This is a genomic window from Nocardiopsis flavescens, from assembly GCF_900141985.1.
GTDB lineage: Bacteria > Actinomycetota > Actinomycetes > Streptosporangiales > Streptosporangiaceae > Nocardiopsis > Nocardiopsis flavescens.
The window spans coordinates 330,920-387,855 of record NZ_FQZK01000001.1 but is presented as its reverse complement, the minus strand read 5'-3'; the positions used below and the strand labels follow the sequence as shown (position 1 = coordinate 387,855).

The window sequence follows — 56,936 nt, the reverse complement described above, 5'->3', positions numbered from 1 at the left end:
TCCGGGTGGTCGATTACTGTTCCCTCAGACCGGGTCGCCCCCATGAGTCGCCACCAGGGCGACGGCACCCGGCGCCGCCGCACTCCGCCCGCTCCCGACTCCTTTTTCCCACGGGCGGAGGCCGCCGCAGAACGCCCGGCCTCTCCATCGCCGGGACCCCCTCGCTCCCGCATCCCCTGTGCGCCCGCGCGGCGCTCCTTCGGGATGCCCTGCGCCGGTAGGCGGGTGTGGGAGGAAGGCAGTCGGTCTTGACCCGCAACCCTGACCCCGTCGCCGCCCGCCGCCGCTTCGCGACGGTCGGCTTCGCCGCGCTGGGCGCGGTCGTGCTCTCGTCCGGTGTCGCCGTCGCGGAGCCCACCCCCGAGGAGGCCCGGGAGAGGTACGAGGCGCTCCAGGAGGAGCTGTCCGGGCTCAACGAGACCTTCAACCGGGCCGAGGAGGACCACGAGGCGGCCCTGGCCGAGCTGGAGGAGCTGGAGGAGCGGCTGGCCGGTGCCGAGGAGACGCTGGAGGAGATGTCCGGCAAGGTCGCCGGCATCGCCCAGGTCGCCTACACCGAGTCGCCCTACAGCACCTTCACGGTCCTGTTCGGGGGAGCGCCCGACGCCGCGCTCCAGAACGTCGCCGACCTGGACTACCTCTCCGACGGCCAGCAGGACGTGCTGTCGGGCTACATCGAGGAGGTCGAGCACGCCGAGCGCCTGCACGCCGACGCCGCCGAGACCGAGGAGGAGGCCGCCGGCGCGCTGGAGGAGGCCGAGGCCGCCCAGGAGCGCGGCGAGGAGGCCCTGGAGGAGCAGGCCGAGGTGCTGGAGGCCCTGGGCGGTGTCGACCCCACGTCCGGGGGGACCGCCGGGGCGGGCGCCTCGGACGGCGGCGCCGTGGCCGCCTCCGGGGACGTCCAGGCGGTGCTGGACTTCGCCCGCGCCCAGATCGGCAAGCCGTACGTGTGGGGCGGCACCGGCCCGGACGGCTACGACTGCTCCGGCCTGGTGCAGGCGGCCTGGGCCCAGGCGGGCGTGAGCCTGCCGCGCACCACCTACGACCAGGTCAACGCCGGGACGCGGATCTCCCGCGACCAGGTGCAGCCGGGCGACCTGCTGTTCTTCTACAGCGAGTCGGCGCCGAGCCACGTGGGCATCTACTCCGGCAACGGGATGATGATCCACGGCTCCAACCCGTCCAAGCCGCTGGAGGAGGTGGCCCTGGCCGCCTACTGGGACGGCGTGTTCACGGGCGCCGTACGCGTCGGCTGACCCGGCGCGTATCCTTTCGGCCCATGGGACGACTCCTGCTCAAGGTCGCCGCCGGCGTCGCGGCCGCACTGGTGCTGCTGTGGGTGCTGTCGGTGCTGGTGGGCCTGCTGGTCTGGCTCCTGGTCACCGCCCTGGTGGTCGGCCTGGCCCTGCTGGGCGCGGCGATGCTCCGCGGGCAGCGGCGCCCCTGAGGCCCCGCGCCCCGGCCCCGAACGCGCACGGGCGTCCCGCGGTCCCCGGACCGCGGGACGCCTTCCGTGTGTTCGCGGGCGGTTCCGTGGCGATCCGGGGAGGGCGGAACGGACGGGGGACACCGGGGCAAGGCTCCCCACCGTGACGCGAAACAGGGCTATAGTGACTCTGTGTCACTGAATAAACACGTAGGGTCTCATGTCGACGGGGTCTCGCACCGCGGGCGGGTCGAGCGTGTCCTCACCCGTGTCTTCCGCAACGACTGGAGCGCGCTGACACCCCCCGGCATCGGCACGTGGACACCCGACCTGAGCGTCAGCGTCGTCATCCCGGCGCGCGGCGGGCAGGGCCGCCTCGACCTCACCCTGGCCGCCCTGGCCGGGCAGACCTACCCCGACCACCTCGTCGAGGTGCTGGTCGTGGACGACCACTCCCGGCCGCCGCTGCGCCTGCCCGAGCTGCGCCCCCGCCGGTGCCGCGTCCTCACCCTGCCCGAAGGCGCCTGGGGCGCCGGATACGCCCGCGCCTACGGCGCCCACGCCGGGACCGGCGACATCCTGGTCTGGCTGGACGCCGACGTCGTCGTGGGCCGGGAGTTCCTGGAGGCCCAGGCGCGCTGGCACCACGTGCACGCCGAGGCCGTCACCCTGGGGCGGGTCGCCTTCGCCGACTCCTTTCCCGAGGACCCGGCCGAGCTGCTCGCCCGGGTGCGCGCCGGCACCCTGCACGAGGAGCTGGCCCCCGGGCGCCGCCACGCCTGGATCGAACGCGTCCTGGCCGACAGCGACGACCTGCGCGACGCCGACCACCTGGGTTTCCACGCCTACCTCGGGTCCGCCGCCGCGGTGCGGCGCAGCCTCTACGAGGCGGCCGGCGGCGTGGACCCCGACCTCGGCCTGGGCCAGGACACCGAGTTCGGCTACCGGCTGTGGCAGGCGGGCGCCGTCCTGATCCCCGAACCCGGCGCCGCCGCCTGGCACGTGGGCCCCGCGGGCACCGCCCGCACCCGGCTGCCCTCCCAGCGGTTCCGCACCGAGGTGCTGGCCGAGCTGATGCCCCACCCGCACGCCTACCGCGAACGCGTCCCGGCCCACCGGCGCCGCGTCCCGCTCGTCCACGCCGTCGTCGACGTGTCCGGGGCGCCCTACGACCTGGTCCGCGGCTGCGTGGACCGGCTGCTCGACAGCGCCGAGACCGACCTGGCGCTCACCCTGGTCGCCGACTGGGACGGCGCGGGGGCGACCCCGGGCACCTCCGCCGGACCGCACCTGGACCTGCGCCTGATCCAGGCCAACTACCTGCGCGACCCGCGGGTCTCCTTCGCCTCCCGGGCCCCGCGCACCGGCTTCCCCTCGCCGTTCCTGCTCCAGGTCCCCGTCGCCTGGGGGCTGGGCCAGGTGGCCCTGTCGCGCCTGCTCGCCGGGGCCGAGCGCGCCCGCGCCGGGCTCACCGAGCTGTACCCGGCGGCCTCGCCCACCCGCGACGCCGGGGTGCGCCTGTGGCGGACCCGCGCCCTGGCCCGCGCCCTGCGGGTGCGGCGGCGCGACGAGGACCTGGGGGACGTGGTGGCCGAGCTGCACGGCCGCTACCGCATCCACGCCGGGGAGGACACGCTCACCGACCTGTCGCTGTACCGGTCGGTCCCCCCGCCGCGCCCGGCGCCCCGGGCCGAGCCGGACGGGGCCGCGCAGGTCCCGGCGCGGGACTCCGGTCCGGGCCGGGACACCGGGGACGGGGAGGACGTGCGGGAGCACGGGCGGCGCGCCCGCGGGCCGCTCGCCCGCTGGCGCGACCGCCTGGTCGCGGCGGCGCGGCGCAGGCGCCGGGGGTAGCCCGGAGGGCCGGCCGCGGCCGGGCAGATGGGGGAAGACACCGACCCGAGGGCGGCCGGATCCCTCCGGGGGGCGGCACACCGACCTCGGTCGCCTCACCGGTTGCGACAGTGCCAGTACGTAAGGTACCCGATGCGGCGCACACGGGGGGCGCGCCGCCGGTGCGGCGCGCCCGGGGACCCGCGGGGGTCAGGACACCGCGTCGATGGACGCCAGCAGCTGCTCGCGCAGGGTGTCGTTGATGGGGGTGGACCCGGTCTCGGCCGAGGCGGCCTCCTGCCCCTCGGTGCTGACGATGTAGCGCAGGAACGCCTTGACGCGCTCGGCCTCGCCGTCGTCGGGGTAGTCCAGGCACACGGCCTCGTAGCTGACCAGCACCAGCGGGTAGGCGCCCTCGGCGGTGGTGCCGTAGTCCAGGTCCAGGGCCAGGTCGTACTCGCCGGTGGCGTCCGCGCTGCGCGGGGAGTCGGCCACGACCTGCGCGGCGGCCTCGGGGGAGATCTCCACGAAGGAGTCGCCCACGCCCACCGCCACGGTGGACATGCCGTGCACGTGGGACATCTCCACGTAGCCGATGGAGCCCTCGGCGCGCTTGACGGTGTCGGCGATGCCGCTGTTGCCCTGCGCGGACTCGCGCGGGGTGATCGGCCACTGCCCGCCGGCCTCGTGCCCCCACGCGTTCGGGGCGGCCTTCTCCAGGTACCGGGTGAAGTTCTCCGTGGTGCCCGAGTCGTCCGCGCGGTTGACCGGGGTGATCTCCAGGTCCGGCAGGTCGGCGCCGGGGTTGTCCTCGGCGATCTCCGGGTCGTCCCACCGGGTGATGCGCTGGTCGAAGATCTTCGCGATGGTGTCCGGGCGCAGGTTCAGGGAGTCCACGCCCTCCAGGTTGAACACCACCGCGATCGCCACCGCGTAGGCCGGCAGGTTGACGGTGTCCGACCCGCCGCACCGCTCACGGGCGTCGGCGTTCTCCTCCGGGTCCACCGCCGCGTCGGTGCCCGCGAAGGTCACCGCGCCGTCGATGAACTGGTTGCGGCCGCCGCCCGAGCCGATCGAGTCGTAGTAGATGCGGGCGCCGTCGCACGCCGACTGGTACCCGGCGATCCAGGTCGTCATCGCGTTCTCCTGGGCGCTGGACCCCGCCCCGGACAGGCTTCCGGAGAAGCACTCCAGGTCGTCGGGGACGGCCGGGGCCGCGGAGTCGCGCACGGCGTCGTCGCTGCCGCAGGCGGTGGTCGCCAGGAGCAGCCCCGCGAGGGCGGCTCCGGCCGCGGCGTGGGTCCGGGAGCGCTTGTTGGACGGGAGCACGACTTGCTTCTCACCCTTTCATCGGTGTCGGTGACCCCCAGGGCGTGCACCGACGCGTCGCCCGCCGTGGGCGCGTTGTGGCAGGTGTACGGAACACCGCCGAAGAATTTAACCATTGCGCCCGCGCGCCCGCGCACCGCCCCCGACCGGTCCGGTGACCGCGCCGCCGGCGTGCATGACACGCGGGGGAGCAGGGCAAGGGTAGGGGCGTGATGAGCACGCACCGCACCCCGACCGTCCCCGTGACGTCAACCTACCGCCTCCAGCTGCGCCCGGAGTTCACCCTCCTGGACGCCGCCGCGGTGGTGGACCGGCTGGCCCGCACCGGGGCGGGCGCCCTGTACCTGTCGCCGATCCTCCAGGCCGCCCCCGGGTCGGCGCACGGCTACGACGTGGTCGATCCCACACGCATCTCCGCCGAACTGGGCGGGGAGGAGGCGTTCGCCGCGCTGGCCGCCAAGGCCCACGAGGCGGGGCTGGCCGTGGTGGTCGACATCGTCCCCAACCACATGTCCGTGGCCCGCGCCGACGCCAACCCCTGGTGGTGGGACGTGCTGGAGCGGGGGAGGGGGTCGGCGTACGCGCGGTGCTTCGACATCGACTTCGACGCCGGGCCCGTCACCGTCCCCGTCCTGGCCGACGACGGCGACGGCGGCCGGGCGGCCCTGGCCGACCTGCGCGTCGTCGACGGCTGCCTGGCCTACCACGACAAGCGCTACCCCCTCGCCCCGGGCACGCACACCCCGGGCGGGGACCCGGCCGCCGCCCTCGAACGCCAGCACTACCGCCTGGTGTCCTGGCGGCGCGGCGACTCCGAGCTGACCTACCGCCGCTTCTTCGACGTCAGCGACCTGGCCGCGGTCCGGGTGGAGGACCCGGCCGTGTTCGACGCCGTGCACGCCGAGATCCTGCGCCAGGCCGACCTGGGCCGCATCGACGGCCTGCGCGTGGACCACGTGGACGGGCTCACCGACCCCGGCGGGTACCTGCGGACCCTGGCCGCCCGCTTCCCCGGCTGGATCGCGGTGGAGAAGATCCTCGCCCCCGGCGAGGACCTGCCCCGCTCCTGGCCGGTCGCGGGCACCACCGGCTACGACGCCCTGCGGGTGACCGGCGGCGTGTTCGTCTCCCCCTCCGGCGAGGCCGACTTCACCACCCTGGCCGCCGACCAGGGCGTGGAGGTGGACACGGCCGCCGCCGACGTCCGCGCCCGCCGCGCCGCCGCCACCGACCTGCTCGCCGCCGAGGTGCGCCGCATCGCCGCCCTGGTGCCGCCCCGCCCGCCCCGCGACGGGCGCCCCCTGGACGCCGTGGCCCGGGAGCGGCGCGCCGACGCGGTGGCCGAGCTGCTCACCGCGTTCGACGTCTACCGCTCCTACCTGCCCGAGGGGGAGGACGCCTGGGCGCGCGCCGTCGAGACCGCCGCCCGCCGCCGCCCCGACCTGGAGCCGCACCTGGAGGTGATCGACGACCGGGTGCGCGCCGACCCGCGCGGCCCGCTCGCCCGGCGCGTCCAGCAGACCAGCGGCATGGTCGTGGCGATGGGCACCGAGAACACCGCCTTCTACCGGACCACCCGGTTCGCCGCGCTCAACGAGGTCGGCGGCGACCCCGCGGACTTCGCGGTCGCGCCGGGGGAGTTTCACGACGACGCGGCCCGGCGCGAGGCCGCCCGCCCGCACACCATGACGGCCCTGTCCACCCACGACACCAAGCGGTCGGAGGACGTGCGCGCCCGCCTGGCGGCGCTGGCCGAGGTGTCGGAGGGCTTCACCGCCGCCGTGCGCCGCTGGACGGACCGGTGCGCCCTGCCCGAGCCGTCGCTGAACCTCCTGGGCTGGCAGACCCTGGTGGGGGCCTGGCCCATCGACGCCGACCGGCTCGCCGCCTACCTGCTCAAGGCCGCCCGGGAGGCCCGGCTGGGCACCTCCTGGACCGATGCCGACCCCGACTTCGAGGACCGGGTCCGCGCCTGGCCCGCCCGGGTCCTGGACGACCCCGCCCTGCTCGGCGAGGTGCTGTCGGTGGTGGAGTCGGTGCGCGGTGCCGGGTGGTCCAACGCCCTGGGCCAGAAGGCCGTGCAGCTCCTGGGCCCCGGGGTGCCCGACGTCTACCAGGGCACCGAGCTGTGGGACCTGTCCCTGGTGGACCCCGACAACCGCCGCCCGGTCGACCACCCGCTGCGCGAGCGGCTGCTGGCCCACCTGGAGGAGGGGTGGCTGCCCCCGGTGGACGACACCGGCGCCGCCAAGCTCCACCTGGTGCGCACCTGCCTGCGCGCCCGCCGCGACCTGGAGCCGCACGGGTACCTGCCGCTGGAGGCCGCCGGCCCCGCGGCCCGGCACGCCCTGGCCTTCGCCCGCACCTCGCGCGGCGCCGCCCGCCCGGACCTGGCCGCCGTGGCGACCCGGCTGCCGCTCACCCTGGAGGACGCCGGCGGCTGGGACGGCACGGTGCTGCCGCTCCCCTCGGGGCCGGGGGTGTGGCGCGACCTGCTCACCGGGCGCGAGATCGCCCCCACCGGCCCCGACGGGTTCACCGGCCCGCCGCTCGCCGAGCTGCTGGACCGCTACCCGGTGGCGGTGCTGCACCGCTCCTGACCGGGTCCGGCCCGGGCCGCCGGTAGGCTGACGGGCGATCATGAGCACCCACACCTCCGGCGGCCCGCGGCCGCGCATGCCCGAGACCGCGTTCACCGCCCTGGCCTGCCCGGCCTGCGGGCAGGACCTCGCCGCCACCGGCCGGGGGGTGGAGTGCGGGTCCGGGCACGTGTTCAACGTGGCCCGCGAGGGGTACGTGAGCCTGCTCACCGGCGCCACCCCGCCCGGGACCGGCGACGACAGGGCCATGGTCGCCGACCGGCTGAGGTTCCAGCAGGCCGGGCACTACGCGCCCATCGGCGCCGCCCTGGCCCGGACCGCGGCCCGGGAGGCGGGGGAGGCGCCCTTCGTCGTGGACGTGGGCGGCGGCACCGGCCACTACCTGGCACACGTGCTGGAGGAGGTCCCCGACGCCGTCGGGCTGACCGTGGACGCGTCCAAGTTCGCCGCCCGCCGCGCCGCCAGGGCCCACCCGCGGGCCGGGGCGGTCACCGCCGACGCCTGGCGCGGCCTGCCGCTGCGCGCGGGCGCCGCCGACGCCCTGCTCAACGTGTTCGCCCCGCGCAACGCCGCCGAGTTCGCCCGCGTCCTGGCACCCGGAGGATTCCTGCTGGTGGTCGTGCCCGAGGACGGCCACCTGGCGGAACTGCGCGCCCCGCTGGGCCTGCTCTCGGTGGACCCGCGCAAGGACGAGCGCCTGGAGAAGGGCCTGCACGGGCACTTCGCCCCCGCCGGGGTGGAACGGCTCCGGTTCACCATGGACCTCGCCCGTGAGGACGCGGCCACCGTCGTGGGCATGGGCCCCAGCGCCCGCCACCTCGACCCCGCCGAACTCGCCGACCGGATCGCCGCCCTGCCCGAGCCGGTCGCGGTGACCGCCTCGGTGCGCCTGCACCTGTACCGCCCGCTGCCCGCCTGACCGGACCCGGGCCCGGTTCCGGTCGCGGTCCGGGCCGCCTTTCGGGCCCGGTCCCGTGTGTCGCGCGGGTGGCCCGCGCCGCGTTCGGGTAGGCACGTGCCTGTGAGCGAATCGGAGATGACCGGCGGGTCCCCCCTGCCCGGCAGGGGTGTGGACGGCGACTTCGCGGTGTGGGCGCCGCACCGCGACCGGGTGCGGCTGCGCCTGGGGACGGCCGCGGACCCGGAGCCCCGGGTGGCGGACATGGAGCGCGGCGCCGACGGCTGGTGGCGCACCCGGGTCGACGGCGCCGGACCCGGCACCGCCTACGCGTACCTGCTGGACGAGGACCCCCTCCCGCTGCCGGACCCGCGCTCGCGGCACCAGCCGGACGGCGTCCACGCCCCGGGCCGGGTCTACGACCACGCCGCGTTCGCCTGGACCGACGCCGCCTGGACGGGACGGCCCCTGGAGGGCGCCGTCGTGTACGAGATGCACGTCGGCACCTTCACCCCCGGGGGCACCCTGGAGTCGGCCCTGGAGCGGCTGGACCACCTGGTCGACCTGGGGGTCACCCACGTGGAGGTGATGCCGGTCAACGCGTTCGACGGCACCCACGGCTGGGGCTACGACGGGGTGCTCTGGTACGCGGTGCACGAGCCCTACGGCGGCCCCGACGCCCTCAAGGGGTTCGTGGACGCCTGCCACGGGCGCGGGCTGGCCGTGCTGCTGGACGTGGTCCACAACCACCTGGGGCCCTCGGGCGCCTACCTGCCCCGGTTCGGCCCCTACTTCTCCGGCGAGAACGCCTGGGGCCCCTCCCTCAACCTCGACGGCCCCGACTCCGACCCGGTGCGCCGCCTCGTGCTCGACAACGCCCTGGAGTGGCTGCGCGAGTACCACCTGGACGGCCTGCGGCTGGACGCCGTGCACGCCCTGCGCGACGACCGCGCGGTGCCGGTCCTGGAGGAGCTGTCCGCGGAGGTGGAGACCCTGGCCGCGGGCCTGGGGAGGCCGCTGTCGCTGGTCGCCGAGTCCGACCGCAACGACCCGCGCACCGTCCTGCCCCGGGAGGGCGGCGGGACCGGGATGACCGCCCAGTGGTCGGACGACCTGCACCACGCGCTGCACGTGGCGCTCACCGGGGAGACGCACGGGTACTACGCCGACTTCGCCGGCCCCGGGGTGCTGCCCGCCGTGCTGACCCGGGTGTTCCGGCACGCGGGGACGTACTCGTCGTTCCGCCGCCGCACCCACGGGCGGCCGGTGGACACCGCGCGGGTGCCCGGCTCCCGGTTCCTGGGCTACCTGTCCACGCACGACCAGATCGGCAACCGGGCGCGCGGCGACCGCATGGGCGAGCACGTCTCCCCGGGGCTGCTGGTGTGCGGCGCGGCGCTGCTGCTGTGCTCGCCCTACACGCCGATGGTCTTCATGGGCGAGGAGTGGGCGGCCACCACCCCCTGGCCGTTCTTCGCGTCGTTCACCGACCCCGACCTGGTGGAGGGGGTGCGCAACGGGCGGCGGCGGGAGTTCGCCGCGCTGGGGTGGGACACCGCGGAGATCCCCGACCCCATGGACCCGGCCACCCGGGACGCGGCGGTGCTGGACTGGTCCCAGCCGGGGCGGGAGCCGCACGCCCCGGTCCTGGAGGCCTACCGGGCGCTCATCGCGCTGCGCCGGGCCGAGCCGGAGCTGTCGGACCCGCGGCTGGACCGGTTCGCGGTGGCGGCCTCCGAGGACGGGCGCCGGCTGGTGCTGGTGCGCGGCTCGCTGCGGGTGGTGTGCAACCTGTCCGGCGAACCCGCCCCGGTGGAGCTGGACGCCGCCCCGCGGGAGGTGCTGCTCGCCAGCGGCGCCCCGGAGACCGACGGGACGCGCGTGCGGGTGCCGGGCGAGTGCTTCGCGGTCCTGCGCGTGTGAGGTCAGGGCTCGTCGGCCGCCGCGGCCCGGTCGGCGCGGGTTCGCGGTCCTGCGCGTGCGGGGACCGGGAGCACCGGGCCGCGCGCCGCGGGGCCCGGCGGTGCGGGGGAGGTCCCGCCCGGGTTCCGCCCGGGCGGAACCCGGGCGGGACCTCCCCCGTGGCACCGTCAGCCGCGCAGGTGCCGGTACACCGTCACCCACCGGTCGGGGGAGACGAACCCGACCGCGGTGTCGCCGCGCACCCCGGCGGCCTCCAGCGCCCGGTCCACCCGGCGGGCCGGGTGGGCGCGGCGCAGGGAGGCCCGCAGCGAGCCGCCCAGCCCGGAGAACCCCAGCTCCACCAGGCGGCGGTAGCCCTCGGCGTCGTCCGGGTCGAGCAGCGGTGCGGTGCGGCGGCGCAGCAGCAGGATCCCGGCGTCCACCCGCGGCACCGGGTGGAACCGGTGGCGGGGGATGCGGCCCGCCGCCTCCCACGACCAGCGCGGCCACGTGAGCACGGTCAGGCGGCTCCAGCGGCCGTGGCCTCCGGTCCGCTTGGCCGCGTACTCCCACTGGGTGATCAGGGTCGCCCCGGTCAGCGCCGGCGCCGCCAGGCACCAGCGCACGATGTCGGCGGTCCGGGAGTAGGGGATGTTCCCCACCACGGAGAACGGCTCGCGCGGGGGGCGGGCCCGGGTGAAGTCGGCCCGGACCACGCGCACGCCCGGGTGGCGGCGGGAGATCCGCCCGGCGAGGCGGGGGTCGATCTCATAGGCGGTCAGGCGCCCCGCGGCCGGGGCGAGGAAGCGGGTGAGGGCGCCGTCGCCGGGGCCCACCTCCAGCACGAGGCCGCCGGGGTCCACCCCGGCCAGCCGCACCACGCGGCGGGCGGTCGCGGGGTCGGTGAGGAAGTTCTGGGACAGGCGCCGGCGGGTGTTGCCGGAGCGTTCGGTGCGCACCACGAGAGGTCCTTGCCGGCCGCCCTGGAGGGCGGCGTCGGGGGACGGGCGGCACGGCGGAGCGGCGGCCCGCGGACAGGCGGGCACACGGAGGCGGAGGCCGGACGACCCGTCCCGGAAAGAGAGGGGACACGGTCGGGCCCGGACCGGGGCGCGTTCACAGCGGTGACGACGGGGGACGGCCCCCTGGCACCGCCGACGTCGCACCGGGGAAGGTGCGGGAACGGCGGTGCTCTCGGAGGGGTCCCGTTACCGGCCCGAGCCGCTGGGGCGGGGCCGGAGGTCGAAGGCGTGGGCGTGCGCGGACCGGGCCGGGGCACGGTCGGTCACGCCGAAGAAGGCTGCCATGGGCCCACCGTAGAGCGGCGGCCCCGCGGCGGGCAACGCATTTATTAATCGCTCGCGCACGCGGGAGCGGACCGGCGATACTCGGCCCCATGCTCGACTTCTCCGCCTACGACACCCGCCACTACCGCACCGTCGACGTCGCCACCGGCTACGACGGCTGGTCGGCCACCTACGAGGACTCGGTGCTCGACGCCATGGACCTGGGGCTGCTGGAGCGGCTGCCCCCGCCCGACTGGCCGCGGGTGCGCCGCGTCGCCGACCTGGGCTGCGGGACCGGGCGCACCGCCGCCTGGCTGCGCGGCAAGGGCGTGGCGGGCGACATCGACGGCGTGGACCTGAGCCCGGGCATGCTGGCGGGGGCCCGCGGGCGCGGCGCCCACACCTGCCTGGTGGAGGGCGATGTGCGCGACACCGGGCTGGCGGGCGGCGCCTACGACCTGGTCGTGTCCTCGCTCATCGACGAGCACCTGCCCGACCTGGCGCCGTTCTACGCCGAGGCGCGCCGCCTGGTCCGCCCCGGCGGCGTGTTCCTGCTGGCGTCGTACCACCCGCAGTTCGCCATGGTGTCGGGGATGCCCACGCACTACACCGACGCCTCGGGGGAGCCGGTGGCCATCGCCACCCACGTGCACCTGGTCAGCGGGCAGCTACGTGCCGCCCTGGACGCCGGGTGGACCCCGGTGGACATGGTCGAGGGGGTGGTGGACGACGCCTGGGTGGCGGCCAAGCCGAAGTGGGAGAGGTACCGCGGCCACCCGGTCTCGGCGGCCTACGCCTGGCGCGCCGTGTAGGGCCCCTTCCCCGGAGCCGCGGACCGTCGCTCCACGGCCGTGCCCGCCCGGGCACGCGGTGTTCCGCCGGCGCCGCCCGGTGCGGGGGAGGCCCCGACTCGGGCCCTAGCGGAGCAGGGCCGCCCGCCACCGGTCGCGGTGGCGTGCGACGTAGTCCGCCGCCGGGCCCCAGTGGTCGGCGTGGCCCTGCGCGTACAGGCCGGCCCAGGGGGCGCGGCCGGTGCGCCCGCCCTCCACCAGCAGGTCGTACATGCCGCGCACCCGGTGCAGGACCGCGTCGGGCAGCTCCTCCCGCTGGGCGCGGTCGCAGCCGTAGCCGTCGGCCAGCGCGCACAGCCGTGCCCCGTCCGCGTCCGGGTTGCCGCCCGCGTGCAGGGGCACGAACCCGTGCGCGGCGTAGCCGAGGTCGCCCGTGCGGGTGCCCGGCCCGGCCCCGTCCCAGTCGATGAACACCCAGCGGTCGCCGTCGCGCACCAGGTTCCACGGGGCCAGATCGTTGTGGCAGACCACCTCCTCGCGCGGATCCGGGATCGCCACGTCCCACACCGCCTGCTGCGGGTGGCGCGGCCCGTGCCCGGCGGTGAGGTCGTGCAGCCGCCGGACCAGACCGCCCAGCCGGTGCAGCTCGTCGGCGGTCAGCGGCGGACCCTGGTCGGCCAGGGTCCCGGGCACGTACTCCAGCAGCTGGTCCCCGGTCAGGGAGCGCCCGTAGGAGCGCGGCGCCGCCTCATACCCGTTCTTCTCCAGGTGGCGCAGCAGGTGGACGACCGACGGCGCGGCCCGGTGCCACCGCTTGCGGACGGTGCCGCCCACGCGCAGGACGGGGCCGGAGGTGTTGCCGCCGTGCAGGACCTCCGTGTCGGGGCCGGGGCGCTCGGGGCGAGGGGTCGGTGCCATGGGGCCATGGTGGTGGAGCGGCGGACGGCGGTCCAGCGCTTTTCACCGCGTGCCCGCGGCCTCGGCCCGGTCCATGTCGGCGTCGCCGATGAACAGCAGCCACACCGGGATCACCGCCGTCAGGACGGCCATGGACACGAACACCCAGGTCAGCCCGGCGAACTGGGCGACGGCCCCGCCCGCGGCGGCGCCCAGGGGCATGGTGCCCCAGGCCAGCAGCCGGTAGCCGCTGTTGAGCCGGCCGAGCATGCGGTCGGGCGTGATCCGCTGGCGCAGCGACACCGTGATCACGTTCCATACGGCGATGCCGACCCCGCCGGCGAAGAACCCGGCGCCGATGACGTAGGGGTTCGCGGTCAGTGCGGGCACCCCCACCAGCGCCACGAAGGCCACCGAGGAGGCGCGCAGCGCCCACGACCGGCGCAGCAGGCGTACCGCGCCCGCGGCGGCGAGGGAGCCCAGGATGATCCCCAGGGCGGTGGTGGTGAGCAGCAGGCCGTAGGCGGGCTCGCTCAGTCCCATGGGGGAGTCCGGGCCCACCGCGTAGAGCACGAACACGGCGAAGACCGCGCTGGTCCCGAAGTTGCTGAGCCCGACCATCGCGGCGAACGCCCGCAGCAGCCGGTGCCGCCACAGGTAGCGCAGCCCCTCGGCGATGTCGGCGCGCAGGGTGGTGGGCCGCTCGCGTTCGACCCGGAACCGGCCCCGGACCAGGAGCAGCGCACCCACCGCGACCAGCCACAGCGCAGCCGGGGCGGCCAGGGACAGGGCCAGCCCGGCCGCCACCAAAAAGCCGCCCAGGGGAGGGCCGACGAACTGGTTCATGGCCATCTCGGTGGCGTGCAGCCTCCCGTTGGCGTGGTCGAGCCGCTCGCGGGGGACCAGCTGGGGCAGGATCGACTGGGCCGAGGTGTCGTAGAGGGTCTCGGTGACGCCCACGCACAGGGCGGCGGCGTACAGCGCCCAGATCCCGCCCAGCCCGGTGAGCAGCGACAGCGCCAGCAGGGCGGCCAGCACGGCCCGGACGGTGTTGGCGGCGAGCATCACCCGGCGCCGGTCCAGCCGGTCGGCCAGGGCCCCGGCGGGCAGGGCGAACAGCAGCCAGGGCAGGGTCAGGGCCAGGCTGACGCCGGCGATGAGGAGCGGCGCGTCGGTGAAGCGCAGGGCGGCCAGCGGGAGGGCGACCTTGAGGACGCCGTCCGCCAGGTTGGACAGGGACGAGGAGGACCACAGGCTCCAGAACGGGCGTCCCAGGCCCGTGGAGCGGGGGGTGGAGGTCATGGCCCGATCCTGGCAGGGTGATCGAGAAAACTCAATCGATTCTATGAAACTCGATCGTTGTTACCCTGGGGCCATGGCAGATGCAGAGCAGGCCGCCCCCGAACCCGGCGTCCCCGTGCGCGCGCGGCGGCCCGCCACCCCCGAGGAGACCAGGGCCCTGGGCCACCCGCTGCGGGTCCGCATCCTGCGCCTGTGCCTGGAGGAGCTCACCAACAAGGAGCTGGCCGAACGCCTCGGCGTCAGTCCCGGCACCGTGCTGTACCACGTGCGGCGCCTGGTCGCCGTGGGCTTCCTCGTCCCGGGTACCCCGCGCACCGGCCCCAGCGGCGCCCTGGAGAAGCCCTACCGGTCCACGGGGGAGACCTGGTGGCTGGAGAGCCCGCTCCAGGACGCCGGCGCCCCCGCCGCGCACGCCCCCGTCCAGGCCTTCCGCCGCGAGCTGGACGAGGCCGGGCCCGAGTCGGTGCGCACGTTCTCCCGGTTCTCCCTGCACCTGTCCGACGAGGACGTGGCCGAACTCGACCGCCGCATCGTCGCCGTCCTGGACGAGTTCGTCGCCACCGACGACGGCAGGCGGGAGCACCCCCGTTACAGCGGCATGTTCCTGCTGCACCGGCCCCCGGGCCCGCAGGCCCGGGACTGACCCGTGGCGGGAGCGGCGCGGGGACCGCGCGGGGCGGGCCCGTCCGGCCCCGTGGCCCGAGGCCCGGGCCCCGATCCGCGGCGGCGCGCCATGGCGGCTGCGGGGCGGCCGTACGCCGGGTGACCCGTGCCGGTGCGCGGGCCCGGAACGGTGCGGGACGGCCTTCCCCGGCCCTGGACGTGGAACGGTGCGGGACGGCCTCTCCCGCCCCCGGACCCGGACGTGGAACGGGGCGCCGACGCCCGTCGCGCCGACGCCCCGTGGCCGGGACGGCCCCCGTCAGCCCCCGTACTGCACGAACAGGAACACCGCCAGGGCGATGACCAGGAGCGCGGCCAGCACCGCCGCCGTGATCTTGGCGGCCGAGTACGGGCGCTCGCCCTGGACCTCGCCGGTGCACCCGTTGACCACGATCTGCCAGGTCTTCCCGCCGTGCAGGTAGGCCCCCGCCCACACCGGGACCAGCAGCAGCTTGCCGGTGACCCGCGAGTAGGCGGTGTCCACCGACGTCACCCGCTGCTCGTCGCCGCCGATGTCGCGCTTGCAGTCCTGGTGGATGGTCCCGGCCATGACCTGCTTGGCCGCCTCCAGGCCCTGTTCGGGCTCCACGTCGTAGCGCAGCGCCTCGTGCCCCGCCAGGAACTCGTGCGCGTAGGGCCGCGCCTTGTCCAGCGGCCACGGCTTGAGCGCGTCCACCTTCTCCGGCGACACCTGGGTGGTGCCGTTGACCAGCACGTCGTCGAAGAAGCGCGACACCCGGCCCCGGGCCGGGTACCAGCGGGTCTTGCGGACCTGCCGGGTCTTCGTGACCGACTTGCCGTTCTCCGTGGTCGTGTAGGTCTCGGTCACCCAGTAGTACTCGCCGCGCTGGCCCCGGTAGTCCGACTCCGTCTGGGCGTCGAAGGTCCAGTGCGGCAGGTACGTGCTCTTGAAGCGCTCGGCCTCGCTGACCCTCTTGAGGCTGTTGGGCGCGAACCAGCGGCTGTTCGTCCACCCCGACAGCGCGTCGTGGGCCGCCCGCCGCTCCACGGTGAACGGCAGCACCGCCTCCGGCGGCACCTGGACGTCCGCGGAGTCGTCGGTGACCAGCGGGGCGGTGCAGAACTGGCAGGTCTGGGCGAGGTGGTCGCCCTGGATGTGGGCCCCGCACCCCTGGCAGACGAACCGGTGCTCCGCCACCCGCTCCGCCGGCCTGCGGGCGAAGAGGGTCTCCACGGCGTGCTCGCGCACCGTGCGGGTGGCCTCGGGGATCTTCTCCTCGCTGCCGCAGTACGGGCAGCGCATCTGACGCGCGCCGGCGGAGTACTCCAGCCGGGCCCCGCAGGCACCACAGGGGAACTCGCGGGGGGAGGTCGGCGGCGGTGGGACGGCGGTATCGGACATGTCGGCCTTCTGGGGTCGGGGGAGGGGAGGGGCGCGGTCAGGCGGGCGGCATGGGCGGCGGGGTGGCCGCGAACAGCCCCGACAGCTCGGGCACCTGCCCGGCCGCGGTCCACTGCGCCATGCCCGCCTTCCAGACCAGGGTGTCGCGGGTCAGCCGGCCGCCGCCGACCTGCTGCGCCAGCGCGTTGGCGTCGAAGGGCCCGGTCTGCTGCCCGTCCGCGCCCACGAACCACTCGGCCTGCGGCAGCGGCGGCGGGGCGGCGGCGGGCTGCGCCTGGGGCGCCTGCGCCTGCTGGGGCTGCTGGGGCTGCGTCTGGGGGTTCATGTTCTGCGCCATCTGCTGGGCCGCGGCCAGTCCCATGCCCATGCCCATGGCCTCGCCCATGCCGCTGCCCGGGGTCTTGGCGGCGTCGCCGATCGCGGTCGCCGTCTGGAACTTGGAGTACTGGTCCAGGTCGCCCAGCAGCCCCATCTGGGACCGCTTGTCCAGCGCCTTCTCGACCTCCGGCGGCAGGCTGATGCTCTCGACGTTGAAGTCCGGCACCTCCAGGCCCACCGACGCCATGTCCTGGGTGAGCGCCGCGGACATGCGCTGGCCCAGGTCGTGCTGGTGGATCGCCAGCTCCAGCACCGGGACGTCGCGGGCGGCGGTGGCCAGGGCGCTGCCCAGGCGGCTGACGATCATCTGCCGCAGGTAGCCCTCCACCTCCTCGGTCCGGAACTGCGGGTCGGTCCCGACCAGCTCGGCGATGAACCGCGGCGGGTCGACCACCCGCACCGAGTAGCCGCCGAAGGCGCGCAGCCGCACCGGGCCGAACTCGGGGTCGCGGACCATGACCGGGTTCTGGGTGCCCCACTTGAAGTCGCTGAACCGGCGGGTGTTGACGAAGTACACCTCGGCCTTGAACGGCGAGTCGAAACCGTGCTTCCAGCCCTTGAGCGTGCTGAGGACGGGGACGTTGCGGGTCTCCAGCGTGTACATGCCGGGCGCGAACACGTCGGCGACCCGGCCCTCGTTGACGAACACCGCGATCTGGGACTCGCGGACGGTGAGCCGCGCGCCCATCTTGATCTCGTTGTCGTGCCGCGGGAAGCGCCAGACGATGGTGTCGCGACTGTCGTCGGTCCACTCGATGATGTCGATGAATTCGCCACGGATGGCGTCGAACAGGCCCACGTGTGCCCTCCCTGAGACTTCCCTTGTCACCGGGTTCTGACGCCCCGGTGCGCCGAGAGGTTCCCAGCTTAGGCGCGTGGATCGGGCCGTTCGCGGGCCGCGGCGGGCACCCGTCGCGTTCGGTCGCGGCCCCGTCACCCCGCGCGGGCGCCGAACCCGCGCCGCGGGGCGTCCGCCGGTCGCCCCCGGTCCGGCGGCGCGGTGTGCTTCGTGTCGGGTCCGTGCCGGTTCGGGTCCGTGCCGGTCCTGCGGTGCCGCACCCCCCGCGGTGCTCGGCCACCGGGCCGGGAGCCCCGGCGGCTCGTGGTCGGGCGGGGCCGACGGGCCGCGACCGCGGTGCGGGAGCCCGGCGGCCCCGGGGGCGGGCGCGCCGCTCGCGGCGTACCGACGCACCCCGCCCGGTCCGGTCGCCGGCCGGTGCCGGGCGGCGCCGGCGGCGCGGGCCTCAGGGGCGCTGGATCCGGCGGCCGGTGACGCGTCCGGGCACGACGCGCAGGATCTGGTCCCGCGGCCCCTCCGCCCAGGGCACCGGCAGCCTCCCCTGCGGGATGCGGGACAGCTCCCCCTCGTCGCGCACCCACCGGCAGCGCCCCGTGAACAGCGCGCTCCAGCCCTCGCGGCGCTCGTCGTCGAAGTGGTCCACCTGGAAGGACGCGTAGCCGCGGGCGTAGCGCATCACCGTCCCGGCCAGGGTGGTGCGCAGCACGATCGTGTCGTCGACCAGCGCGTAGTTGACCGGCAGCACGGTCGGGGCGGAGTCGCCGTCGATGGTGAAGGCGATCCGCCCGATATCCCTGGTCCCGGCCAGGTTGAAGCAGGTCTGGCGCTCCAGGACGGTGAGCGTCGCCCCGGCCTCGCCCTCCGCGAGATCGGCGCCCATGAGCATCTCGGTGTCCTCGTCGAGCCGTCCGGTCCCGGACAGCGGGTCCTCGTCGGCGGTACGGCCCCGGGGCACCGCCGCCCTTTCCCGTGCGGTTCCGGCAGCGCTTTCTCGAACCATGGCGACCCCCCTGGGATCGGCTTTCCCGTATTTCTCGATCTCCGCCATCATCCCTGATCAGAGCGGCTCCGGACGGTGCCCGACGGTCCTCGAACCCGGGGCGGAGGTCCCGAGGGAGCGCCTACCCCGAAGGCCCTATGCCCCAAACAAAAAAGGACGTTGTACCCATAAGGCGACAATGACCGCTGCTTAAGCTGGGGAACGGGCCCCGCGGTACCGGTGAGGCCGCCGTTCGGACGGTGCGCACCCGCGGCGCGGTGCCCCACAATGGGGCACGTCGGCCCGGGACCGGGGCGGCCCGCGAAGGAGATTGAGGTGCGCACCTGATGGACGGCGACGACACGATCCGGGTGTTCCTGGTGGACGACCACGAGATCGTCCGCCGGGGCGTGGGCTCCCTGCTGGACGACGAGGACGGCGTCGAGGTGGTCGGCGAGGCCGGCACCGCGGCCCAGGCGCTGGCCCGGGTGCCCGCCCTGACCCCCGACGTGGTGGTGCTCGACGTGCGCCTGCCCGACGGCGACGGCGTCACCGTCTGCCGGGAGATCCGCTCCCTGCTCCCCGGCACGCGCATCCTCATGCTCACCTCCTACTCCGACGACGAGGCCCTGTACGGCGCCGTCATGGCCGGGGCGTCCGGGTACATCCTCAAGCAGATCCACGGCACCGACCTGGTCGGCGCCGTGCGCACGGTCGCCGCGGGCCGCTCGCTCCTGGACCCGGAGTCCACCACGCGCATGCTGGATCGCCTGCGCGAGGAGGCGGGGCGCAAGGACCCGCTGAGCGAGCTCACCGACCAGGAGCGCCGGGTGCTGGAACTCATCGGCGAGGGCCTGACCAACCGCGAGATCGGCGCCCGCATGTACCTGGCGGAGAAGACCGTCAAGAACTACGTCTCGCGTGTGCTGGCCAAGCTCGGCATGGCCCGCCGGACCCAGGCGGCGGCCTACGCCGTCCGCCTGTCCCTGGAGGGCTCCTGACCTGACGGGGCGCCCGCCCGCCAGGGGAGGCCGCCCGGTCCGCGCCCGCCGCCGGCGCGGCCGGGCGGTGCCGCCGCCGGGGCGGCGCGCTCAGGCCGGGACGCGGGCCGGGACCGACCAGCGCACCGAGGTCCCCCCGCCCGGGGCCGACACGACCTCCACCGTCCCGCCCAGCTCCTCGGCGCGGGAGGCGATGTTGCGCAGCCCGCTGCGGTGCGTCCCCTCGGGGATGCCCGCCCCGTCGTCGGAGACCCGCAGCACCACCCCGCCGTCGGCCACCGACACCTCCACGTCCACCGACGTGGCGTGCGCGTGCCGGGCGGCGTTGGAGAGCAGCTCGCGCAGCACCGCCACCAGGTGGGCGCCGGTGGTCTCGTCCACGGTGGTGTCCACCGGCCCCTGGGTGAGCAGCCGGGGCGCGAACCCCAGCGACTCGGTGGCCCCGTTGACCAGGTCCAGCACCTGCGAGCGCAGCCGGGCGGCCTCGTCGCCCGAGCTCTGCAGGGCGAAGATCGTCGAGCGGATCTGCCGGATGGTGTCGTCCAGGTCGGTCACCGCGTTCTGCACCCGCTGGGACGAGGTCTCGTCGTCGATCCGCCGCACCGTGCCCATCAGGGTGATGGCGGTGGCGTACAGGCGCTGGATGACGGTGTCGTGCAGGTCGCGGGCGATGCGGTCGCGGTCCTCCAGCACGCTGAGCCGCTCGGAGTCCAGCCGGGCCTCCGCCAGCTCCAGGGCCACCGCCGCCTGGTCGGCGAAGGAGGCCAGCATGCTCATCCACGCGATCGGGAACTCCTCCCGGCCCGCGGTGCGCGCCAGCAGCAGCACGCCCCGTGCCCCGTCCGGCGGGCCGAACGGCAGCACCAGGATCGGCCCCAGCCCCAGCCGGGCCAGGAACTCGATGTCGGGGTCGCAGTGCTCGGAGATGTCCGTGCAGATAGGGCGCCCGCTCAGGTAGACCCGGCCCAGCAGGGTCTCCGGGGCGCAGGTCAGGGCGGCCCCGCGCACCCCGGCCGCCAGCGACGCGCTGCGGCGCCCGCGTACCGCCGACTCGGGGGAGTCGCCGTCCTCCTCGGGGGCGTCCCACACCCGCACGGTGAGGGTCGAGGGCTCCTCGCCCGGCATCGCGATGACGGAGATGTCGGCGTGCGCCATCACCCGCGCCCGCCGGGCCACCAGGCGCAGCACCTCCTCGGGCGGGGCCCCGGACAGCAGCCGCGTGGTGATCTGCCCCGAGGCGTCCAGCCAGGTCTCCCGGCTCTGGGTCTCGGAGAACAGCTGGGCGTTCTCGATGGCGGTGCCCGCCGCCGTGGCCAGGGCGCGCAGCAGCAGCTCGTCGTCGCCGGTGAAGTGCCCGCCGTCGCGCTTGTCGGTCATGTACAGGTTGCCGAACACCCGGTCGCGGATGCGGATGGGCACCCCGAGGAAGGTGCGCATCACGGGGTGGCCCCGGGGGAAGCCCACGGACTCGGGGTGGTCGGAGACGTCGCCCAGGCGCAGGGGCTCGGGCTCCTTGATGAGCAGGCCCAGGATGCCCTCGCCGCGCGGCCAGTGCTCGATGGAGGAGATCTCGTCCGGGCGCAGGCCCACGGGGATGAACCGGCTCATCTCCCCGTCGGGGCCGATCACGCCCAGCGCACCGTAGCGGGCGTCGACCAGGCTGCTCGCTGTCTCGGTGATGCGCAGCAGCAGGGGGTCCAGCTCCAGGCCCTCCCCGATGGAGACGACCGCCTCCAGCAGGGTGCGGATGCGCTCCTGGGTCGTGGAGATCTCGCCGAGCCGCGACCGGACCTCGTCGAGGAGGTCGTCCAGCCGGACCTCGGGGAGGGACAGCCGTTCCTGGCCGGGGGCGGGGGCTTCGCCGTCACTCATGAGAGCTCTTCTCACCGTTTCTCCGAGGGTCTGCTCCGAGTCTAGAGGCGTTTTTCCGCCGCCCGTATCCGGTATGTCGAACTTCCCGTGCCGACGGTCACATCCCCTGCGGCACAGGGCTTACGGGATTTCCGGTTACCCGGAGACGACATGGCGAAGCCTTTCTCGGACGGGTGCGGGACTTTTTCCTCTTGTTCTCTTATCCCCGGCCGCGGGGCCGTCGCACGGCACTTCTCCCGGACCACCGCCGCCGTGGCGGTGCGGCCGGTGATCGGGCCGCCGGTCCGGATCCCGCGCGCGGGCCCGGCCGCGCCGGGTTCGAGTGCGGCGTCGTACACGGGGCCTCCCGGGGTGTCGGGGCGGACGGCGGTGGCGCGGGAACGCGGCCTTCCTTGAAGGGTAGGCCGGTCCGACCCCCTCCGGCGGGTTGTCCACAGGCCCGATTTCTCGCCGGTTCCTCCGGTTCCGGGTGCGCGGATCGCCGCCATCGGGTAGGGCTTGAAGGAGCCGCCCCACCGATCCCGAGGAGCCCTCCCTTGCCCGAGACCGCATCCGGAGCCGTCCTTTTCGACCTGTTCGGCGTGATCGCCCGCCACCAGTCCGAGGAGGGCAAGCGCCTCCTGACCGAGACCATGGGCGCGGCCGACCCCGCCGCGTTCTGGGAGGCCTACTGGGACCTGCGCCTGTCCTACGACCGCGGCGACCTGGACGGACTCGCCTACTGGCGGGCGGTGGGGGAGCGGCTGGGCCGCGAGGTGGACCCGGCGCTGGCGGCGGCGCTCATCTCCGCCGACATCGACAGCTGGCGGGCCGTGGACCCCGCGATGGTCTCCCTGGTGGAGCGGCTCGCCTCGGGCGGCCGGACGGTGGGGCTGCTGTCCAACATCCCGGCCGACCTCGCGGACCGCTTCGAGAAGGAGAACCCGTGGCTGGCGGCGTTCTCGGTGCGCGCCTTCTCCGGCCGCCTGGGGGTGGCCAAGCCCGAGCCGGAGGTCTACCTGTGGTGCCTGGAGCGCATGGCGGTCTCCCCGGGGGAGACGCTGTTCGTGGACGACCGCAGTGAGAACGTCGCCGCGGCCGAGGCGCTGGGCATGTCCGGGCACCTGTTCACCGACCGCACGGCCCTCGAAGCGCGTCTCTGAGGCGCCGGAGAACCGGTGCTCCCCCGCCGCACGGGCCGGACGCGGGGCGGCGCCCCGGGTGCGGCAGGGGCGGGGCGGCTCAGTCCCCCCGGGACCCGGGTGCGGGCCTCCGTTCCGGTGCGTCACCGTCCGGGGCGGGAACCCGTCGTGCCCCGCGCACGCCGCCCAAGGTGCGGGGCGCACACCGGGGCGCGTGTCCGCCGGGGCGGGCGCCCCGGTGTCCGGGGACGCGGGGCGGGGCGCCGGGCCCGGGGAGCGCGGTGACCGTGCCCCCCGGCCCCGGCGCGGCTCAGCGCCGCCGGGCGGTGACGCCGACCGGGGTGTCGTCCAGGGAGTCGTCCTTGGTCTCCCGGGTCAGCAGCAGGGCGACCAGGGTGACCACGCTGACCAGCACCAGGTAGCCGCCCACCCAGGCGATCCCGAACGTGCCCGCCAGCCAGGTCGCGATGTAGGGGGCGAAGGACGCGCCCAGCAGCCCGGCCAGGTTGTAGGCGGCCGAGGCCCCGGTGTAGCGCACCCTCGTCGGGAACAGCTCGGGCAGCACCGCCGCCATCGGGCCGAACGTCAGGCCCATGAGCGACAGGCCGATGACCAGGAAGGCCAGCACACCGACGGTCCCCGAGCCCAGCAGCGGGCCCATGGCGAACCCGAACACGATGATCGCCGCGGTCACCGCCACCAGGACCGGCTTGCGGCCGAACCGGTCCGCCAGCACGCCGGCGACCGGAGTGAAGATCCCGAAGAACACCACGCCCACCAGCAGGAACACCAGGAACTGCGAGCGGTCGTACCCCAGCCCGGTCTCCGCGTCGGTGCCGAAGCCCAGCGAGAACACCGTCATCAGGTAGAAGAGCACGTACGTGGCGACCATCACCAGGGTGCCCAGGACCAGTGCCGCCAGGTTGCGGCGGAACACCTCGACGATGGGCGTGCGCACCTGGTCGCCCGCGGCCAGCACCTTCGCGAACGCGGGGGTCTCGTGCAGGCTCAGGCGCACCCACAGCCCCAGGACGATGAGGATCGCCGACAGCAGGAACGGCACCCGCCAGCCCCACGCCAGGAACGCCTCCTCGCTCATGGCCTGGCTCAGGACCAGGAACACGCCGTTGGCGAGGAAGAACCCGATCGGTGCGCCCAGCTGCGGGAACGTCCCGTAGAAGCCGCGCTTGCCCGCGGGCGCGTTCTCGGTGGCCAGCAGGGCCGCGCCGCCCCACTCCCCGCCCAGCCCCAGGCCCTGTCCGAACCGGCACAGCGCCAGCAGCAGCGGGGCGGCGACCCCGACCTGCGCGTAGGTGGGCAGGACGCCGATGCCCACGGTGGCGATGCCCATGGTCAGCAGCGAGGCGACCAGGGTGGCCTTGCGGCCGACGCGGTCGCCGAAGTGGCCGAACACCCAGGAGCCGATGGGGCGGGCCACGAACGCGATGGCGAAGGTGGCCAGCGACTGGAGCCGGGCGGCCATCATGTCGCCCTCGGGGAAGAACAGCGCCGGGAAGACCAGGACGGCCGCGGTCGCGTAGATGTAGAAGTCGTAGAACTCGACGGACGTCCCCACGAGGCTGGCGGTGAGCACCCTGCGCCGGGGGTTGGTCGGCGGGTCCGCCGGGGCGGGGGTGCCGCGCTCCGGTGCGGGTTGCTGTTCGGCGACGTCCGTCATGGGACTTCTTTCCAGGTCGGAGTGGGAGAATCCGGCGGGGGGATGCACGGATCGTAGTCCCGGATGACACTATGTGGGACATTTGTCTCGGTATGTGGACGTCTGAGTCGTTTCTGTCCGACTGTCGGAATCGCTCGGGGGAGCGGAAACCCCGGAGCCCGGGGCCCTGTGAGCATACGTATGCACTCGGTCACATTCGGCCGCTCCGCGGTCCGGCGTGTCACGCCCGGGCGGTGCCGCCCCGTCCAGGGAGAGGACGGAACACACCACCGGGAGGCAGCCATGACCCACGAACTCCTCGTCCTGGGCGGCGGGTACGCCGGACTCGCCGCGGCCAGGCGCGCCGCCCACCACGCCCGCGGGGGCGCGGCGCTGCGCGTCACCCTGGTCAACGCCGCCGACACCTTCGTCGAGCGCGTCCGCCTGCACGAGGTCGCCGCGGGGCGCGGGGTGGGCGTCCACCCGCTCTCCGCCTCGCTCGACCCCTCCGTCGACCTCGTCGTCGGCCGGGTCGAGTCCGTCGACGCCGACGCGCGCACCGTCGACGTCCGCGCCGGGGACCGGGTCCGCACCCTGCGCTACGACACCCTGGTGTACGCCCTGGGCAGCACCGGAGCGGCGGACGCCGTCCCGGGGGCCGCCGAGCATGCGGCCACCCTGGCCGGGCTCGACGGCGCCCGCGCCCTGGCGCTCCGCATCGCGCGGGAACGGCCGAGGACCGTCACCGTCGTCGGCGGCGGCCTCACCGGGCTGGAGGCCGTCACCGAGATCGCCGAGGCCCACGCGGGCATGGACGTGAAGCTGGTCACCTCCGGCCCCGTCGCGGCCGGGCTCGACCGGCGCGGGCGCGCCCACGTCCTGCGCGTCCTGGCGCGTCTGGACGTGACCGTGCACGAGCACACCCGGGTCGCCGCCGTCGAGGCCGACCACGTCAAACTGGAGGACGGGAGCCTCCTGGACAGCGACGTCACCGTGTGGAACGCCGGGTTCGCCGTCTCCCCGATGGCCGCCGGGGCCGGGCTGACGGTCGACGGCCACGGCCGCGCGCTGGTCGACGGCTCCCAGCGCTCGCTCTCCCACCCCGACGTGTACGTGGTGGGCGACGCCGCCCACGCCGACGCGGTGGACGGGCGGGAGCTGCGGATGTCCTGCGCGATGGGCCTGCCCATGGGGTGGGCCGCCGCCGACGCCGTCGCCGCCCGGCTGGCCGGGCGCGAACCGGACACCACCCCGTTCGGCTACATGAACCAGTGCGTGAGCCTGGGGAGGCGCGACGGGCTGATCCAGTTCGTGCGCCCCGACGACTCCCCGCGCCGCCTCGTCCTGACCGGGCGCCCCGCCGCCTGGTACAAGGAGGCCGTCGTGTCCTCGGCCTACGGCGGGCTCAAGGGCAGGGGCGAGACCGTGTCGGGGCCGTACCTGGCGCTGGTGCGCGGGCTGGCCCGCCGGTTCCTGCGCCGGGCGGCCTGACCGGCCGTGCCGCCCGCGCCCGCGGGGCCGGCGGCGCGGTACGGGCAGCGCTCAGCGGTCGGCCCCCGCAGCGTCCGCGCCCGCGGGACCGGTGACGCGGACCGCGGGGGCCGCCCCGCCCGTGCGGACGCGGGGCGGCCGGCGCGGGGCATCGGGGGCCGGGTGCCCGCCGCGATCCCCCCGGCCACCGCGGCCCGCCTCGGGGAAGAGCGCCGCTGCCGGTACAGGCGCCCGCCGCGCCCGCCGGGCGGCTCAGCCGTCCGCGGTCTCCGCGGCGCCGCGGCCCTCCCGGGGCACCGCGCCGGTGGGCACGATCCGGGTGCAGTTCCCCCGGAACCGCTTGACGAGTTCCCCGTTGGCGCGGTCGCTGCGCTCCACCCACTCCCGGGCGGCGGCCTCGTCCCGGCCGCCCGCCCGCTGGCGGCGCAGCAGGCGCTCCTCGCGCAGCGCGTCGTCGGCCTCCACGTACCAGAGCCCGGCGAACAGCGGGCGCAGCCCGGCCCAGGGCTCGGTGTCCCCGGCCAGGTAGTTGCCCTCGGTGACGACCAGCCGGGTGCCCGGCGCGATCACGTGGCGGGCCGCCACGGGCTCGTGCAGCCCCCGGTCGTAGTCGGGCACGTAGACGGGGTGGCCGGTCTCGGCGAGCAGCCGCCGTACCAGGGCCGCGTACCCGTGCGCGTCGAAGGTGTCGGGGGCGCCCTTGCGGTCCAGCCGCCCCAGCCGCTCCAGCTGCGCGTTGGACAGGTGGAACCCGTCCATGGGCAGGTACCCGGCGGTGCCCGCGCCGGCCCGGGCGCCGACCTCGGCGACCAGCCGCCGCGCCAGGGTGGACTTGCCGGCGCCGGGAGGCCCGGTCAGGCCGAGCAGGGCGCGCTCCCCGGGGCGGAGCAGGGCCAGGGCGTCGTCGACGAGGGGGGCGAGGGCGTCGGGCATGGGACCGAGCCTATGCCCCGGACGCGTCCGGCGCCCGGGGCGCTCCCGGCCTCCGCCGCGCCGCCGGGCGGAACCCGCACGAGCGCGCCCCCGTCCCCGGGCGGGCGGAGCCGGGCCCCGCGGCGCCGCCGCGGGGCCCGCGCGGGTCAGGGGGCGTGCCCCACGTGGGCCAGCGCCTGGCGCACCAGCACGTCCTGGCCGTCGTTCATCTCCGCCCCCACCACCGGGTCGGCGGCCTCCTCCGGGGTGAGCCACACCAGGTCCAGCGCGTCCTGGCGGGGCTGGCAGTCGCCCGCCACCGGGACGATGTAGGCCAGCGCCACCGCGTGCTGGCGCGGGTCGTGGAACGGCGTCACCCCCGGGGTGGGGAAGTACTCGGCGACGGTGAAGGGCTGCGGGGACGCGGGCACGCGCGGCAGCGCCACCGGGCCCAGGTCCTTCTCCAGGTGGCGCAGCAGCGCGTCGCGGACCCTCTCGTGGTACAGGACGCGGCCCGAGACCACCGACCGGTGGAAGCGGCCGTCGGCCGTCGCCCGCATCAGCAGTCCGACGCGGGTGACCTCGCCCACCTCGTCCACCCGCACCGGGACGGCCTGCACGTACATCACGGGCATGCGGCCGCGGATGCTCTCCAGTTCCCGGTCGGAGAACCAGCCGGGTCGGGTCTCGGCGGTTTCGGTCATGGGGTGCGCGGCGCGGTCCCGCCCCGGAGGGCGGGAGTGGAGCGCCGCTCCCTCCCTTCTGTGCGCTGTGCGTCGGCCCGGCCCCGGGAGGACCCGGGGCTCCAGGTGTCCCTACCGCTTCTACCGCACCTTGTACCGCACCGGGGGCCGCGGGGGCACGGTGCGGCTCGTGCCCGGAGTGTCCGAGAGAGGTTCCCATGACCGCCGGGCGGCCGGGTGGGCCGGTCCGGAAGGTCGGATGATGCCGTCCCCGCAGCCACATAGCTGAGATTTCGGGGGTTTTTCTCGGAAAAGGCCTCCCGGAACCTCTCTGTAGAGGTTACGATCTCGTACGCGGTTGCGTAGTGGAAAGATTACGTCCGGTGAGAGGTGGCCTCTAGTGGCACGGGATGTCCGGTTCCAGGATTGTCTCCCGCACACCGGTGTGGCGGTGGTCCCCGTCGAGGGCGAGATCGACCTGGCCACCGTTCCGGGACTGCGCGCCCGGCTGGCGGTCGCGGTCGGCGACCAGGCCTGCGAGTGCCTGGTCGTGGACCTGGACGGCGTCGGGTTCCTGGACGCGAGCGGGGTGGGCGCCCTGGTGGCGGCCCACCACGCCATGGCGGCCCGCGGCGGTCGCGTGGTGCTGGCCCGCCCGCGCCCGCCCGTGGCCCGGGTGCTGGAGATCCTGGGCATGGAACGGCTCTTCGACATCGTGCGCGCCCCGGCCGTGCGCTGACGGCCGGGGCGGGCGCCCCCGGTGCCCGCCCGCGCGGGCGGGCACCCCGTCGGCCCCCGGTCCGCCCGGCGCCTCCCGCGGGTGCGCCGGGGCGGGGCTCAGGCGGCGGGCCCGGGCCGGTCCGGCGACCGGTCGTCCCGCTCCAGGAACTGCGACAGCAGCTCCGGGACCGCCATGTCCGCCCAGGCCAGCCCCTGGGACAGCCCCACGTCGGACGCGGTGTACATGCCCGCGCCCGAGGCCGTGGTGGCCGACACGTGCGCCAGCCCGGCCCGGCGCTGGAACGGCGTGCGGGTGATCCGCCAGCCGATCACCGCCGCCCGCTCCAGGGTCACCGTGTCGCGCACCGCCATGCCCCGGCGCACCACCAGATAGCGCGGGTGCAGGCCGTGGCCCAGCGCCCGGTGGGAGCCGACCGCGTACCAGAACGCCACCGCGGCGAACGCCGCGCCCAGCAGCCACCAGCCCCAGGTCGGGGTGGCCTCCACCAGGTGCGTGGCGACCGGCAGCGGATTGAGCCGCTCCTCGATCTCGTGGGCGGTCTCCCACCAGGCCGCGGCGGCCAGCGAGTGCAGCCACGCCAGCGCCCCGGCCACGGCGAAGCCCCCCAGCGCGGCCCACCCGGCGCGCACCAGCCTGCGGCGCAGCGCCGCCCGCGGGTGCGCGGACAGCGGCATGTCCAGCGGCGACTCGGGGGTGCGCATCAGGTCGGCGGCCAGCTCCCGGGCGCGGGCCCGGGGCATCGGCGGGGACAGCCGGCTCTTGGCCTGCGTCTTCTCGTCGTCGGCGGCGCCCAGGCCGGTGGCGACGGCACGCACGTCCGCGCCGCGCACCGAGCGCAGCACCAGCGGCTCGTGCAGGGTGACGCCGTTGAGGCGGCGCCCCTCGACGGTCAGCGACTGGCTGTTGAGCAGGCCGCGGCGCATGACCACGGTGCCGTCGGCCTCCCGGACCAGCCGGTAGTTCCACCAGGTCTCCACCGCCACGGCCAGCAGCACGGCCGTCCCCGACAGCAGCAGGACGAGCAGGGACACCGGGAGCACGACCAGCAGCCGGCCCATCACGAACGCGCCGATCTCCGCGGTGCTGGGCAGCCCGGCCCACTCGGAGACCCACCGGTAGATCCAGCCCTCGGACTGGGCGTTGGCGCCGATCAGGGCGGCCAGGGCGCCGATCCCGATGCCCAGGGTGGCGGTGGTGGCGGGCGCGTAGGCGAACCAGCGCGGGTCCAGCCGGGCCAGCTCCAGGCCCTCGGCGTCCGGAGCCCCCTCGGCTCCCTCCGCGGCGGCGGGCGCCCCGCGGTACAGCAGCTCGCGGCGCAGCCGCTCGCCCTGGGCGGCGGTGACGTACTGGAGCTTGACCTGGTCGGATCCGGCGTCCACCTGCTCCCCGGTACCGACGGTGACCACGCACAGGCCGAAGGGGCGGGCGTAGATCGGCGCGGCCACGTCCACGCTGCGCACGCGCTCGCGCGGCACCGAGCGGTAGGCCTTGGAGAGCACGCCCGAGCGCATCTCCATGCGCTCGCCGGTGACGCGGTAGGAGACCGCCCTGAGGAACACCATGTCGAGCACGGTGAGCCCGGCGATCAGGGCCAGCGCGCCGGGCAGCGGGGCCGCCGCCCACCAGGCCAGGTCCAGTAGGACGAGGACCACGGTGCCGACGACGGCGGCGGGGACGATGAACAGGGCGCCGGCGGCGGTGTTGGCCCACACGCTGAGCGGGCTCAGTCCCTGCCAGTCGCCGGACGGACGGTCGGCCGGGCGGTCGGCCGGCCCGGTCGGGGGTCGCTGGTCCGTGCTCATGTCGCGTCTCCGGGAACGGCCTGGGTGGTCTCGGTGAGCTGGTCGGCGACCCGGGTCGCCAGGGCGTGGTCCAGGCCCGCGATCTCGATGGGCCCGGCGGCCGAGGCGGTCGTGACGGTGACGCTGGACAGCCCGAACGCCCGCTGGAGCGGGCCGCGCGCGGTGTCCACCGTCTGGATGCGCGACATGGGGGCCACCCGCCACTCCTGCCAGAACCAGCCGCTGGAGGCGTAGACGGCGGTGTCGGTGACCTCCCAGCGGTGGACCCGGTAGCGCCACCGCGGCATCACGAGGGTGATCACCAGGCCCGGGACGACGATCACGGCTGCCGCGACGAGGAACCAGAAGCGGACGGGCTCCCAGATCAGGGCGGGCACCACGGGGATGGCGGTCAGGACGACGGTCACGGCCAGCGAGCGGGTGGTCCACCAGCGGACGGCGCGGGGGTCCACCCGGTGGTGCGGCGGGCGCAGGCGCGGTGTGTCGGTGGTCATCGCGTCCACGTCTCCTTTCGGTCTCCGGGGCCCTGTCGGCCCTGCTCCTATAAAAAGTGATATCACAATGCTATGCTCACGTCATCACTTGAGAGGAAGGGAACCCCGATGTCCGAACCGATCGCCCCGGCCGCCCCCGCCTACCGCGAGGCCCCGCAGTACCGGGAGACCACCGCCAAGAGCCGCGACGGCATCGCCGTGCTGCTGGCCGCCCTGCTGGTGGTCCTCGTCGGCGGCGCCGTCGCGGCGGCGCCCCTGCTCCTGGACGCCGTCCCGCTCGTGGCCGGGCTCGTGCTCGGCGGCGTCATCGCCGTCGTCGGCCTGTTCCTCATGCTGGGGCTGACCATGGTCGCCCCCAACGAGGCCCGCGTCGTCCAGCTCTTCGGCCGCTACGTCGGCAGCGTGCGCACCGACGGCCTGCGCTGGGTCAACCCGCTGACCGAGCGCAACGCCGTCTCCACGCGCATCCGCAACCACGAGACCTCCGTCATGAAGGTCAACGACGCCTCCGGCAGCCCCATCGAGATCGCCGCCGTCGTCGTGTGGCAGGTGGAGGACACCGCGCGCGCCACCTTCGAGGTCGACGACTTCGTGGAGTTCGTGTCCATCCAGACCGAGGCGGCCGTGCGCCACATCGCCGGCCACTACCCGTACGACTCCTACGAGGCCCCGGGCGGCGCCCTGTCGCTGCGCGACAACGCCGACACCATCACCGAGCGCCTGTCGGAGGAGGTCGGCCAGCGGGTCGACGCCGCGGGCGTGCGCATCGTGGAGTCCCGCTTCACGCACCTGGCCTACGCGCCGGAGATCGCCCAGGCCATGCTCCAGCGCCAGCAGGCGGGAGCCCTGATCGCCGCCCGCGCCGAGATCGTCGAGGGCGCCGTGGGCATGGTCGACCGCGCGCTGGCGCGCCTGTCCGAGGAGCACGTGGTCGAACTCGACGAGGAGCGCAAGGCCACCATGGTCAGCAACCTGCTGGTCGTGCTGTGCTCGGACCGCCCGGCCAGCCCGGTCGTGAACACGGGGACGCTGTACCAGTAACGGGGGTGGCCGTGCCGGAGCGCAAGAAGGTGCTGCTGAGGCTCGACCCCGCCGTCCACGACGCCCTGGCGCGGTGGGCGGGACAGGAGTTGCGCAGCACCAACGCCCAGATCGAGTTCCTCCTGAGGCGCGCCCTGAACGACGCCGGACGCATGCCGACGGAGGCCGAGGACATCCCCCGACGCGGACGCCCCCGCAAGCAGGGGCCACCGGAGGACTCGCGAGGTTGACGCCCCCCGCACCACACGCCGCGCCGGGCACCCGCACGGGTGCCCGGCGCCCGGCGTCGTGAGGCCCTGCGGGCCGGCGGGGCCGAACGGGTCCGGGACCGTGCCTTCGGGGCCCTTCCGCGCCGCGGGCGGGCCGATGGGGGTGCGGGTGCCCGGCGCTCGCGTCGTGGGGCCCTGCGGACCGTCGGAGTCCGGCCGGAGCCATGCCCCCGGGGGTTCTTCCGCGCCGGGCTCCGCCCGTCCCGCTCCCGCCCCGGGGGTCGGGGCGGGAGCGGGGGCTCAGGGGGTCACAGCGCCGCCGCGGCGGCCCGCCCGGCGGTACGGCCGGAGAAGAGGCAGCCGCCCAGGAAGGTGCCCTCCAGCGCGCGGTAGCCGTGCACGCCCCCGCCGCCGAACCCGGCGACCTCGCCCGCCGCGTACACGCCCGGCAGCGGGGTGCCGTCGGCGCGCAGCACGCGGGCGTCCAGGTCGGTGTGCAGGCCGCCCAGCGTCTTGCGGGTGAGGATGCGCAGGCGCACCGCGATCAGCGGCCCCGCCTTGGGGTCCAGGACCTGGTGCGGGGAGGCCACCCGGATCAGCCGGTCGCCCCGGTAGTTGCGGGCGCCGCGGATCGCCGTCACCTGGAGGTCCTTGGTGAAGGTGTTGACCATCTCGCGGTCGCGGGCCACCACCTCGCGGGTGACGGTGTCGGCGTCCAGCGCCCCGTCGCCCGCGATCTCCCGCATCCTGGCGATGAGCGCGGGCAGCCGGTCGGCGACGGCGAAGTCCACCCCGTTCTCCTTGAACGCCTCCACCGGGCCGGGCGCCCCCGGCAGCACCCGCTTGAGGAGCAGCCTGACGTCCTTGCCGGTCAGGTCGGGGTTCTGCTCCGAGCCCGAGAGCGCGAACTCCTTCTCGATGATCTTCTGGGAGAGGACGAACCACGTGTAGTCGTGGCCGCTCTTCATGATGTGGTCCAGCGTGCCCAGGGTGTCGAAGCCGGGGAAGTACGGGGCGGGCAGCCGCTTGCCGGTGGCGTCCAGCCACAGCGACGAGGGCCCGGGCAGGATGCGGATGCCGTGGCGCGACCAGATCGGGTCCCAGTTCTGGATGCCCTCGGTGTAGTGCCACATGCGGTCGGGGTTGATGATCCGCCCGCCCGCCCGCTCGGTGATGCCGAGCATGCGCCCGTCCACGTGCTCGGGCACGCCGGACAGCATGTGCGCGGGCGGGGTGCCCAGCCGCTCGGGCCAGTTCCGGCGTACCAGGTCGTGGTCGGCGCCGATGCCGCCGGAGGTCACGACGACCGCCTGCGCGGACAGCTCGAACTCCCCGGCCGCCTCGCGGCCGCTCGCCCGGCCGCGCTCGACGCCGCTGGGGGCCAGCAGCGTGCCGCGCACCCCCGTCACGGCGCCGCCGGTCACGACCAGCTCGTCGACCCGGTGGCGGAACCGCAGGGAGACCAGGCCGCGGTCGGCGGCGGCGCGCACCCGGCGCTCGAAGGGGGCGAGCACGCCCGGCCCGGTGCCCCAGGTGATGTGGAAGCGGGGGACGGAGTTGCCGTGGCCGTCGGCGAGGTAGCCGCCGCGCTCGGCCCAGCCCACGACGGGGAACAGCCGCAGGCCCATCCGCCGCAGCCAGGAGTACTTCTCCCCGGCGGCGAAGTCCACGTACGCCTCGGCCCACCGGCGCGGCCACGCGTCCTCGGGCCGGTCGAACCCGGCGGTGCCCATCCAGTCCTGGAGCGCCAGCTCCCGGGAGTCGCGCACGCCCATGCGGCGCTGCTCGGGGGAGTCCACGAAGAACAGGCCGCCGAAGGACCAGAACGCCTGGCCGCCCAGGGACTGCTCGGGCTCCTGGTCGAGCAGGACGACGTGCTTGCCCGCGTCGGCGAGTTCGGCCGCCGCCGCCAGTCCCGCCAGGCCCGCGCCGACGACGATCACGTCGGCCTGCTCCGCTGCGCTGCTCATGGGGGTGTGTCTCCTCGGCTCGGTCGGCCGTGCCCGGGGCACGGTGTGCGCGGTGGTGACGACTGTGCTCCTTCGCCGGGCGAAGGGCAAGGGCGGTGTGTGCCCCACGCCACAGCTTTTGTCAGACGGTGACAAACCCGCCGGTATCCGGCATGGCCGCCCGGCCCGCGTGCGGGCCCCCGGGCCGTACCCGTGTGCGCGGCCGTTCGGCCCCGCGGGTCCGTTCCCGCCGCCCGCCGCCCGCCGCCCGCCGTCCCGGGCGGGACGGCGGAGGTCGCGGTGTCGGCTGGGGGCGGGAGCCGGGTACGGCGGGAGGGCCGACGGGGGCTCTTCCACGCTCCCGTGCGGAGGCCGGCGGTGGAGGTCGCGGTGTCGGGTGCGGGCCGGTGCGGAGGAGGGGGGACCCTTCCCACTCCGTCCCGCGCTTCCGGGCGGGGCGGGCGGGGGCACCGCGGCGCCCCCGCCCGCTCAGGCGCCGAAGCGGACCAGCGAGCGTCCGCCCTCGCCACGGCGCATGCGCTCGAAGGCCGCGGGGAGGTCCGCCAGCGCGATCTCGTCGGTGACCACCGCCGCCGGGCGCAGGGCGCCCGAGCGCACGCTCTCGGCGATGAGGGGGATGTCGCGGGCCGGGTCGGCGGACCCGTACACGCAGCCGCGCAGCGTCCGGGCCTGGTGGAACAGCTCCAGCGCGCTGAACGACACCGGGTCGTCGGCCGCGCCCACGCCCACCACGGTCACCGTTCCGCCGCGCCGGGCGGCGTTCCAGGCGCTGCGCACCACCCGGGCCGAGCCCACCACCTCGAACGCGTGGTCGGCGCCGCGCCCGCCGGTGAGCGCCCGCACCGCCCCGGTCAGGTGCTCGTCGGCGAGCAGGAACTCCGTGGCGCCCAGCGACCGGGCCAGCTCCTCCTTGGCGGGGGAGACGTCGACGGCCACCACCGGGTCGGCCCCGGCCAGGCGGGCCGCCTGGAGCACCGACAGCCCCACCCCGCCCAGGCCCAGGACCACGGCCGACTGCCCCGGCCGCACACGCGCCGAGTTGTTGACGGCGCCCCAGCCGGTGAGCACCGCGCACCCCAGCACGGCGGCGGTCACCGGGTCCACGCCGTCGGGCAGCGGCACCAGGGCGTCGGCGCCCACCACGGTCGCCTCGGCGAACGCCCCGCAGCCCAGGCCGGGGTGCACGGGTGTGCCGTCGGCGAGCCGGGCGTAGGGCACCGAGGCCCGGTCCAGGGCGTGCTCGCACAGGTGCGGCTCCCCGTTGCGGCAGTACCAGCAGGCGCGGCAGGCCGGGGCCCAGTTGAGGATGACGTGCTGGCCGGGGCTGACCGAGGTGACGCCCTCGCCCACGGCCTCCACGCTCCCGGTGCCCTCGTGGCCCAGCACGGCGGGCCACTTCTGCGGCAGGGTCCCGTCGGACAGGGACAGGTCGGAGTGGCACACCCCGGCGGCGGCGATGCGCACCCGCACCCGGCCGGGCCCGGGGTCGGGCAGCACCACGTCGCGGATCTCGGGGGGCGTGCCCGGTGAGGAGAAGACGGCGGCCTTGACGGTCGTACTCATGGGAGGAACTCCAATCGCGGACTGCCGCGATCCTAGCGATACCGACCGGTCGGTAGAAGAACGGGGTTCGGTTGTCCCTGTAATCACCTGACGCGTTTTTTATTCTTTTTGACCGGTGTTTTGTCCGCCCCCGGTGATCATGGGATCAGGGAGGCACCATGGTCAATCCTGTCTGGGTGGGCACCCTCATGTTCGGCGAAGTGCCGATCGGGGTGCGCCTCTACAGCGCCCGCGAGCGCCGCGGCCCGGTCCTGCACCAGTTCGAGCGCGGCACCGCCGACCGCATCCGCTACGTCCGCGTCAACGAGCGCACCGGCGAGGAGGTCCCCGCCGAGAAGATCGTGCGCGGCGCCCGCACCGCCCTGGAGGACGAGTACGTCGTCCTGGAGCCGGAGGAGCTGGAGGCCCTCCTCCCGCACGGGTCGCGCACCATGCGCATCGAGGGGTTCGTCTCCGAGGGCTCGGTGGGGCCCCTGTGGTACGCCTCCACCTACTACATGGCCCCGCGCGACCCCGCCGACGCCCGGCCCTACCGGCTGCTCCACTCCGCCCTGGACCGGAGCCGCCGGGCGGGCACCGCCACCGTCGTCCTGCGCGACCGCGAGTCGCCGGTCCTCATCGAGCCGACCCGGGGCGTGCTGGCGGCCTCCACCCTGTGGTGGCCCGACGAGGTGCGCGCGCCCGACGACGTCATGCCGCCGGTGCCCTACACCGCGCTGGGCAGGGAGGAGCTGGCGCTGGCCTCCGAACTGGTCGCCTCGCTGTCCGCCGACTGGGACCCCGCGCGCTACGAGGACAGCTACGGGCGCCGCCTCACCGAACTGGTCCGGGCCAAGGCCGAGGAGGAGACCATCGTCCACCGGCCCGGCGAGCCCGAGCGCCCGCACCGCGCCGGGGACGCCGCGGACGGCGCCCTCCAGGAGGCGCTGCGCCGCAGCCTGCCGCACGGGCGGGCCCCCGGCCCGCGTCAGCCGTCGCGGGGGCAGGGGCGGCGCACCAAGCGCGAGCTGCTCCGGCGCGCCTCGGAGCTGGAGGTGCCGGGCCGCTCCAAGATGAACCGCGAGGAGCTGGAGGAGGCGGTCGCCCGGGCGGGCGGGCGCTGACCGCGCGAGGCCCCGCCCCGGCGGGGCCGCCGTGTTTACCGGACCGTGCCCCTTGGCCCGGCCCCCGCGCGGGTATCCCCTCTTCGAACGGGCGAACCCCGAGGTGGCGCACGGTGGTCAAAACCTGTACCACCGCGGGTGCCCGTCCACTCAACGGTCTCACTGGGAGGTTCGATGAAGAACCCGGCCGGTCCGGTGGCGGTTCGACGGCACTACCTGATGTGCCGCCCCACCTACTTCGCGGTCGACTACGCGATCAACCCCTGGATGGACCCCGCCGCCGGGGTCGACCGGGACAGGGCGATCCGCCAATGGGAGGCGCTGCGCGACCTCTACCTGGACCTGGGGCACGAGGTCCACGAGATCGCCCCCATCGAGGGCCTGCCCGACATGGTGTTCGCCGCCAACGGCGCCCTGGTGGTGGACGGAAGGGTCTACGGCGCCCGCTTCGCCAGCGCGGAGCGCACCCCCGAGGGCCCCGCCTACCTGGAGTGGTTCCGGGCCCACGGGTACACCGAGACCCGCGAGCCCAAGAGCGTCAACGAGGGTGAGGGCGACTTCATCACCCTGGACGAGGTCGTCCTGGCCGGCACGGGGTTCCGCACCGAGGCGGCCGCGCACCAGGAGGCCGAGCGCTTCCTGGGCCGCCCCGTGGTGACGCTGCAACTGGCGGACCCGCGCTTCTACCACCTGGACACGGCCCTGTTCGCGCTGTCGGGCGACCGCGTCGCCTACTACCCGGGCGCGTTCTCCGCGGGCAGCCGCAAGGTCCTGGAGGCCCTGTTCCCCGACGCGCTCCTGGCCACCGAGGAGGACGCGGCCGTCCTGGGCCTCAACGCGGTCTGCGACGGCCGCAACGTGGTCGTGGCCGCCGAGGCGACCGCCCTGGCCGCCCGGCTGCGCGCCGAGGGCCTGGCCGTGCACCCGGTGGAGATGGACGAGCTGCGCAGGGCCGGCGGCGGCGCCAAGTGCTGCACGCTGGAGCTGCGCCCCCCGCGGGAGTAGGGACGCCGGCGGGTCCGCGCCGGCGGCGCTCCACGGTGCCGCCGGCGGGCCGGGACCGGCCGGGGGACACGGGCGGGGGCCGCGCGGGCGCGCGGTCCGCGCCCGGCCCGAACCCCCGGCGGAACGTGGGATGCGTCACGCCGTCCGGGAGGGGCCCGACCGTCGCCACAGGTCACCCGGCCGCCGCCGATCCCGGGGGCGCGGACCCCCGCCGGCGGGGGTCCGCCGGCCCTGGCACGGGCCGCGCGGATCACTAGGGTTCGGCAGGGTGAAGACCGAACAGCGCAGGCTCCCGCGCGGGATCCGCGAACAGCTGATGATCGACGCCGCCGTCGCGGCTTTCTCCCGGGGCGACTACCACACGGTGCGCGTCGAGGAGATCGCCGAGGCCGCGGGCACCTCCAAGCCGACGATGTACCACTACCTGGGCTCCAAGGAGGGGATCTTCAACGCCTGCGTGCGCCGCGAGTCGGAGCGCCTCGTCGAGGTCCTGCGCGCCGCCGTCCACGACCCCGGGGCCCCGGGCGGAGACGACCCCCTGCGCCGCGGGTTCCGCGCCTTCTTCGGGTTCGTGGTCGCCCACCGCGGGAGCTGGACCGTGCTGTACCGCCGGGCCGCCGCCGGCCCGGCCGCCGCGGCGGTGGGCGGGGCCCGCGAACGCGTGCTGGCCGAGGTCACCGAACTCATCACCACCTGCGGGGAGCTGCCCGAGGGCACCCGCGAGCGCGACGCCGCGCTGCTGGCGCGGATCGCGGTGAGCACCGCCGACGCCTTCGCCGACTGGCTGCTGGACCACCCCGAGGAGAGCCCCGACACCCTGGCCGACCACGTCGCGGCGCTGACCTGGGCCCACCTGGAGATGCGGGGCGCCCCGGCCGGGGCGTGAGCCCAGTGCTCCGCCCCGGGCGCCGGAACGCCCCGCGGACCCCCGCCCGGTGCGCCCGTCCAGCGCACGGGGCCGGGGCCGACCGCCCCCCGTTCCCCGGCGTACCCGCGCCGCCCCCGGGTCAGCCCCGGCGGCCGTGGTTCAGCGCCAGGACGCCGACCAGGTCGTAGGCGACGTGGGAGGCCGCGGTCGAGGTGATCTGGGCGTGGTCGTAGGCCGGCGCGACCTCCACCACGTCCGCGCCCACCAGGTTGCAGGCCGACAGCCCGCGCAGGATCTCCAGCAGCTCGCGGCTGGTCAGCCCGCCCGCCTCGGGGGTGCCGGTGCCGGGAGCGTGCGCCGGGTCCAGGACGTCGATGTCCACCGACATGTACAGCGGACGGTCGCCGATCCGCCCGCGCAGCGCGTCGGCGACCTCGTCCACCCCCCGGCGCATGACGTCGGCCGAGGTGACGATCCCGAAGCCGAAGCGGCGGTCCTCCTCCAGGTCCCTCTTGCCGTACAGCGGGCCCCGGGTGCCCACGTGGCTGATCGCCTCCGTGTCGAGGATGCCCTCCTCCACGGCCCGGCGGAAGGGGGTGCCGTGGGTGTAGGGCTCGCCGAAGTAGGTGTCCCAGGTGTCCAGGTGGGCGTCGAAGTGCAGCATCGCGATCGGCCCGTGCTCGCGGTGCAGCGCGCGCAGCAGCGGCAGCGCGATGGTGTGGTCGCCGCCCAGGGTGACCAGGCGGGTGCCCGCCCGCGCGAACGCGGTGGCCGCCTCGTCGACGGTCTCCACGGCGTCGCCGATGGAGAAGGGGTTGACCGCGATGTCGCCGCCGTCGACCACCTGGGCGGCGGCGAACGGGGACACGTCCAGGCCCGGGTTGTAGGGGCGCAGCAGCCGGCTGGCCTCGCGGATCGCGGAGGGGCCGAACCGGGCGCCGGGGCGGTAGGAGACGCCGCTGTCGAAGGGGACGCCGACCACGGCGATGTCGGCGCGCTCGACCTGGTCGATGCGGGGCAGCCGGGCGAACGTCGCCGGTCCGGCGAAACGCGGGACCAGGCTGGAGTCGGTGGGTCCGATCGGTGCGCTCATCGGGCGTCGGTGCCCCTCTCGTGGTCGGTGCGGTCGCGCGGGGTGCTCGGAGCGGCCGGCGGGGCCGCGGGCCGCACGCGCTCCGGCCAGGGTAGGCGGGAAGCCGGGGCCCATCCAGTGGACGGAACGTACAATCCGTAGTGCCCCGTCGGACGGAACATCCAAGGCGGGCGGCCCGGGCCGCCCTCGGCCGCCGGAGGCGCGGGGGAGGGGGCGCGGTGGAGGGCGAGCACGGAGAGGTCCGCGGCGTCGCGCTGGGCGCGGTGCTGGCCCGCCGCGACCTGGAGCTGCGGGTCCTGGTCCCGGGCGACCCGGAGGTGTCCTGGGCGGTGTCCAGCGAGCTGGCCGACCCCACCCCCTACCTGCGCGGCGGCGAACTGCTGCTGACGGCGGGCAGCTCCCTGCCCGCGGACGCCGCGGGGACGGGCGCCCGCGTCCGCGCCCTGGCCGGCGCCGGTGTCGCGGCCCTCGGCTTCGGCCTCACCCCGGTCCACGACGCCGTCCCCGCCGCCCTGGCCGAGCAGTGCCGCCTGCTCGGGCTGCCCCTGTTCGAGGTGCCCCGCACCACACCGTTCGCCGCCGTGGTCCGCGCCGTCGCCGAGGCCCTGGAGGAGGGGCGCTCGCGGGACCTGCGCCGCCTGGGGGAGGCCCACCGCGACATGGCGCGCGCCGTCTCCGGACCCGACCCGGCCGGGCGCGTCCTGCGCGAGCTGGCCGCGGCCCTGGACGCCTGGGCGCTGCTGGCGCGGCCCGACGGGACGGTGGCGCACGCGGCCGGCGGCGCTCCCGCCGGCCCGGGCCCGGAGGCCGCCGAGCTGCTGGGCCGCCTCACCGCCCCGGCCGGGCCGCGCAGCGCCAAGACCCGGCTGGCGGACGACGAGTTGTTCTGGCACACCGTCGGCGCGCCGCCCCGCGGCCCCGGGGTGCTGCTGGTGGGCCGCCCCGCGCCGCTGGGCGCCACCGACCGCGCCGTGCTGCGCACCGCCACCGCCCTGCTCGACCTGGTCGCCCGCCCGGTCCCCGCGCCGCCCCCGGTGCCCGGAGCGCTGGTCGCCGCGCTGCTGCTGGAGGGCGACCCCGCGGGGGCCGCGGCCCGGCTCCTGGCCGGACCGGCCGGGGACCCGGCGGCGACCCGCTTCCGGGTCCTGCGCGCCGTCCCCGCGGACCGCGGGGACGGCGGAGCCCCGCCGCCGCTGCCCACCGCCGTGGCCGGGCTGCTGCCGGACGGGACCCTGCGCGCGGTTCTGGCCGACCGGGGCGCCGACGCCCACCGGGCCGACCTGGACGGGCTCGCCCGGCACGGGTGGACCGGGGCGGTCGGCGACCCGGTGGCGCCCCCGGGCCTGCCCGCGGCCGACCGCCGGGCCGCCGCCCTGCTGGCCCGGGCCCGCTCCGCGGGGGCCCCGCTGCTGTGGGAGGAGGACGGCGACCCCTTCGCGGAACTGCTCGACGCGGGGGCGGCCGACGCCCTGGCCCGCCGGGTGCTGGGCCCGCTCGCGGGGGACGGCGCCGACGCCCGCGAGCTGCGCGCCACCCTGCGCGCCTGGCTGGCCCGGCACGGCGGCTGGGACCGGGCGGCGGCCGACCTGGGCGTGCACCGCAACAGCGTCCGCTACCGGATCGGCCGGATCGAGCGCGCGCTGGGCGCGGACCTGGGGGACCCGGAGCAGCGGATGCGGCTGTGGTTCGCGCTCACCCGCCTGCCCGGGGACTGAGCCGCGGGTCCGCGCGTCCAGGGCCCGGCCCCGCCGCGGACCCCGTCCGGGGCGCCCTTCCGGCACGGCCCGGCGCTTCCTCGCACCACGGCGCACGGGCCCGCGGCGCCGGCGGGTCCCCGTGCGCGCCGGCGCGGAGCGGCCGCCGGCCGCCGCGGCCCGCGCCGAGGGGATCGTCGGCCGACCGGTTCCGCCGACCCGCCCTGGCCGTATCCGGCCAATTGCGCGGGATCCCTTGCATAACGGCTGTTCTCGAAACTCCCGATGGTGGAAGCTGAGGGGCCACTCTGCGGCACTCCGGGTAGGAAACGGAGGCGCAGAGGGGGTTCGGCTTCCGAAACGCGCGTCTGTCGCGGTTCACTCGGCGACGCCGAATCCGAAGCAGGAGACTGGACGGACGCCACCGCGAACACGAGGCCAGGGAGCCCCATGTCGTTTCCCCCGTTGGACACGGCCCTGCCCGCAGGGGTCGACGCCCGCGAGCACGCCCTCATGCTGCGCCGGATGCACGACGCGTCCGTCAGCGGGCGGCCCGTGCCCGGCGCCCGCCTGCGTCCGGTCATCGAGGACTCCTGGAACCGGATGCGGCGCTTCGGCATCGACCCCGACGCCGGGCCGCCGACCCGGGTGATCTCGCCCGACGAGCTGCACCGCCGCCGCCAGGAGTCCCCCATCGCCGAGGTGCTGCCGCTCATCCGCCGGTCCCTGGTGTCGGTGGCCGACGAGGCCGACCACATCATGCTGGTCACCGACGCCTCGGGCCAGGTGCTCTGGCGGGACGGCTCGCACCGCATCCGCACCATCGGCGACCGCGTCGGCCTCGTCGAGGGCGCCTACTGGAACGAGGGCAGCACCGGCACCAACGCCATCGGCACCGCCCTGGTGGTGGGCAGGCCGGTGCAGGTGTACTCGGCCGAGCACTTCGTGCGCAGCCTGCACTCGCTCACCTGCGCCTGCGCCCCCGTCCACGACCCGCGCGACGGGCGGCTGCTGGGAGCCGTCGACGTCACCGGCCCGGTGGCCACCGTGCACCCCTCCACCCTGGCCCTGGTCAGCGCCGTCGCCCAGCTGGCCGAGGCCCACCTGCAGAGCATCCACCACACCCACCTGGAACGGCTGCGGGCGGTGTCCGCGCCGCTGCTGGCCGGCGTTCGGGAACGGGCCCTGGTGGTCGACGAGACCGGCTGGACCGCGGCGGTCGCCAACATGGAGCCGGTCCGCCGCGTCCTGCTGCCCAAGCACCGCGAGAGCGGCACCGCCTGGCTGCCCGCCCTGGGGGAGTGCTCCCTGGAGCCGCTGCCCGGCGGCTGGCTCGTGCGCCCCCGCTCCGGCGAGGACGCCGCGCCCTCCACGGTCACCCTGGACCTGTCCGGGCCCGCCCCGGCGGTCACGGTCGAGGGCAGCAGCGGCAGCTGGGCGCACCGGCCCACCCCGCGCCACGCCGAGCTGCTGCTGTTGCTGGCGGTGAACCGCTCCGGGCGCACCGCGGCCCAGCTGTCCCACGACGTGTTCGGCGCGGTGGGCCACGTGGTGACGGTCCGCGCCGAGCTGTCCCGGCTCCGCCGCCACCTGGGCGGACTCGTGGAGAGCCGCCCCTACCGGTTCAGCGAGGACGTCGTGGTGCGCATCGTGCTGCCGGAGTTCCCCCCGGACGTGCTGCCCGGGTCCGACGCGCCGGGCGTGCGCGAACTCCGGTCCCGGATGGGCTCCAGTGACCGCCTGATTCCCCTGGGTGTCGAGTTCGCAACCTAGTGCAACCGTTGCGCGAGGGGGCCGGGACGCGTTTCATGGGGTGTGCGCGGCCCCTGCCGGGGCGGTCGTCGGGCAAGAGAGGGCGCGACGGCCGCCGCAACCGGGAGCGGTACCGACGTCCGCCGTCTCCGGGGCCTTGAGGGGGGCCCTTGGGGAACGGCGGACGCGTCCACAGGCCGGAGGTGGGCCCGGGACCTCGGGGGAGTCCCCGGGCCGTCCGCGCATCGGCGGTGCCCCGGTACGGTCTCTCCGGGGCGCCGCCGCTCTTCGTCCCCGTCCGGCTCAGTCCCCGGTCCGCGCCGGGGCCGAGCCCCGCCGCTCCGCCTCCTGCGCCGCCGGCACGCACTGGAGGCAGTCCATCCGGAAGACCTCCTCGCCGTCGACGGTGCCCACGAACGTGCCCGGCAGCCCGTCGTCCCCGGCCGGGCGGGCGACCAGCGCCTCGCGCGACAGCTCACCCTGGAACCGGACCGGGACACCCTCCTCGGTCTCCCCGGTGCAGTGCACGACGGTCGCCCCGCCGCGCTCGGCGGCCCCGGCCTGCGGGGAGGGCGAGGCGCCGGCGGGCGGGGTCGCCGAGCATTCCAGGCCCCCGGCGAGCGGGTGGCCCTCGCGGGCGAAGGCGCGCTCGGCCCCCGGGCGCAGCACGGTCACCGCCAGCGCCTCGGCGGTCCGGCGCAGCTCCACGGCGACGGGGTCGGCCTCCGTCGCGGGCGAGCACGAGACGACGGCCCAGGCCGCGCCCGCCAGCAGGACCGCCAGCGGCGCACGGACCGCGGTCGAGCGGACTCCCATGGCTTCCCCCTCCTCGGGTCGGCCCACCGCGGCGGTGGGTCCGCCCCCACGGTCGCCGAGGGCCGCGCGGGCGCACCGCTCCGACACGGTCACCGACAGTGAAATATCCTCCATGAATCGGTTATGGCCGGGTGCGTCGCGGCCCCGGCGCGGGTACCCCCGCACCGACGGCCCGTACCGGCCGCGCCCACCGGGGGAGGCGTGATGAACAGCACGAGTCGCCTCCCCGCCGGGCGGCCGGACGGGGCCCTGGGCTACACTCGGTGCATTTACCGAACCGTGTCCGCACACGGCTCACCCGTACCGGCCGCCGCACCGGCACCGCTCCCGGCGCCGCCGGGGCGCGGGAGCCGTGTGAACCGCCGGACCGCCGCGGGCGTCGAAACCAGGACCGGAGACGGCCCCGGCCACGGCACCGCGCCGGCAACACCCGACCGTCCTTCCCAACGGAGGTGGATCGTGTCCACTGACCCCCGAGAGCAACAGCCCGACCGCCAGGGCTCGCGCATCGACCCGCACGTCGGCCGCTACGCACGCCGAGCACAGGGCATGGTCGCATCGGAGGTCCGGGCACTCTTCGCCGTCGCATCCCGCCCGGAGGTCGTCTCCCTGGCCGGGGGCATGCCCAACGTGGCCGCCCTGCCGCTGGAGCCGTTCGGCGAGCTGGTCAAGGACGTCGTCGCCGAGGAGGGCGCGGCCGCGCTCCAGTACGGCTCCGCCCAGGGCGACCCCGTCCTGCGCGAGCAGCTGTGCGAGTACATGAAGCTGGAGGGCATCGACGCCGCCCCCGACGACGTCATCGTCACCGTCGGCTCCCAGCAGGCCCTGGACCTCATCACCCGGGTCTTCGTCGACCCCGGCGACGTGGTCCTCACCGAGGCCCCCACCTACGTCACCGCCATCAACACCTTCGCCGCCTTCCAGGCCGACATCCGCCACGTGGGCATGGACGAGCAGGGAGTCGTCCCCGAGGAGCTGGAGGAGGCGCTGGTCCGGGCCGAGCTGGACGGGCGGCCGGTCAAGTTCTTCTACACGATCCCCAACTTCCAGAACCCGGCCGGGATCACCATGAGCGCCGCGCGCCGGGCCGCCGTGAGCGAGACCTGCCGCCGCCACGGCGTGCTCATCGTCGAGGACAACCCCTACGGCCTGCTCCGCTACGACGGGGAGCCGCAGCCCACCCTCTACTCCCAGGGCGAGGGGAACGTCGTCTACCTGGGCTCGCTGTCCAAGACCCTCTCGCCGGGCCTGCGCATCGGCTGGGCCCTGGCCCCGGCCGCGGTCCGCGCCAAGCTCGTGCTGGCCGCCGAGTCCGCGATGCTCAGCCACTCCACCTTCAACCAGCTGGTGGTGCGCCGCTACTTCCGCAAGTTCCCGTGGAAGGAGCAGATCAAGGCGTTCAACGGCATGTACAGCGAGCGCCGCGACGCCCTGCTCGCCGCACTCGGCGCGATGATGCCGCAGGGCTGCACCTGGACGCGCCCCGAGGGCGGGTTCTTCGTCTGGGCGACCCTGCCCGAGGGCATCGACGCCAAGGCCATGCTGCCCCGCGCCGTCACCGAGCGCGTCGCCTACGTGCCGGGCACCGGCTTCTACGCCGACGGCCGCGGCCGGCAGAGCATGCGCCTCAGCTTCTGCTACCCCACCCCGGAGCAGATCCGGGAGGGCGTGCGGCGCCTGGTCGGCGCCATCGAGGGGGAGGTGGACCTGCGTGATACGTTCGGCACCACCCTCGCCCCGCCCGGCGAGGGCGACCAGGCACCCGCACCCGACACGCCCTGACCCCGAGGGGCCGACGAGCACCATGACAGCACAGAAGGAGGTCAGCGCCGTGGCCGACCTTGACCGCGTTCTCGTTCTCGCCGGGGGCCTGTCCCCCGAACACGAGGTGAGCGTCCACTCCGGGCGCAGCGTGTCGGAGGCGCTGCGCCGCCTGGACGTGGAGGTCCAGGTCGCCGACGTCGACGCCACCCTCCTGGACCGGCTCACCGCGGACCCGCCCCAGGTGGTCTTCCCCGTGCTGCACGGCTCGGCCGGCGAGGACGGCACCCTGCGCGAGGTCCTGGAGCTGGTCGGCCTCCCGTACGTGGGGGCCGACCCCGCCGCCTGCCGGCTGGCCTACGCCAAGCCGACCGCCAAGGCGCTCATGGCCGCCCGCGGCGTGCGGGTGCCGCGCGGGGTCGTCCTGCCCAAGTCCGCCTTCCACGACCTGGGCGCGCCGGCGCTGCTGGAGCGGCTGGCCGACCGGCTGGGCCCGACCCTGTTCGTCAAGCCCGACCGGGGCGGGTCGGCGTTCGGCGCCACCCCGGTCACCGGGGTGCAGGACCTGTCCGCCGCCCTGGTGTCGTGCTTCGCCTACAGCGACTCCGCGCTGGTGGAGGAGCGGGTCCAGGGCACCGAGCTGGCCGTGGGCGTGCTCGACACCGGGGACGGGCCCACCGCCCTGCCCCCGGTGGAGATCGTGCCCGACGGCGGCGTGTACGACTACGCCGCCCGCTACACCGCCGGGCGCACCGAGTTCTTCTGCCCGGCCCGGCTGCCGGAGGAGACCCTGGACCGGGCCCGCGAGGCGGCGCTCACCGCGCACCGCGCCCTGGGGCTGCGGGACCTGTCCCGCACCGACCTCATCGTCACCGAGGGGGGAGAGGTCGTCTTCCTGGAGGCCAACGTCGCCCCCGGGCTGACCGAGACCTCCACGTTCCCGATGGCCGCCGCCGCGGCGGGCCTGGATTTCGCTGTGGTGTGCCGGGAGCTGGCGCACCGGGCGCTGTTGCGCGGCTGACGCCGTCCCCGTGAGGGGGCGCAGTGGGCCGTGTCCGGGGTGGTCGGGGCCCGGGTTTCGCGGTGGTGCGCCGGGAGCCGGCGCACCGGGCGCTGTTGCGCGGCCGACCCCGCCCCGTCAGGGGGAGCGCCCCGCCCCCTCCCGCGCCCGACGGCCGCGTGAGGGGGCGCGGCCGAGGCCGCCCCGGGAGCGCCCCGGCCTCAGCGGGCCGGCGCCAGCTCCTCGGGAACGGCCACCACGTCCACCAGCGCGCCCTTGCGCAGCACCGTGACGGGCATGCGCGCGCCGATCGCCGTGCCCAGCATCAGCCGCTGCAACCCCTGGCCGTCCTGGACCGGGTGTCCCGCGGCGTGCAGCACCACGTCGCCCAGGTGGATCCCGGCGACCCCGGCGGGGCTGCCCGGCACCACCTCGACCACGCGCAGGCCGCGCTCGCGGCCGGTGCGGGCGGCCACCTCCGGTGGCAGCGGCGCCGGGACGCCGGCCACTCCCAGCCAGGCGCGGCGCACCCGGCCCCGGGAGACCAGGTCGGCGATGATGCCCCGGGTGGTGGAGTTGACCGGCACCGCCAGCCCGAGCCCGTAGCCGGCGACGGCGGTGTTGACGCCCACCACCCGCCCCCGGGAGTCGGCCAGCGCGCCCCCGGAGTTGCCCGGGTTCAGGGCGGCGTCGGTCTGGATGACGTCGTCGATGAGCCGCACGTGCCGCCCCTCGCGGGCGGGCAGCGACCGGCCCAGCCCGGAGACGATCCCGGCGGTGACCGAGCCCGACAGCCCGAACGGGTTGCCGACCGCCACCACCAGGCGCCCCACGGTCAGGGTGTCGGCGTCGCCCAGGGTCACGGGCGGGGCGAGGTCGCGCTCGGTGCGCAGCACCGCCAGGTCCGAGAGGGGGTCGGCGCCGACCACGGTGAACGCGGCCTCGGAGCCGTCGCCGAACACCGCCCGGCCCCGGTCGGCGCCGTCGACGACGTGCGCGCTGGTGAGCAGGAGGCCGTCGGGCGTGAAGACCACGCCCGAGCCGGATCCGGAGCCGCGGGGGCCGCGCAGGGTCAGTGCGGCGACACCGGGCAGGACCGTCTCGGCGACGGCCGTGACGGTGGCACTGTAGGAGTCGAGGATGTCCTGGTCCGAGGACCGCGCCGTGTTCTTCTCAGCGTCCATGTGCATCCCAACGCGGCCCCGGCCCCGCCGATGCCCCGCGCGTGTGCGCCCACGGCGAACGCGCGGCCCCCGCCGCCGGCCCGGCCCCGGCGGCGCCGCGCCGCCGGGGGGACCGGGATCACGGCGACCGTTCGTCCCGCGCCTGCTCCAGGTGCCGCCAGCGCACCGGGTCGCCCGCGTGGGCCCCGCCCCGGGCGGCGGGCAGGCGGCCCGCGCCGCGGTCCAGGACCAGCATCTTGTGCGCGCCGCGCTGGAACCGGTAGTCCACCGGCACCAGCCGGGACGCGACGCCGTGCCGCGCCGCCCAGGCCCGCAGCCGGTCCAGCCCGGGGTAGGGGACGTCCTCGGTGTGCGACACCAGCGGGTACAGCCTGACCTGGCGTGACACCCGCACCAGCTCCGCCAGCGCCGCGCGGTGGAAGTCCTCGTCCAGCCGCGCCCCGTAGGAGAAGAGCAGGTGGGAGGAGAGCGCCAGGTCGAAGGCGCCGTCGCGGAACGGCAGGTGCGGCAGGGCCGCCGCGACGTAACGGCCCGGCCGCCGCGCGGCGTCGGCGGCGAACCGCCGGGCCGCCCGGGACCGCAGCAGCCGGTGGTCGCCGGGCCCGCCCAGCCAGGACCACTCGAAGTCCGCGGCCCGCTCCACCAGCGCGGCGTGTTTGTGCCCGGTCTCCGCCAGCACGAGGTCGGCCAGCCTCCCCGGGCCCCGGGCGTACTCGGGGTCGGCCGCCACCGCCCGGCAGCCGTGCCCGGCGGCCTCGGCGGTGAACGAGGCCGCCCCGCCGGGGCAGTCGAGGACCCGGGACCGCAGGTCCGCGTCGGAGAGGCCGAACATCGCTCGGTACTCGCCGAAGGTCCGGGAGCTCACCAGGATCGGGATCAGCCCCTTCCCGTGTAGGGCATGGCCGTGGGCAGCACGGTGAGCGCCTGGACGTTCGCCCCCGGCGGCATCGACGCCATGAGCAGCAGCGCCTCGGTGAACCGCTCCACGGGGATCACCGGCTCCACCGCCGTCGAGCCGTCCGCCTGCACCGAGGGGGGCTGGGGGCGCCCGCCCTCCGGGGCGACGTTGCCGACGTCGATCTGCCCGCAGGCGATGCCGTGGGCGCGGCCGTCCAGGGACAGGGACCGGGTGATGCCCAGGACGGCGTGCTTGGCCGCGGTGTAGGCGATGGCGTGCGGCCGGGGCACGTGGGCCGAGGGCGCGCCGTTGTTGATGATCCGGCCGCCGGGCGGGTCCTGGTCGCGCATCACCCGGAACGCCTCCCGCGAGCACAGGAAGGTCCCCGTGGCCACGGTGTCCAGCACCGTGCGCCAGTCGGCGAGGTCGACCTCGGCCACCGGGACCCGGGGCACGGCCGCGCCCGCGTTGTTGAACAGCAGGTCCACCCGGCCCCGCCACCGGACGGCGGTGGCGAACAGCGACCGGACCTGCTCGGCGTCGCGGATGTCGGCGGGCACGGCCAGGGCCCGCCCGGAGGCGTCCCCGGCCAGCCGCAGCGTCTCCTCCAGCGCCGGCGCGCGCCGGCCGGCCACCACCACCCGCCAGCCGTCCGCCAGGAGTGCGAGGGCGGCGGCCCGCCCCAGGCCGCTGCCGCCGCCCGTGACGACGGCGACGCCCCGCCCCGCCGCGCTCACAGGCCCTCCGCGCTCATCCAGGCGCGCAGGATCCGCCGGGCCCGCGGCCCGGGCTCGTCCGTGTACGCGGTGCGCGCGTGCAGGACCCGGCTGTTGCGGAGCAGGAGCAGGTCGCCCGCCTCCAGGCCGACGGTGAAGGCCACCTCCGGGCGGTACAGCACGCGGTCCAGGGTCTCCAGCGCCCGCCACTGGCCCTCGGTCAGGGCGGGGCCGCCCCGCTCCGGGGAGGTGCGCACGGTGCGCGGCTGGTAGTAGCAGTTCGACGTCCCGTCCGGGCCGGTGAAGAGGATGGGGGTGACCACGACCTGCTGCCCGGCCCGGCCGGTGCGGTCGAACGTCCAGTCCGCCTCCAGGTCGGCCAGGGCGTCCGGGTACTCGCGGCGGATGATCTCGCGGGCGGTGCGGGCGCTGGCCAGGCGCGTGTGCCCCCCGCCGTCGGCGGCCGGCTGCAGGCACAGCAGGACCAGCACGTCGCAGGTGTCGCAGTGGAACGCGAGTTCGGTGGCCCCGTCGCCCTCGTCGCGCAGCACGCGGGTCAGGGCCCCCTCCGCGTTCTGGGGGACCACCTCGCCCAGGGCGCCCAGGAGGAACAGCAGCCCCGAGGCGAGTTCGGACTCGGGCCGGGAGGGCACCGCCGTGTTGGACACGTGCGCGAACCCGACCGCCCCCAGCCCCTGGGACACGAAGCCGCGCAGGCGGTCGCGCACCGGAGCGGCGCCGTTCCACGCCCCCGCCGCCGCGTCGGCCCACAGGGCGTCGCGCTCCCCGTCGCTCAGGCGGGCCGACCACAGGGAGGGCCGGTTCTTCAGGTCGTCGGTGGTCCAGCCGAGTTCGGACGTGCTGCGGTCGGTCAAGGCTCTCTCCTGGTTCGTGGGAAGGTGTGGCCGCTGTTCACCGGGTGACGCTGTGCCGGGGCGCGGGCGCCGGGGGCAGGAACCCGGCGTCGGACCCCCAGGCCATCGCCGCCGCCCACCAGCGCCGGGTGGGCGGTGCGAAGACGACGCCGTGCCGGGCCAGCACGGACACCGTGTAGGAGGAGTCCACGGCGACGTTGCGCTCCCCGAGCCGCGCCCAGGCCGCGGCCAGCCCGATCTCGGTCGGGTGCAGCGGCTCGGCCCGCTCCAGGGCCGCCGCGAAGGCGGCGTCGTCCCCCAGGGCGACGGGGCGGCCGGACGCCGCGATCCAGCGCACGAGGTCGTCGTGGGCGACGGTGTGCGGGTTCTCCACGTGGTACACGCCGGGGGCGGTGTGGGGGTGCAGCGCCAGCGCCGCGACGGCGGACGCCACCGTGTCCACGTAGGAGAAGGCGAAGGAGGCGCCCGGCCGCCGGGGCGCCGCCCCCGCCAGGACGTAGCCCCGCACCAGCTGGTAGACGCGGTTGTCGGCGATGTTGGCCTGGAAGGCCCCCGTGCCGCTGTGGGCGGCGACGTGGCCGCTGCGGTGCACGTGGCAGGGGCGGCCCGAGGCGGCCCAGGAGCGGAGCACCTCCTCGGCGGCGAACTTGGCCCGCTCGTAGGGGGTGCGGAACTCCTGGCCGATCCACAGGTCGGCCTCCCCGAAGGGGCGGGGCCCGCCCGCCACGGTCCCCGAGACCGCGAGCGTGGACAGGTGGTGCAGCCGCGCGCCCGGGGCGTGCCGGTCCATCCAGTCGACCAGCCGCCGCACCGCCGCCGTGTTGGCGTTCTCCAGCTCGGCCGGGGGCGCGACCAGGCGCACGTCCGCCGCCGCGTGCACGACGGCGTGCACGCCCCCGGCCCGGCGCGCCGCCCGCTCGTCCATCCCCAGCCCCTCGCGGGTGATGTCCCCCCGCACGGCCTCGACCGCGCCGGTGCCGGCGCCCACCCGGCGGGCCGCCTCGGCCTCGTCGGCGGCCCGGACCAGGCAGGTGACCCGGGCGCCCCGGCCCAGGAGTTCGGTGAGCAGGTGCCCGCCGATGTACCCGGTCGCGCCGGTGAGCAGCACCCGTGCGGGTTCGCGGACGGTGTGCGGCCGGGGCGGGGGCGGCGCCCCGGGCAGCAGCGGCTGGCCGGAGGTGGAGGACGGGGAGCGCACCGCGGGGGCCGGGGCGGTCCCCGCGTCCGCGGCGACCCGCGCGCCGAAGCGGGCCATGATCCCCTCCGCCTCGGCGTCGGCGACCCGGGGGTGCGCGTACACCAGGTCCGCGACCAGCCGGCCCTCCACCACCCGCGCCGTCAGGCGCAGGCCCTGGAGCGTGTCGCCGTCGGCGCACCGCGCCACCCCCGGCTGCTCGGGCGCCACAGACCAGCGCAGGGACGGCTCCTCGGGCGGCCGGAAGGCCCCCAGGAAGTTGAAGCCGGTGTCGGGCCGCTCGCCGGGCGCGTCCAGGGGGACCTCCGGGGCGGACTCCAGCGCGCGCTCCACGTCCCGGGGCCCGGCCCCGTCCGCCACCCGCACCCGCCGCACGGCGGTGAACCAGCCGACGGTGTCGAGGAAGGCGTCGCCCGCGCCGCTCGTGTCCCGGCCGTGGGTCTCCACCTCCACGCGGACCCCGTCCGCGCCGCCGCGGTGTCCCACGGCCGCCGCGAAGGCGGCGAGCAGGCGGGCCTCCAGCCGCCGGCCGCCCGCCCCCGCCAGCGCCGCGGTGGCGTGCGGCGGCAGGGACCAGACCAGGGCGCGCGGGCGGTCGCCGCCGCCCCGCGGCACGGCGGGGACGGCGGGGGCGGTCCCGGGCTCCGGGCGCGCGGCCCCCGCGGCCCAGCGGTAGAAGTCCCCGGCGGGCCCGGGACCGGCCTCCCCGGCCAGGGCGCGGCGGTAGGCGTGGGCCAGGTCGTCCAGCAGGATGCGCCAGGACACCCCGTCCACGACCAGGTGGTGGACGACCACCGCCAGGCGGTCGTCCGTGCCGGGGCCGCCGCGGAAGAGGTGGACCCGCACCAGGCGCCCCGCCCCGGGGTCCAGGGAGCGGTGGAGCTCGGTGCACGTCCCGTGGATCACCGCGGCGAGGTCCTCCGGGTCCGCGGGCGGCGAGAAGCCCACCGTCCCGGGGCCGTCGGCGGCGCGCGGCGCCCCCGGCCCGGCGGGTCCGACGGGGCGGCGCAGCGCCCCGTGCCTGCGCAGGACCGACTCCACGGCCCGGGTGAGCGCCTCGGGGACGACCCGCGCGCCGCAGCGCAGCAGCACGGACTGGTTCCAGTGCCGCGGGTCGCTCAGGGGGGTCCCCAGCAGCCAGCGCTGGGCCGGGGCGGGCGGCCCCGCCCGCTCCCCGGGGGCGGTCCCCCTCTTGTCGCGCCCTCCGCCGGGGGCGGGCGGGTCCGCGGTCCCGCAGGCCCGGGCCAGCCCCGCGGGGGTGGGGTGGCGGTAGAAGTCCTCGAACCGGGCCCGCCGACCCAGCCGGCGCAGCAGGGAGACCGTGCGCATCGCCAGGATGGAGTCCCCGCCCAGGGCGATGACGTCGGCGTCGGGGGCCACGGAGGGAACGCCCAGCGCGGCGGCCCACAGCCCGGCGATCGCGTCGGCGGTCCCGTCCGCGCGCGGGCCCCGCCCCCGCTCTCCCGGAGCGGGTCCCCGCCCGTCCGCCTCCCGCGCCCGGGAGGCCAGCACGCGGTCGATCTCCGCGGCGACCGCGTCCCGGTCGAGTTTGCCGTTGGGGGTGGTCGCCAGCGCCGGCAGCGCCACCAGCGGCACCGGGACGGCGTAGTCGGGCAGCCGCTCGCGCAGCAGGGCGCGCAGCGCGGACAGGTCCCCGTCCGGGGCCAGCCTGACCGCGGCGGCCAGCCGCGGGCCGTCGGGGGTGGCCCGGACCACCACCGCGCAGCGCGCCACCCCGGGGCACTCCTGTGCCACCCGCTCGACCCCGTCGGGGTCCACCCGGAACCCGCGCACCTTCACCTGCCGGTCGGTGCGGCCGACGAAGACGAGGTCGCCGTCGGCGCGGCGGCGGCACACGTCGCCGGTGCGGTACATCCGCCTCCCGCCGACGCGCACGAAGCGCGCGGCCGTCTCCTCGGGGCGGCCCGGGTACCCCGCGGTGACGCCGGCGCCCCCGATCAGCAGCTCGCCCTCCCCGGCCCCCGCGACCTCCTCCCCGTCCGGGCCGACCAGGCGCAGCGCGGCGCCGCCCAGGGGCGTGCCGATGGGGACGGCGGCCTCGTCGGCGGGCAGCTCGCCGGCCTTGCGGGCGGTGAAGCAGACCGCGCCGACGGTGGTCTCGGTCGGGCCGTAGTGGTTGACCACCCGGCGGGCCACGCCCCGTTCCAGCACGTCCCGGGCCAGGGACCGGGGCAGCGCCTCGCCGCCCAGGATCAGCGTTTCCAGGGGCGGCGCGTCGGCGGGGCGCCCCTCCAGCAGGACCGCGAGGTGGGAGGGGGTGGTCTTGAGCCACCGCGTCCCGTGGCGGGCCAGGCACGGCCAGAAGGCCCGCGGGTCCCGGGCCAGGGCGTCGGGGACCACGTGGACCGAGCCCCCGGTCACCAGCGCCAGCAGCCAGCTGGTGTGCCCCAGGTCGGCGGCCAGGGTGGTGACGTGGCCCAGCCGCGGCGCGTCGGCGCGGGTCAGGCCCAGCCGGCGCCGCAGGGAGCGCGCGTAGTGCACCGCGTTGGCGTGGGTGACCGCCACCGGCTTGGGCTCCCCGCCGGACCCGGAGGTGAAGGAGAGGTAGGCGGTGCCGCCCGCCGGCGCGGCGGGCCCGGAGCGGCGGACCGGCCCGGGGGCGGGGGCGCAGGGGTCCAGGGCCTGGACCCGGCGGGCCCCGGGGACCTCGACGTCCTCCCCGGTGGTGAGCGCGTGCCCGGCGCCGACCGCGTCCAGCCTGCGGGCCAGGTCGGGGCCGCTCCAGCGCGGGTCGACGAGCACCGCCGCGGCGCCCGCCCACAGGGCCCCGTGCAGCAGGGCGAGGAGCCGCGCGTCGCGCGGCCCCGCCAGGGCGACCCGGTCGCCCGGCCGCACCCCCGTCCGCTCCAGGGCCGCCGCGGTGCGCAGAGCGGCCTCGCGGAGCCCGCGGTGGTCGAGCGAGCGGTCGCCGTCGGTCAGGGCCGGGCGCCGGGGGTGGCGCCGGGCGGCCAGGTCGAGGAGGGCGGGCAGGGAGAGGGCGGGGCGGTGGGGCGTGGTCATGTTCTCCGTTCCGCGTTCGGTGTTCCCGGGCGCGATCGCGGGGCGGCGCCGGGGAGCCCGGCGACGTAGGCGGTCAGCCCCGCCCCCGGGCCCAGCCGTCCGGCCAGGTGCCAGGCGATCAGGCGGTGCAGCCCGTCCAGGTGGATCAGCCCGGAGCGCACCCGCAGGTCCGCGTAGTCGTCGTGCTCCACCGGCCGGGTGCTGAGGTAGACGGGGGTCAGGGGCGCCCGCGCCAGCAGGGCCAGCTTGGCCGCGCACACCGGGTTGGCCCTGTCCAGCTCCGGCCCCTCCCGGCGCAGGAGCCGGGCGGCCCCGGCCACGGTCAGGCCCGTGCGTGGGACCAGTTCCCGGGCCCCGCCCTCGGCCAGGTGCCAGGGCAGGACGACGCCGAGGGCGTCCGGGCCGGCCAGCCGGACCCGGGACCAGGTGCCGAGCAGCCGCTCGGCGCGTTCCAGGTTCTCCTCGCCCTCCCCGTTGGAGTTGGCCTCGTGCGGCCGGTCACGCGGGTGGTCGCCGCGGTAGGCGGCCAGGACCTCGCGGAAGGGGACCTCTCCGAGCCGCTGCACCGGGCGCTCAGCCCGCCCGGTACTCGGTGAAGTGGCGCTCGTCGAACAGGTCCGGCCAGCGGTCGCCCCCCAGTCCGAGCCGCCGGGCCCGGCGCAGCGTGTCGCGCCAGTGCGGCTTGGCGGGCCGCCACCTGCCCCCGACCTGGCAGTAGGAGGCGTCGATGAAGTACCGGTCGCGCCCGGCGCCGCGGTGGGGCACGGCCCGGCGCGCGTGGAACAGGGCGGAGTCCAGCAGCACCGTCGAGCCGGGGGGCAGGTCCGCGATGACGGTCTCGCCCGGCAGGACGGAGGTCCCCAGGTGGGCGCGGGCGGTCTTGCCGGCGCGCTCGCGGTGCGAGCCCGGCAGGACGGCCAGGTGCCCCATGGTCGCGTCCAGGCCCGCGGGGTAGTGCAGGGCGTGGACCATCAGCAGGTCGGCGTGGTCCCCGTCGTGCGGCTCGCGGTCGTGGTGCCAGGGCTTGCCCTCGGTGTCGGGGCCCTGCCGGACGCTGTGCAGGTGGTGGTGGACGAAGGGGCCGCCCATGAGCGCCGCGATCCTCTCCAGCAGCGGGGCGAAGGTGAGGAGTTCGGCGTGGGCCGGCATCTCCAGCTCCACGAGCGGGGGCGGGCCGTGCCGGTCCGGGGCCAGGGAGGAGGCGATCGAGCGCTCGCGCAGCCCCCGGTCGACCCAGTGGTCGACCTCGGGCAGCAGGCGCCGGAGCAGGTCGTCGGGGAGGAGGCCGGGGAGGACGAGGTGGCCGGTCTCGGTGAACCGTCTTGTGGGGCCGTCCGCGTCGTCGCGCACGGGAGGGGTGAGGGTCAAAGTACCACCCGGATTCGCACGTCGGTTATCGGTTCCAGGGGAATTGCGCATGCGTGGAGAGCCGGTCGGTGCCACGGGCCGGTCCCTTGTGCCGGGAGAACAACGGCGGGTTTCCACGGGGGATCCGTTCCTCCTATTTCCCGGGATCAATTCTCCATCCGGGAACGGGCCTGTCAAGGCTTTCCCCGTAATCGACCCATGACCTCGGGTTATTCCTCTGGGGTGCGGAGGATTTCTGAAAAACACCAGTTCAGGGCGTTTTTTCCTGATGGCGACCGATAAAAGGAAATGCGGGTGTGACCTGTGGGTCGCCCGGGGAGGATGAATTCCGAAAGGATCTTTTGTGATCGCCCGCCGCGGCTCATGTCCCCCGGCGCGGTGTGACTTCGTTCGACCCTGGCGTCACGGGGGCGAGGGCCCGCCGATCGGCGGGCGGCCCCCGTTCGTACGGTCCGGCGCTTTCCCGCCACTCGGCGGGGCGGTATCCCGCCGCGGGGCCGGGTGGCGCCGGGGCGCCGCCGGGCGGGTCGCTCCCCGCCCGGCGGCGCCCCGCCCCGGGTTCGGTTCCTCCGGCGCGGTCAGTGCCGCAGCGCGCGTTCGACGGTGTCCAGCAGGGTCGCCCGCAGCAGCTCCGCCTTGTAGCGGGTTCCGGGCAGCGGGGAGGTGCGGGCGGCCACCGCCTCCAGCGCCGCCGCCACCCGCGGTCCGGGCCCGGTGTCCAGGGCGGCGCCGGCCAGGGCCTCCTCCACCTCCGGCAGCCGCAGGGGGACCCGGGCCACCGAGCCCGCCGCCACCGCCGCGCGCCCCACCGTCCCGCCGGGGCCCGGGAGGAGCCGGACCACGGCCTCCACCAGCGGCCACTCCGCCCGCGCCCGTCCGGCGGCCCGCCGGTGCGCGGCCCGCTCCCCGGGCACCGGTGCGGGCAGCAGCACCGCCGTGAGCACCTCGTCGGGGGAGAGGAGGTGGTCGCCGAGGGGGTCCCCGGTCCCGTACAGCTCGGCGAGGGGGAAGGTGCGCGTCCCGTCCGGGCCCGCGGCCTCCACCTCCGCGTCGTGCGCCAGCAGGGCGACGGCCAGCGAGGACGGGTGGGGGGAGGCGCACCCGCCGGTGTCGAACACGACCCCGTGCAGGTGGTCGCCCTCCCGGGAGGGGCAGTCCCGCCCGGGGGTGTGCGCGGCCGGGAACGCCGGGTGGCCCAGGTAGGCGCAGCGGCTGCGCTGGAGCAGGTTGCCGCCGACCGTGGCGGTGCCCCGCACCTGCGGGGTGGCCAGCGCCCCGGCGGTCAGGGACAGCGCCGGGTACCCGTCCAGGCGGGCCAGCGCGGCGACCGTGGTCAGCGCGCCCACCCGGGTGCCCCCGTCCCCGCTCCGGGCGGTGCCGTGCAGGCCGGCGATGCCGGTCAGGTCCACCACCGGGGCGGCCCCGGCGGGTTCCAGGCCCCCGGCGCGGGGGCGGCCCCCGGCCGCCAGGGCGGCCAGCGCCCCCTCCAGGGAGTCGGGTCGGACGACGGTGCTCATCGGATCCCCTCGATCACTCGGTCCGGGCGCAGCGGCAGGTCCCGGGGGCGCCACCCGGTGGCGTCG

47 protein-coding genes (1 of these 47 cut by a window edge) are annotated in these 56,936 nt (G+C 76.3%); 21 read left to right on the top strand and 26 right to left on the bottom strand.

Translation table 11 applies throughout. From position 1 onward, the window contains the following. Positions 1-248: 248 nt before the first annotated feature. From BUE45_RS01860 to BUE45_RS01855, 3 genes are all read left to right on the top strand, one after another. Positions 249-1,256 carry a C40 family peptidase gene (locus BUE45_RS01860; protein WP_073374229.1) on the top strand — a complete coding sequence of 336 codons (1,008 nt, stop codon included), beginning with the start codon at positions 249-251 and terminating at the stop codon, positions 1,254-1,256. Between the two features lie 23 nt (positions 1,257-1,279). Next, complete coding sequence (locus BUE45_RS32350; RefSeq protein WP_178378422.1) at positions 1,280-1,447, top strand: hypothetical protein; 168 nt, start codon at positions 1,280-1,282, stop codon at positions 1,445-1,447. Between the two features lie 171 nt (positions 1,448-1,618). Further along, on the top strand, positions 1,619-3,280 hold the full coding sequence (locus BUE45_RS01855) for a glycosyltransferase family 2 protein (RefSeq protein ID WP_245832702.1): 1,662 nt from the start codon (positions 1,619-1,621) through the stop codon (positions 3,278-3,280). Positions 3,281-3,469: 189 nt separating this feature from the next. On the opposite strand, the gene pstS is transcribed toward BUE45_RS01855, so the two are convergent. Next, positions 3,470-4,588 carry a phosphate ABC transporter substrate-binding protein PstS gene (pstS, locus tag BUE45_RS01850; RefSeq protein WP_073374227.1) on the bottom strand — a complete coding sequence of 373 codons (1,119 nt, stop codon included), beginning with the start codon at positions 4,586-4,588 and terminating at the stop codon, positions 3,470-3,472. A gap of 212 nt (positions 4,589-4,800) precedes the next feature. Between pstS and treY the strand changes: the two genes are divergently transcribed. From treY to treZ, 3 genes are all read left to right on the top strand, one after another. Then, a complete protein-coding gene (gene treY, locus BUE45_RS01845; RefSeq protein ID WP_073374225.1) occupies positions 4,801-7,188 on the top strand; it encodes a malto-oligosyltrehalose synthase in 2,388 nt (795 codons plus the stop codon). A gap of 76 nt (positions 7,189-7,264) precedes the next feature. After that, positions 7,265-8,107, top strand: a complete 843-nt coding sequence (locus BUE45_RS01840; RefSeq protein ID WP_073375287.1) for a putative RNA methyltransferase — start codon at positions 7,265-7,267, stop codon at positions 8,105-8,107. Between the two features lie 117 nt (positions 8,108-8,224). Next, positions 8,225-10,009, top strand: coding sequence for a malto-oligosyltrehalose trehalohydrolase (gene treZ, locus BUE45_RS01835; protein ID WP_073374223.1), 1,785 nt, complete (start codon positions 8,225-8,227; stop codon positions 10,007-10,009). 167 nt (positions 10,010-10,176) lie between these two features. On the opposite strand, the gene erm is transcribed toward treZ, so the two are convergent. Then, complete coding sequence (erm, locus tag BUE45_RS01830) at positions 10,177-10,950, bottom strand: ErmE/ErmH/ErmO/ErmR family 23S rRNA (adenine(2058)-N(6))-methyltransferase (RefSeq protein WP_073374221.1); 774 nt, start codon at positions 10,948-10,950, stop codon at positions 10,177-10,179. A 434-nt stretch (positions 10,951-11,384) separates the two neighbouring features. On the opposite strand from erm, the gene BUE45_RS01825 reads away from it, so the two are divergent. Then, positions 11,385-12,086, top strand: a complete 702-nt coding sequence (locus BUE45_RS01825) for a class I SAM-dependent DNA methyltransferase (RefSeq protein ID WP_073374219.1) — start codon at positions 11,385-11,387, stop codon at positions 12,084-12,086. A 105-nt stretch (positions 12,087-12,191) separates the two neighbouring features. Here BUE45_RS01825 and BUE45_RS01820 read toward each other — a convergent pair whose 3' ends face one another. Together BUE45_RS01820 and BUE45_RS01815 are read right to left on the bottom strand one after the other, a co-directional pair. Next, positions 12,192-12,983 carry a phosphotransferase gene (locus BUE45_RS01820; protein WP_073374217.1) on the bottom strand — a complete coding sequence of 264 codons (792 nt, stop codon included), beginning with the start codon at positions 12,981-12,983 and terminating at the stop codon, positions 12,192-12,194. Between the two features lie 42 nt (positions 12,984-13,025). Then, positions 13,026-14,264, bottom strand: coding sequence for an MFS transporter (locus tag BUE45_RS01815; protein WP_073374215.1), 1,239 nt, complete (start codon positions 14,262-14,264; stop codon positions 13,026-13,028). Positions 14,265-14,337: 73 nt separating this feature from the next. Between BUE45_RS01815 and BUE45_RS01810 the strand changes: the two genes are divergently transcribed. Continuing rightward, a complete protein-coding gene (locus BUE45_RS01810; protein ID WP_073374213.1) occupies positions 14,338-14,907 on the top strand; it encodes an ArsR/SmtB family transcription factor in 570 nt (189 codons plus the stop codon). Between the two features lie 279 nt (positions 14,908-15,186). Here BUE45_RS01810 and BUE45_RS01805 read toward each other — a convergent pair whose 3' ends face one another. The 3 genes from BUE45_RS01805 to BUE45_RS01795 form a co-directional block, all read right to left on the bottom strand. Continuing rightward, positions 15,187-16,290: a TFIIB-type zinc ribbon-containing protein gene (locus BUE45_RS01805; RefSeq protein ID WP_073374210.1), complete on the bottom strand. Its 1,104-nt coding sequence runs from the start codon at positions 16,288-16,290 to the stop codon at positions 15,187-15,189. A gap of 37 nt (positions 16,291-16,327) precedes the next feature. After that, a complete protein-coding gene (locus BUE45_RS01800) occupies positions 16,328-17,467 on the bottom strand; it encodes an SPFH domain-containing protein (RefSeq protein WP_073374208.1) in 1,140 nt (379 codons plus the stop codon). A 445-nt stretch (positions 17,468-17,912) separates the two neighbouring features. Further along, positions 17,913-18,353, bottom strand: coding sequence for a pyridoxamine 5'-phosphate oxidase family protein (locus BUE45_RS01795; protein ID WP_245832776.1), 441 nt, complete (start codon positions 18,351-18,353; stop codon positions 17,913-17,915). Positions 18,354-18,793: 440 nt separating this feature from the next. Here BUE45_RS01795 and BUE45_RS01790 point away from each other — a divergent pair, with 440 nt between their 5' ends. Beyond that, positions 18,794-19,447 carry a response regulator gene (locus tag BUE45_RS01790; RefSeq protein WP_073374206.1) on the top strand — a complete coding sequence of 218 codons (654 nt, stop codon included), beginning with the start codon at positions 18,794-18,796 and terminating at the stop codon, positions 19,445-19,447. A gap of 90 nt (positions 19,448-19,537) precedes the next feature. Here the strand turns inward: BUE45_RS01790 and BUE45_RS01785 are convergent, their stop codons facing one another. Continuing rightward, positions 19,538-21,319 (bottom strand): GAF domain-containing sensor histidine kinase, encoded by a 1,782-nt coding sequence (locus BUE45_RS01785; RefSeq protein ID WP_073374204.1) that lies wholly within the window; start codon positions 21,317-21,319, stop codon positions 19,538-19,540. Positions 21,320-21,855: 536 nt separating this feature from the next. Here BUE45_RS01785 and BUE45_RS01780 point away from each other — a divergent pair. Then, a complete protein-coding gene (locus BUE45_RS01780) occupies positions 21,856-22,461 on the top strand; it encodes an HAD family hydrolase (RefSeq protein WP_073374202.1) in 606 nt (201 codons plus the stop codon). 289 nt (positions 22,462-22,750) lie between these two features. Here BUE45_RS01780 and BUE45_RS01775 read toward each other — a convergent pair whose 3' ends face one another. After that, positions 22,751-24,118 carry an MFS transporter gene (locus BUE45_RS01775; RefSeq protein ID WP_178378421.1) on the bottom strand — a complete coding sequence of 456 codons (1,368 nt, stop codon included), beginning with the start codon at positions 24,116-24,118 and terminating at the stop codon, positions 22,751-22,753. Between the two features lie 282 nt (positions 24,119-24,400). Here BUE45_RS01775 and BUE45_RS01770 point away from each other — a divergent pair, with 282 nt between their 5' ends. Next, positions 24,401-25,588, top strand: coding sequence for an NAD(P)/FAD-dependent oxidoreductase (locus tag BUE45_RS01770; protein WP_073374200.1), 1,188 nt, complete (start codon positions 24,401-24,403; stop codon positions 25,586-25,588). A gap of 252 nt (positions 25,589-25,840) precedes the next feature. Here BUE45_RS01770 and BUE45_RS01765 read toward each other — a convergent pair whose 3' ends face one another. Together BUE45_RS01765 and BUE45_RS01760 are read right to left on the bottom strand one after the other, a co-directional pair. Next, positions 25,841-26,521 carry a nucleoside/nucleotide kinase family protein gene (locus BUE45_RS01765; protein WP_073374198.1) on the bottom strand — a complete coding sequence of 227 codons (681 nt, stop codon included), beginning with the start codon at positions 26,519-26,521 and terminating at the stop codon, positions 25,841-25,843. Positions 26,522-26,667: 146 nt separating this feature from the next. After that, positions 26,668-27,204 carry an NUDIX hydrolase family protein gene (locus BUE45_RS01760; RefSeq protein ID WP_073374196.1) on the bottom strand — a complete coding sequence of 179 codons (537 nt, stop codon included), beginning with the start codon at positions 27,202-27,204 and terminating at the stop codon, positions 26,668-26,670. A 379-nt stretch (positions 27,205-27,583) separates the two neighbouring features. On the opposite strand from BUE45_RS01760, the gene BUE45_RS01755 reads away from it, so the two are divergent. Then, the gene (locus BUE45_RS01755) at positions 27,584-27,922 is read left to right on the top strand and encodes an STAS domain-containing protein (RefSeq protein ID WP_073374194.1); all 339 of its coding nucleotides are present in this window, start codon (positions 27,584-27,586) and stop codon (positions 27,920-27,922) included. A 98-nt stretch (positions 27,923-28,020) separates the two neighbouring features. Here the strand turns inward: BUE45_RS01755 and BUE45_RS01750 are convergent, their stop codons facing one another. After that, a complete protein-coding gene (locus tag BUE45_RS01750; RefSeq protein WP_073374192.1) occupies positions 28,021-29,727 on the bottom strand; it encodes a PH domain-containing protein in 1,707 nt (568 codons plus the stop codon). After that, the gene (locus tag BUE45_RS01745) at positions 29,724-30,221 is read right to left on the bottom strand and encodes a PH domain-containing protein (RefSeq protein ID WP_073374190.1); all 498 of its coding nucleotides are present in this window, start codon (positions 30,219-30,221) and stop codon (positions 29,724-29,726) included. The genes BUE45_RS01750 and BUE45_RS01745 overlap by 4 nt, the downstream gene beginning before the upstream one ends. A 108-nt stretch (positions 30,222-30,329) precedes the next feature. On the opposite strand from BUE45_RS01745, the gene BUE45_RS01740 reads away from it, so the two are divergent. Beyond that, complete coding sequence (locus BUE45_RS01740) at positions 30,330-31,262, top strand: SPFH domain-containing protein (protein WP_073374188.1); 933 nt, start codon at positions 30,330-30,332, stop codon at positions 31,260-31,262. Positions 31,263-31,273: 11 nt separating this feature from the next. After that, positions 31,274-31,492: a type II toxin-antitoxin system antitoxin gene (locus tag BUE45_RS01735; RefSeq protein WP_073375279.1), complete on the top strand. Its 219-nt coding sequence runs from the start codon at positions 31,274-31,276 to the stop codon at positions 31,490-31,492. A gap of 287 nt (positions 31,493-31,779) precedes the next feature. Here BUE45_RS01735 and BUE45_RS01730 read toward each other — a convergent pair whose 3' ends face one another. Then, entirely contained in the window at positions 31,780-33,441 is a 1,662-nt protein-coding gene (locus tag BUE45_RS01730) for an FAD-binding dehydrogenase (RefSeq protein ID WP_073374185.1), read from the bottom strand. 468 nt (positions 33,442-33,909) lie between these two features. Beyond that, positions 33,910-35,004, bottom strand: coding sequence for a zinc-binding dehydrogenase (locus BUE45_RS01725; RefSeq protein ID WP_073374183.1), 1,095 nt, complete (start codon positions 35,002-35,004; stop codon positions 33,910-33,912). A 158-nt stretch (positions 35,005-35,162) separates the two neighbouring features. Here BUE45_RS01725 and ku point away from each other — a divergent pair, with 158 nt between their 5' ends. The 3 genes from ku to BUE45_RS01710 all read left to right on the top strand — a co-directional run bounded on the left by ku (position 35,163) and on the right by BUE45_RS01710 (position 37,998). Continuing rightward, positions 35,163-36,107, top strand: a complete 945-nt coding sequence (gene ku / locus BUE45_RS01720) for a non-homologous end joining protein Ku (RefSeq protein ID WP_073374181.1) — start codon at positions 35,163-35,165, stop codon at positions 36,105-36,107. A 174-nt stretch (positions 36,108-36,281) separates the two neighbouring features. Continuing rightward, entirely contained in the window at positions 36,282-37,112 is an 831-nt protein-coding gene (gene ddaH / locus BUE45_RS01715) for a dimethylargininase (protein ID WP_073374179.1), read from the top strand. Between the two features lie 268 nt (positions 37,113-37,380). Continuing rightward, positions 37,381-37,998 (top strand): TetR/AcrR family transcriptional regulator, encoded by a 618-nt coding sequence (locus BUE45_RS01710; RefSeq protein WP_218619475.1) that lies wholly within the window; start codon positions 37,381-37,383, stop codon positions 37,996-37,998. A gap of 121 nt (positions 37,999-38,119) precedes the next feature. Here BUE45_RS01710 and speB read toward each other — a convergent pair whose 3' ends face one another. Next, a complete protein-coding gene (speB, locus tag BUE45_RS01705; RefSeq protein ID WP_073374177.1) occupies positions 38,120-39,073 on the bottom strand; it encodes an agmatinase in 954 nt (317 codons plus the stop codon). 218 nt (positions 39,074-39,291) lie between these two features. On the opposite strand from speB, the gene BUE45_RS01700 reads away from it, so the two are divergent. Together BUE45_RS01700 and BUE45_RS01695 are read left to right on the top strand one after the other, a co-directional pair. After that, a complete protein-coding gene (locus BUE45_RS01700; RefSeq protein WP_073374175.1) occupies positions 39,292-40,788 on the top strand; it encodes a helix-turn-helix domain-containing protein in 1,497 nt (498 codons plus the stop codon). A gap of 429 nt (positions 40,789-41,217) precedes the next feature. Then, positions 41,218-42,540 (top strand): GAF domain-containing protein, encoded by a 1,323-nt coding sequence (locus tag BUE45_RS01695; protein ID WP_073374173.1) that lies wholly within the window; start codon positions 41,218-41,220, stop codon positions 42,538-42,540. 282 nt (positions 42,541-42,822) lie between these two features. Here the strand turns inward: BUE45_RS01695 and BUE45_RS01690 are convergent, their stop codons facing one another. After that, positions 42,823-43,449: a hypothetical protein gene (locus BUE45_RS01690; protein WP_245832701.1), complete on the bottom strand. Its 627-nt coding sequence runs from the start codon at positions 43,447-43,449 to the stop codon at positions 42,823-42,825. A 435-nt stretch (positions 43,450-43,884) separates the two neighbouring features. Between BUE45_RS01690 and BUE45_RS01685 the strand changes: the two genes are divergently transcribed. Next, positions 43,885-45,117 carry an aminotransferase-like domain-containing protein gene (locus tag BUE45_RS01685; RefSeq protein ID WP_073374172.1) on the top strand — a complete coding sequence of 411 codons (1,233 nt, stop codon included), beginning with the start codon at positions 43,885-43,887 and terminating at the stop codon, positions 45,115-45,117. A 49-nt stretch (positions 45,118-45,166) separates the two neighbouring features. Next, positions 45,167-46,117, top strand: coding sequence for a D-alanine--D-alanine ligase family protein (locus BUE45_RS01680; RefSeq protein WP_073374170.1), 951 nt, complete (start codon positions 45,167-45,169; stop codon positions 46,115-46,117). Positions 46,118-46,317: 200 nt separating this feature from the next. Here the strand turns inward: BUE45_RS01680 and BUE45_RS01675 are convergent, their stop codons facing one another. From BUE45_RS01675 to BUE45_RS01635, 9 genes are all read right to left on the bottom strand, one after another. Further along, complete coding sequence (locus BUE45_RS01675) at positions 46,318-47,280, bottom strand: S1C family serine protease (protein WP_073374168.1); 963 nt, start codon at positions 47,278-47,280, stop codon at positions 46,318-46,320. Positions 47,281-47,398: 118 nt separating this feature from the next. After that, positions 47,399-48,145, bottom strand: a complete 747-nt coding sequence (locus tag BUE45_RS01670) for a methyltransferase domain-containing protein (RefSeq protein WP_342745980.1) — start codon at positions 48,143-48,145, stop codon at positions 47,399-47,401. Positions 48,146-48,156: 11 nt separating this feature from the next. Further along, positions 48,157-48,915: an SDR family oxidoreductase gene (locus tag BUE45_RS01665; protein WP_073374166.1), complete on the bottom strand. Its 759-nt coding sequence runs from the start codon at positions 48,913-48,915 to the stop codon at positions 48,157-48,159. Next, a complete protein-coding gene (locus BUE45_RS01660; RefSeq protein ID WP_073374164.1) occupies positions 48,912-49,769 on the bottom strand; it encodes a TauD/TfdA family dioxygenase in 858 nt (285 codons plus the stop codon). The genes BUE45_RS01665 and BUE45_RS01660 overlap by 4 nt, the downstream gene beginning before the upstream one ends. Before the next feature lie 37 nt (positions 49,770-49,806). Next, on the bottom strand, positions 49,807-53,985 hold the full coding sequence (locus BUE45_RS01655) for an AMP-binding protein (RefSeq protein WP_073374162.1): 4,179 nt from the start codon (positions 53,983-53,985) through the stop codon (positions 49,807-49,809). Beyond that, entirely contained in the window at positions 53,982-54,551 is a 570-nt protein-coding gene (locus BUE45_RS01650; protein ID WP_073374160.1) for a DUF6309 family protein, read from the bottom strand. Before BUE45_RS01650 ends, BUE45_RS01655 begins: the two co-directional genes overlap by 4 nt. 7 nt (positions 54,552-54,558) lie before the next feature. Continuing rightward, the gene (locus BUE45_RS01645) at positions 54,559-55,335 is read right to left on the bottom strand and encodes a phytanoyl-CoA dioxygenase family protein (RefSeq protein ID WP_073375270.1); all 777 of its coding nucleotides are present in this window, start codon (positions 55,333-55,335) and stop codon (positions 54,559-54,561) included. A 596-nt stretch (positions 55,336-55,931) separates the two neighbouring features. Next, positions 55,932-56,870: an FAD binding domain-containing protein gene (locus BUE45_RS01640; protein ID WP_073374158.1), complete on the bottom strand. Its 939-nt coding sequence runs from the start codon at positions 56,868-56,870 to the stop codon at positions 55,932-55,934. Next, on the bottom strand, positions 56,867-56,936 hold the end of the coding sequence (locus tag BUE45_RS01635; RefSeq protein ID WP_073374156.1) for a molybdopterin-dependent oxidoreductase. It continues 2,528 nt past the right edge of the window; 70 of the gene's 2,598 nt are visible here — the last part of the coding sequence; the start codon falls outside the window, past its right edge — the gene reads right to left on this strand; its stop codon occupies positions 56,867-56,869. The genes BUE45_RS01640 and BUE45_RS01635 overlap by 4 nt, the downstream gene beginning before the upstream one ends.

What these genes read in the sequence shown, in the direction of transcription:
- BUE45_RS32350 (WP_178378422.1), top strand. Translation starts at nt 1,280, where the DNA reads ATGGGACGACTCCTGCTCAAGGTCGCCGCCGGCGTCGCGGCCGCACTG.
- treY (WP_073374225.1), top strand. Translation starts at nt 4,801, where the DNA reads ATGAGCACGCACCGCACCCCGACCGTCCCCGTGACGTCAACCTACCGC.
- BUE45_RS01840 (WP_073375287.1), top strand. Translation starts at nt 7,265, where the DNA reads ATGCCCGAGACCGCGTTCACCGCCCTGGCCTGCCCGGCCTGCGGGCAG.
- treZ (WP_073374223.1), top strand. Translation starts at nt 8,225, where the DNA reads ATGACCGGCGGGTCCCCCCTGCCCGGCAGGGGTGTGGACGGCGACTTC.
- BUE45_RS01825 (WP_073374219.1), top strand. Translation starts at nt 11,385, where the DNA reads ATGCTCGACTTCTCCGCCTACGACACCCGCCACTACCGCACCGTCGAC.
- BUE45_RS01820 (WP_073374217.1), bottom strand. Translation starts at nt 12,983, where the DNA reads ATGGCACCGACCCCTCGCCCCGAGCGCCCCGGCCCCGACACGGAGGTC.
- BUE45_RS01815 (WP_073374215.1), bottom strand. Translation starts at nt 14,264, where the DNA reads ATGACCTCCACCCCCCGCTCCACGGGCCTGGGACGCCCGTTCTGGAGC.
- BUE45_RS01810 (WP_073374213.1), top strand. Translation starts at nt 14,338, where the DNA reads ATGGCAGATGCAGAGCAGGCCGCCCCCGAACCCGGCGTCCCCGTGCGC.
- BUE45_RS01805 (WP_073374210.1), bottom strand. Translation starts at nt 16,290, where the DNA reads ATGTCCGATACCGCCGTCCCACCGCCGCCGACCTCCCCCCGCGAGTTC.
- BUE45_RS01795 (WP_245832776.1), bottom strand. Translation starts at nt 18,353, where the DNA reads ATGCTCATGGGCGCCGATCTCGCGGAGGGCGAGGCCGGGGCGACGCTC.
- BUE45_RS01790 (WP_073374206.1), top strand. Translation starts at nt 18,794, where the DNA reads ATGGACGGCGACGACACGATCCGGGTGTTCCTGGTGGACGACCACGAG.
- BUE45_RS01785 (WP_073374204.1), bottom strand. Translation starts at nt 21,319, where the DNA reads ATGAGTGACGGCGAAGCCCCCGCCCCCGGCCAGGAACGGCTGTCCCTC.
- BUE45_RS01775 (WP_178378421.1), bottom strand. Translation starts at nt 24,118, where the DNA reads ATGACGGACGTCGCCGAACAGCAACCCGCACCGGAGCGCGGCACCCCC.
- BUE45_RS01770 (WP_073374200.1), top strand. Translation starts at nt 24,401, where the DNA reads ATGACCCACGAACTCCTCGTCCTGGGCGGCGGGTACGCCGGACTCGCC.
- BUE45_RS01765 (WP_073374198.1), bottom strand. Translation starts at nt 26,521, where the DNA reads ATGCCCGACGCCCTCGCCCCCCTCGTCGACGACGCCCTGGCCCTGCTC.
- BUE45_RS01760 (WP_073374196.1), bottom strand. Translation starts at nt 27,204, where the DNA reads ATGACCGAAACCGCCGAGACCCGACCCGGCTGGTTCTCCGACCGGGAA.
- BUE45_RS01750 (WP_073374192.1), bottom strand. Translation starts at nt 29,727, where the DNA reads ATGAGCACGGACCAGCGACCCCCGACCGGGCCGGCCGACCGCCCGGCC.
- BUE45_RS01745 (WP_073374190.1), bottom strand. Translation starts at nt 30,221, where the DNA reads ATGACCACCGACACACCGCGCCTGCGCCCGCCGCACCACCGGGTGGAC.
- BUE45_RS01740 (WP_073374188.1), top strand. Translation starts at nt 30,330, where the DNA reads ATGTCCGAACCGATCGCCCCGGCCGCCCCCGCCTACCGCGAGGCCCCG.
- BUE45_RS01730 (WP_073374185.1), bottom strand. Translation starts at nt 33,441, where the DNA reads ATGAGCAGCGCAGCGGAGCAGGCCGACGTGATCGTCGTCGGCGCGGGC.
- BUE45_RS01725 (WP_073374183.1), bottom strand. Translation starts at nt 35,004, where the DNA reads ATGAGTACGACCGTCAAGGCCGCCGTCTTCTCCTCACCGGGCACGCCC.
- ku (WP_073374181.1), top strand. Translation starts at nt 35,163, where the DNA reads ATGGTCAATCCTGTCTGGGTGGGCACCCTCATGTTCGGCGAAGTGCCG.
- ddaH (WP_073374179.1), top strand. Translation starts at nt 36,282, where the DNA reads ATGAAGAACCCGGCCGGTCCGGTGGCGGTTCGACGGCACTACCTGATG.
- speB (WP_073374177.1), bottom strand. Translation starts at nt 39,073, where the DNA reads ATGAGCGCACCGATCGGACCCACCGACTCCAGCCTGGTCCCGCGTTTC.
- BUE45_RS01695 (WP_073374173.1), top strand. Translation starts at nt 41,218, where the DNA reads ATGTCGTTTCCCCCGTTGGACACGGCCCTGCCCGCAGGGGTCGACGCC.
- BUE45_RS01690 (WP_245832701.1), bottom strand. Translation starts at nt 43,449, where the DNA reads ATGGAGGATATTTCACTGTCGGTGACCGTGTCGGAGCGGTGCGCCCGC.
- BUE45_RS01685 (WP_073374172.1), top strand. Translation starts at nt 43,885, where the DNA reads ATGGTCGCATCGGAGGTCCGGGCACTCTTCGCCGTCGCATCCCGCCCG.
- BUE45_RS01675 (WP_073374168.1), bottom strand. Translation starts at nt 47,280, where the DNA reads ATGGACGCTGAGAAGAACACGGCGCGGTCCTCGGACCAGGACATCCTC.
- BUE45_RS01655 (WP_073374162.1), bottom strand. Translation starts at nt 53,985, where the DNA reads ATGACCACGCCCCACCGCCCCGCCCTCTCCCTGCCCGCCCTCCTCGAC.
- BUE45_RS01640 (WP_073374158.1), bottom strand. Translation starts at nt 56,870, where the DNA reads ATGAGCACCGTCGTCCGACCCGACTCCCTGGAGGGGGCGCTGGCCGCC.